This window comes from Streptomyces sp. NPDC016677 (assembly GCF_055562815.1).
In genome coordinates, this window is the sequence record NZ_JBVHEO010000014.1 from 1 (window position 1) to 54,703 (window position 54,703).

Annotated in this window: 57 protein-coding genes and 1 riboswitch (1 of these 58 cut by a window edge); of the genes, 27 read left to right on the plus strand and 30 right to left on the minus strand. The window is 72.3% G+C overall.

The annotated features are described in order from the left end of the window. Window positions 1-367: 367 nt before the first annotated feature. A complete protein-coding gene (locus ACZ3IG_RS28250) occupies window positions 368-1,009 on the minus strand; it encodes a DNA-3-methyladenine glycosylase (protein ID WP_467435556.1) in 642 nt (213 codons plus the stop codon). A gap of 150 nt (window positions 1,010-1,159) precedes the next feature. Between ACZ3IG_RS28250 and ACZ3IG_RS28255 the strand changes: the two genes are divergently transcribed. The 3 genes from ACZ3IG_RS28255 (at window position 1,160) to ACZ3IG_RS28265 (ending at window position 3,185) form a co-directional block, all read left to right on the plus strand. Continuing rightward, the gene (locus tag ACZ3IG_RS28255; RefSeq protein WP_467435558.1) at window positions 1,160-1,942 is read left to right on the plus strand and encodes a sporulation protein; all 783 of its coding nucleotides are present in this window, start codon (window positions 1,160-1,162) and stop codon (window positions 1,940-1,942) included. A 41-nt stretch (window positions 1,943-1,983) separates the two neighbouring features. Further along, window positions 1,984-2,523, plus strand: coding sequence for a YbhB/YbcL family Raf kinase inhibitor-like protein (locus tag ACZ3IG_RS28260; protein WP_467435559.1), 540 nt, complete (start codon window positions 1,984-1,986; stop codon window positions 2,521-2,523). 155 nt (window positions 2,524-2,678) lie between these two features. After that, complete coding sequence (locus ACZ3IG_RS28265; protein ID WP_467435560.1) at window positions 2,679-3,185, plus strand: HNH endonuclease; 507 nt, start codon at window positions 2,679-2,681, stop codon at window positions 3,183-3,185. A gap of 110 nt (window positions 3,186-3,295) precedes the next feature. On the opposite strand, the gene ACZ3IG_RS28270 is transcribed toward ACZ3IG_RS28265, so the two are convergent. The 3 genes from ACZ3IG_RS28270 to ACZ3IG_RS28280 all read right to left on the minus strand — a co-directional run bounded on the left by ACZ3IG_RS28270 (window position 3,296) and on the right by ACZ3IG_RS28280 (window position 5,696). After that, window positions 3,296-4,237: an SPFH domain-containing protein gene (locus tag ACZ3IG_RS28270; RefSeq protein ID WP_467435562.1), complete on the minus strand. Its 942-nt coding sequence runs from the start codon at window positions 4,235-4,237 to the stop codon at window positions 3,296-3,298. A 160-nt stretch (window positions 4,238-4,397) separates the two neighbouring features. Continuing rightward, the gene (locus ACZ3IG_RS28275; RefSeq protein ID WP_467435563.1) at window positions 4,398-4,829 is read right to left on the minus strand and encodes an NfeD family protein; all 432 of its coding nucleotides are present in this window, start codon (window positions 4,827-4,829) and stop codon (window positions 4,398-4,400) included. Window positions 4,830-4,898: 69 nt separating this feature from the next. Then, window positions 4,899-5,696: an ABC transporter ATP-binding protein gene (locus ACZ3IG_RS28280; RefSeq protein WP_467435564.1), complete on the minus strand. Its 798-nt coding sequence runs from the start codon at window positions 5,694-5,696 to the stop codon at window positions 4,899-4,901. Between the two features lie 261 nt (window positions 5,697-5,957). On the opposite strand from ACZ3IG_RS28280, the gene ACZ3IG_RS28285 reads away from it, so the two are divergent. Next, window positions 5,958-6,740, plus strand: coding sequence for a hypothetical protein (locus ACZ3IG_RS28285; protein ID WP_467435566.1), 783 nt, complete (start codon window positions 5,958-5,960; stop codon window positions 6,738-6,740). Window positions 6,741-6,914: 174 nt separating this feature from the next. Here the strand turns inward: ACZ3IG_RS28285 and chpE are convergent, their stop codons facing one another. From chpE to ACZ3IG_RS28300, 3 genes are all read right to left on the minus strand, one after another. Beyond that, window positions 6,915-7,163 (minus strand): chaplin ChpE, encoded by a 249-nt coding sequence (gene chpE, locus ACZ3IG_RS28290; RefSeq protein ID WP_467435567.1) that lies wholly within the window; start codon window positions 7,161-7,163, stop codon window positions 6,915-6,917. Between the two features lie 112 nt (window positions 7,164-7,275). Beyond that, window positions 7,276-7,932: a response regulator gene (locus tag ACZ3IG_RS28295; RefSeq protein WP_467435568.1), complete on the minus strand. Its 657-nt coding sequence runs from the start codon at window positions 7,930-7,932 to the stop codon at window positions 7,276-7,278. Continuing rightward, window positions 7,925-9,070 carry a GAF domain-containing sensor histidine kinase gene (locus tag ACZ3IG_RS28300; protein WP_467435569.1) on the minus strand — a complete coding sequence of 382 codons (1,146 nt, stop codon included), beginning with the start codon at window positions 9,068-9,070 and terminating at the stop codon, window positions 7,925-7,927. The genes ACZ3IG_RS28295 and ACZ3IG_RS28300 overlap by 8 nt, the downstream gene beginning before the upstream one ends. An 861-nt stretch (window positions 9,071-9,931) precedes the next feature. On the opposite strand from ACZ3IG_RS28300, the gene ACZ3IG_RS28305 reads away from it, so the two are divergent. Continuing rightward, a complete protein-coding gene (locus ACZ3IG_RS28305; RefSeq protein ID WP_467435571.1) occupies window positions 9,932-10,639 on the plus strand; it encodes a transglycosylase SLT domain-containing protein in 708 nt (235 codons plus the stop codon). Between the two features lie 100 nt (window positions 10,640-10,739). Here ACZ3IG_RS28305 and ACZ3IG_RS28310 read toward each other — a convergent pair whose 3' ends face one another. Next, window positions 10,740-13,334, minus strand: coding sequence for an ABC transporter ATP-binding protein/permease (locus ACZ3IG_RS28310; protein WP_467435572.1), 2,595 nt, complete (start codon window positions 13,332-13,334; stop codon window positions 10,740-10,742). A gap of 241 nt (window positions 13,335-13,575) precedes the next feature. Between ACZ3IG_RS28310 and ACZ3IG_RS28315 the strand changes: the two genes are divergently transcribed. Next, window positions 13,576-15,501: a streptophobe family protein gene (locus ACZ3IG_RS28315; RefSeq protein WP_467435574.1), complete on the plus strand. Its 1,926-nt coding sequence runs from the start codon at window positions 13,576-13,578 to the stop codon at window positions 15,499-15,501. Window positions 15,502-15,620: 119 nt separating this feature from the next. Then, a complete protein-coding gene (gene serB / locus ACZ3IG_RS28320) occupies window positions 15,621-16,901 on the plus strand; it encodes a phosphoserine phosphatase SerB (RefSeq protein WP_467435575.1) in 1,281 nt (426 codons plus the stop codon). A 72-nt stretch (window positions 16,902-16,973) separates the two neighbouring features. Here serB and ACZ3IG_RS28325 read toward each other — a convergent pair whose 3' ends face one another. The 4 genes from ACZ3IG_RS28325 to ACZ3IG_RS28340 all read right to left on the minus strand — a co-directional run bounded on the left by ACZ3IG_RS28325 (window position 16,974) and on the right by ACZ3IG_RS28340 (window position 19,479). Beyond that, window positions 16,974-17,492 (minus strand): SixA phosphatase family protein, encoded by a 519-nt coding sequence (locus ACZ3IG_RS28325; RefSeq protein WP_467435576.1) that lies wholly within the window; start codon window positions 17,490-17,492, stop codon window positions 16,974-16,976. Window positions 17,493-17,605: 113 nt separating this feature from the next. Beyond that, a complete protein-coding gene (locus ACZ3IG_RS28330; protein ID WP_467435577.1) occupies window positions 17,606-17,818 on the minus strand; it encodes a hypothetical protein in 213 nt (70 codons plus the stop codon). Between the two features lie 202 nt (window positions 17,819-18,020). Continuing rightward, window positions 18,021-18,137 carry an SGM_5486 family transporter-associated protein gene (locus tag ACZ3IG_RS28335; protein ID WP_467435578.1) on the minus strand — a complete coding sequence of 39 codons (117 nt, stop codon included), beginning with the start codon at window positions 18,135-18,137 and terminating at the stop codon, window positions 18,021-18,023. 34 nt (window positions 18,138-18,171) lie between these two features. Beyond that, the gene (locus tag ACZ3IG_RS28340; protein ID WP_467435580.1) at window positions 18,172-19,479 is read right to left on the minus strand and encodes a CynX/NimT family MFS transporter; all 1,308 of its coding nucleotides are present in this window, start codon (window positions 19,477-19,479) and stop codon (window positions 18,172-18,174) included. Between the two features lie 84 nt (window positions 19,480-19,563). Between ACZ3IG_RS28340 and ACZ3IG_RS28345 the strand changes: the two genes are divergently transcribed. Continuing rightward, complete coding sequence (locus ACZ3IG_RS28345) at window positions 19,564-20,256, plus strand: FadR/GntR family transcriptional regulator (RefSeq protein WP_467435581.1); 693 nt, start codon at window positions 19,564-19,566, stop codon at window positions 20,254-20,256. Here the strand turns inward: ACZ3IG_RS28345 and ACZ3IG_RS28350 are convergent. From ACZ3IG_RS28350 to fabG, 3 genes are all read right to left on the minus strand, one after another. After that, window positions 20,234-20,590 (minus strand): hypothetical protein, encoded by a 357-nt coding sequence (locus ACZ3IG_RS28350; protein ID WP_467435582.1) that lies wholly within the window; start codon window positions 20,588-20,590, stop codon window positions 20,234-20,236. The genes ACZ3IG_RS28345 and ACZ3IG_RS28350 overlap by 23 nt on opposite strands. Window positions 20,591-20,762: 172 nt before the next feature. After that, a complete protein-coding gene (gene fabI, locus ACZ3IG_RS28355) occupies window positions 20,763-21,530 on the minus strand; it encodes an enoyl-ACP reductase FabI (RefSeq protein ID WP_467435583.1) in 768 nt (255 codons plus the stop codon). Window positions 21,531-21,535: 5 nt separating this feature from the next. After that, window positions 21,536-22,240, minus strand: a complete 705-nt coding sequence (gene fabG, locus ACZ3IG_RS28360; protein ID WP_467435584.1) for a 3-oxoacyl-[acyl-carrier-protein] reductase — start codon at window positions 22,238-22,240, stop codon at window positions 21,536-21,538. Between the two features lie 326 nt (window positions 22,241-22,566). Between fabG and ACZ3IG_RS28365 the strand changes: the two genes are divergently transcribed. The 3 genes from ACZ3IG_RS28365 (at window position 22,567) to tyrS (ending at window position 26,845) form a co-directional block, all read left to right on the plus strand. Then, window positions 22,567-24,090: a TldD/PmbA family protein gene (locus ACZ3IG_RS28365; RefSeq protein ID WP_467435585.1), complete on the plus strand. Its 1,524-nt coding sequence runs from the start codon at window positions 22,567-22,569 to the stop codon at window positions 24,088-24,090. Then, window positions 24,087-25,493 carry a metallopeptidase TldD-related protein gene (locus ACZ3IG_RS28370; protein ID WP_467435586.1) on the plus strand — a complete coding sequence of 469 codons (1,407 nt, stop codon included), beginning with the start codon at window positions 24,087-24,089 and terminating at the stop codon, window positions 25,491-25,493. Before ACZ3IG_RS28365 ends, ACZ3IG_RS28370 begins: the two co-directional genes overlap by 4 nt. An 83-nt stretch (window positions 25,494-25,576) precedes the next feature. Continuing rightward, window positions 25,577-26,845, plus strand: coding sequence for a tyrosine--tRNA ligase (tyrS, locus tag ACZ3IG_RS28375; protein ID WP_467435588.1), 1,269 nt, complete (start codon window positions 25,577-25,579; stop codon window positions 26,843-26,845). Between the two features lie 75 nt (window positions 26,846-26,920). On the opposite strand, the gene ACZ3IG_RS28380 is transcribed toward tyrS, so the two are convergent. Continuing rightward, the gene (locus ACZ3IG_RS28380) at window positions 26,921-27,205 is read right to left on the minus strand and encodes a GlsB/YeaQ/YmgE family stress response membrane protein (protein ID WP_467435589.1); all 285 of its coding nucleotides are present in this window, start codon (window positions 27,203-27,205) and stop codon (window positions 26,921-26,923) included. A 269-nt stretch (window positions 27,206-27,474) separates the two neighbouring features. On the opposite strand from ACZ3IG_RS28380, the gene ACZ3IG_RS28385 reads away from it, so the two are divergent. The 3 genes from ACZ3IG_RS28385 to ACZ3IG_RS28395 all read left to right on the plus strand — a co-directional run bounded on the left by ACZ3IG_RS28385 (window position 27,475) and on the right by ACZ3IG_RS28395 (window position 28,644). After that, entirely contained in the window at window positions 27,475-27,873 is a 399-nt protein-coding gene (locus ACZ3IG_RS28385; protein WP_467435590.1) for a DUF3099 domain-containing protein, read from the plus strand. 244 nt (window positions 27,874-28,117) lie between these two features. Continuing rightward, window positions 28,118-28,339: a hypothetical protein gene (locus tag ACZ3IG_RS28390; protein ID WP_467435592.1), complete on the plus strand. Its 222-nt coding sequence runs from the start codon at window positions 28,118-28,120 to the stop codon at window positions 28,337-28,339. 176 nt (window positions 28,340-28,515) lie between these two features. Beyond that, window positions 28,516-28,644: a hypothetical protein gene (locus ACZ3IG_RS28395; RefSeq protein WP_467435593.1), complete on the plus strand. Its 129-nt coding sequence runs from the start codon at window positions 28,516-28,518 to the stop codon at window positions 28,642-28,644. A 186-nt stretch (window positions 28,645-28,830) separates the two neighbouring features. On the opposite strand, the gene moaA is transcribed toward ACZ3IG_RS28395, so the two are convergent. From moaA to ACZ3IG_RS28410, 3 genes are all read right to left on the minus strand, one after another. Next, the gene (gene moaA / locus ACZ3IG_RS28400) at window positions 28,831-29,820 is read right to left on the minus strand and encodes a GTP 3',8-cyclase MoaA (RefSeq protein WP_467435594.1); all 990 of its coding nucleotides are present in this window, start codon (window positions 29,818-29,820) and stop codon (window positions 28,831-28,833) included. A gap of 156 nt (window positions 29,821-29,976) precedes the next feature. After that, window positions 29,977-31,602 carry a solute symporter family protein gene (locus ACZ3IG_RS28405; protein ID WP_467435596.1) on the minus strand — a complete coding sequence of 542 codons (1,626 nt, stop codon included), beginning with the start codon at window positions 31,600-31,602 and terminating at the stop codon, window positions 29,977-29,979. After that, window positions 31,599-31,955 carry a DUF485 domain-containing protein gene (locus tag ACZ3IG_RS28410; protein ID WP_467435597.1) on the minus strand — a complete coding sequence of 119 codons (357 nt, stop codon included), beginning with the start codon at window positions 31,953-31,955 and terminating at the stop codon, window positions 31,599-31,601. The genes ACZ3IG_RS28405 and ACZ3IG_RS28410 overlap by 4 nt, the downstream gene beginning before the upstream one ends. 294 nt (window positions 31,956-32,249) lie before the next feature. Between ACZ3IG_RS28410 and ACZ3IG_RS28415 the strand changes: the two genes are divergently transcribed. From ACZ3IG_RS28415 to ACZ3IG_RS28445, 7 genes are all read left to right on the plus strand, one after another. Beyond that, window positions 32,250-33,764, plus strand: a complete 1,515-nt coding sequence (locus ACZ3IG_RS28415; RefSeq protein WP_467435598.1) for a S8 family serine peptidase — start codon at window positions 32,250-32,252, stop codon at window positions 33,762-33,764. 85 nt (window positions 33,765-33,849) lie between these two features. Further along, window positions 33,850-34,860: a CopD family protein gene (locus tag ACZ3IG_RS28420; protein WP_467435600.1), complete on the plus strand. Its 1,011-nt coding sequence runs from the start codon at window positions 33,850-33,852 to the stop codon at window positions 34,858-34,860. A gap of 106 nt (window positions 34,861-34,966) precedes the next feature. Next, complete coding sequence (locus tag ACZ3IG_RS28425; protein ID WP_467435601.1) at window positions 34,967-35,953, plus strand: DEDDh family exonuclease; 987 nt, start codon at window positions 34,967-34,969, stop codon at window positions 35,951-35,953. A gap of 152 nt (window positions 35,954-36,105) precedes the next feature. Beyond that, entirely contained in the window at window positions 36,106-36,339 is a 234-nt protein-coding gene (locus ACZ3IG_RS28430; protein WP_215167052.1) for a hypothetical protein, read from the plus strand. Window positions 36,340-36,544: 205 nt separating this feature from the next. Continuing rightward, window positions 36,545-37,360 carry an SURF1 family cytochrome oxidase biogenesis protein gene (locus ACZ3IG_RS28435; protein ID WP_467435602.1) on the plus strand — a complete coding sequence of 272 codons (816 nt, stop codon included), beginning with the start codon at window positions 36,545-36,547 and terminating at the stop codon, window positions 37,358-37,360. A gap of 76 nt (window positions 37,361-37,436) precedes the next feature. Further along, window positions 37,437-39,221, plus strand: a complete 1,785-nt coding sequence (locus ACZ3IG_RS28440; RefSeq protein ID WP_467435604.1) for a glycoside hydrolase family 15 protein — start codon at window positions 37,437-37,439, stop codon at window positions 39,219-39,221. A gap of 5 nt (window positions 39,222-39,226) precedes the next feature. Next, a complete protein-coding gene (locus ACZ3IG_RS28445; protein ID WP_467435605.1) occupies window positions 39,227-39,982 on the plus strand; it encodes an SDR family oxidoreductase in 756 nt (251 codons plus the stop codon). A 112-nt stretch (window positions 39,983-40,094) separates the two neighbouring features. On the opposite strand, the gene amaP is transcribed toward ACZ3IG_RS28445, so the two are convergent. Genes amaP through ACZ3IG_RS28470 form a run of 5 tightly spaced genes read right to left on the minus strand, consistent with a single transcriptional unit; the run spans window position 40,095 to window position 42,405 of the window. Continuing rightward, on the minus strand, window positions 40,095-40,682 hold the full coding sequence (gene amaP / locus ACZ3IG_RS28450; RefSeq protein ID WP_467435607.1) for an alkaline shock response membrane anchor protein AmaP: 588 nt from the start codon (window positions 40,680-40,682) through the stop codon (window positions 40,095-40,097). Then, complete coding sequence (locus ACZ3IG_RS28455; protein ID WP_467435608.1) at window positions 40,679-41,320, minus strand: DUF6286 domain-containing protein; 642 nt, start codon at window positions 41,318-41,320, stop codon at window positions 40,679-40,681. The genes amaP and ACZ3IG_RS28455 overlap by 4 nt, the downstream gene beginning before the upstream one ends. Next, window positions 41,317-41,700 carry an Asp23/Gls24 family envelope stress response protein gene (locus tag ACZ3IG_RS28460; RefSeq protein ID WP_467435610.1) on the minus strand — a complete coding sequence of 128 codons (384 nt, stop codon included), beginning with the start codon at window positions 41,698-41,700 and terminating at the stop codon, window positions 41,317-41,319. The genes ACZ3IG_RS28455 and ACZ3IG_RS28460 overlap by 4 nt, the downstream gene beginning before the upstream one ends. Further along, window positions 41,697-41,882, minus strand: a complete 186-nt coding sequence (locus ACZ3IG_RS28465; protein ID WP_467435611.1) for a hypothetical protein — start codon at window positions 41,880-41,882, stop codon at window positions 41,697-41,699. The genes ACZ3IG_RS28460 and ACZ3IG_RS28465 overlap by 4 nt, the downstream gene beginning before the upstream one ends. A 37-nt stretch (window positions 41,883-41,919) precedes the next feature. Next, entirely contained in the window at window positions 41,920-42,405 is a 486-nt protein-coding gene (locus tag ACZ3IG_RS28470) for an Asp23/Gls24 family envelope stress response protein (RefSeq protein WP_467435612.1), read from the minus strand. Window positions 42,406-42,493: 88 nt separating this feature from the next. Here ACZ3IG_RS28470 and ACZ3IG_RS28475 point away from each other — a divergent pair, with 88 nt between their 5' ends. Further along, window positions 42,494-43,219: a nucleopolyhedrovirus P10 family protein gene (locus tag ACZ3IG_RS28475; RefSeq protein ID WP_467435614.1), complete on the plus strand. Its 726-nt coding sequence runs from the start codon at window positions 42,494-42,496 to the stop codon at window positions 43,217-43,219. 98 nt (window positions 43,220-43,317) lie between these two features. Here the strand turns inward: ACZ3IG_RS28475 and ACZ3IG_RS28480 are convergent, their stop codons facing one another. The 3 genes from ACZ3IG_RS28480 to abc-f form a co-directional block, all read right to left on the minus strand. Further along, window positions 43,318-44,109, minus strand: a complete 792-nt coding sequence (locus ACZ3IG_RS28480; RefSeq protein WP_467435615.1) for an enoyl-CoA hydratase/isomerase family protein — start codon at window positions 44,107-44,109, stop codon at window positions 43,318-43,320. 147 nt (window positions 44,110-44,256) lie between these two features. Then, entirely contained in the window at window positions 44,257-44,478 is a 222-nt protein-coding gene (locus ACZ3IG_RS28485) for a helix-turn-helix domain-containing protein (RefSeq protein ID WP_003976983.1), read from the minus strand. Window positions 44,479-44,849: 371 nt separating this feature from the next. Further along, window positions 44,850-46,448: a ribosomal protection-like ABC-F family protein gene (gene abc-f, locus ACZ3IG_RS28490; protein WP_467435617.1), complete on the minus strand. Its 1,599-nt coding sequence runs from the start codon at window positions 46,446-46,448 to the stop codon at window positions 44,850-44,852. Between the two features lie 177 nt (window positions 46,449-46,625). Here abc-f and ACZ3IG_RS28495 point away from each other — a divergent pair, with 177 nt between their 5' ends. Beyond that, on the plus strand, window positions 46,626-47,021 hold the full coding sequence (locus tag ACZ3IG_RS28495) for a VOC family protein (protein ID WP_467435618.1): 396 nt from the start codon (window positions 46,626-46,628) through the stop codon (window positions 47,019-47,021). Between the two features lie 16 nt (window positions 47,022-47,037). On the opposite strand, the gene ACZ3IG_RS28500 is transcribed toward ACZ3IG_RS28495, so the two are convergent. From ACZ3IG_RS28500 to ACZ3IG_RS28510, 3 genes are all read right to left on the minus strand, one after another. Further along, a complete protein-coding gene (locus ACZ3IG_RS28500) occupies window positions 47,038-48,459 on the minus strand; it encodes a hypothetical protein (protein WP_467435619.1) in 1,422 nt (473 codons plus the stop codon). Between the two features lie 207 nt (window positions 48,460-48,666). Beyond that, the gene (locus tag ACZ3IG_RS28505) at window positions 48,667-49,785 is read right to left on the minus strand and encodes an alpha/beta hydrolase (protein WP_467435620.1); all 1,119 of its coding nucleotides are present in this window, start codon (window positions 49,783-49,785) and stop codon (window positions 48,667-48,669) included. 261 nt (window positions 49,786-50,046) lie between these two features. Then, window positions 50,047-50,721, minus strand: coding sequence for a class II aldolase/adducin family protein (locus ACZ3IG_RS28510; protein ID WP_467435746.1), 675 nt, complete (start codon window positions 50,719-50,721; stop codon window positions 50,047-50,049). Window positions 50,722-50,974: 253 nt separating this feature from the next. Between ACZ3IG_RS28510 and ACZ3IG_RS28515 the strand changes: the two genes are divergently transcribed. From ACZ3IG_RS28515 to ACZ3IG_RS28530, 4 genes are all read left to right on the plus strand, one after another. Then, complete coding sequence (locus ACZ3IG_RS28515) at window positions 50,975-51,733, plus strand: lysozyme (RefSeq protein ID WP_467435621.1); 759 nt, start codon at window positions 50,975-50,977, stop codon at window positions 51,731-51,733. 132 nt (window positions 51,734-51,865) lie between these two features. Next, window positions 51,866-53,179 carry an inorganic phosphate transporter gene (locus ACZ3IG_RS28520; RefSeq protein WP_467435622.1) on the plus strand — a complete coding sequence of 438 codons (1,314 nt, stop codon included), beginning with the start codon at window positions 51,866-51,868 and terminating at the stop codon, window positions 53,177-53,179. Window positions 53,180-53,216: 37 nt separating this feature from the next. Further along, complete coding sequence (locus ACZ3IG_RS28525; RefSeq protein WP_462707172.1) at window positions 53,217-53,438, plus strand: hypothetical protein; 222 nt, start codon at window positions 53,217-53,219, stop codon at window positions 53,436-53,438. Between the two features lie 220 nt (window positions 53,439-53,658). Then, window positions 53,659-53,798, plus strand: a riboswitch (cobalamin riboswitch). Window positions 53,799-53,903: 105 nt separating this feature from the next. Further along, window positions 53,904-54,703, plus strand: partial view of a cobalamin biosynthesis protein gene (locus ACZ3IG_RS28530; protein WP_467435623.1) — the 5' portion only. 154 nt of this gene lie beyond the right edge of the window; only the first 800 of its 954 coding nucleotides appear in the window; its start codon is at window positions 53,904-53,906; its stop codon lies off the right edge, out of view.

Consider the following 54,703-nt stretch of genomic DNA (forward strand, 5'->3'; position numbering starts at 1 on the left):
TGCGTTTCCGACTCTATCAGATCCTTTTCCGATCCGATTTCCTCGGTGCTTTCCAGGTTCCCGCTTCCGCGTTTCCCTTTCCGGCGGTTCCGACTCTATCAGATCCTTTCGGGCCTGATTCCCGGTCGGCGGGATTGTCGTCAGCTTCGGGCTTTCGCCTGTCTGCCTTTCGACATTCACTACGTTAGCGGTTCTCCCTGCCGATTCATAATCGGCTTTCGCGGGCTCGAATTCGGGCATGCAGGCACGCCGAAAAGGACCCCGCCGAGGGGTTGTGCTAGGTAGTGGGTTGGCCGCTTCCAGGTCTCGGCGATCGCCGTACCCGCTTCAGCGGCTCGGACTACATTACGGGGCTCGCAAGGGGGCGTCAACTTCGACGTCGCCTCGGTACATGTGCCCGGTATGGGCTCACCGTCGGGTCGTCGGCGATCCAGTAGCGCCAGGGGTGGACGCCGCCGTCTCCGGCCACGCCGGTGCGGGGGCCGTTGCGTACCTGGTCACGGGGTACGGCCGTGCCGGTCAGGATGCGCAACGGGGTGTCGGCGGCGGTGCAGGCGTCCGTGCCGTTCAAGGCCCGGTCGACACCGAGGGCGGTGGCCAGGCGGGCGGGTCCTTTGGCCAGTTCCTTGTCGTTGCGGGCCGAGAGGCGACGGGTCCGGGCCAGTTCGGCGCCCTCGACGATCTCGCCGGCCCGGAGCAGGACCGCACTGGATCTGCCCTCGGGTCCGCACACCAGGTTCATGCAGAACCACATGCCGTAGGTGAAGTAGACGTAGACGTGTCCGGGAGGACCGAACATCACGTCGTTGCGGGCGGTGCGGCCACGGTAGGCGTGGGAGCCGGGGTCGTTCTGACCGTCGTAGGCCTCGACCTCTGTCAGGCGGAGGGCGATCGGGCCGTCCGGGGTGGTGCGGACGAGGATGCGGCCCAGTAGATCGGGGGCCACCTCGAGGACGGGGCGGTCGAAGAACTCCCGCGGCAGGGGCGTACGGTCGGGGGTCGCGATCATGCCGTCCGAGCGTAACGCAGACGGTACGGGCGGCGGGGTGGTCAGGGCGCGGGCTGCTTGTCAGGGTGGGGTGCGGAACCGGCCACGGCCGGATCGCGTATGTAGGGATCAAGGGTTCGGTTCACGCGTAAGCGCTGGAGAGGGAGAGACATGGCGTTCAAGAAGCTGCTCGCGAGTCTGGGAGCCGGCGGGGCCTCGGTCGAGACGGTGCTGAACGAGGTGAACGTCGTGCCGGGCGGCGTCGTCCAGGGTGAGGTGCGGATCCAGGGCGGGTCCGTCAACCAGCAGATCGAGGGACTGTCGGTCGGGCTGCAGGCCAAGGTCGAGGTGGAAAGCGGCGACCAGGAGTACAAGCAGGACATCGAGTTCGCGAAGGCGAGCCTGGGGGGTGCCTTCGAGTTGCAGGCCGGGGCGGTGCACGCGGTGCCGTTCGGTCTGGAGATCCCGTGGGAGACGCCGGTCACCATGATCGACGGGCAGGCGCTGCGCGGGATGAACATCGGGGTGACGACCGAGCTGGCGATCGCGCGGGCCGTCGACTCCAGTGACCTGGACCCGGTCAACGTGCATCCGCTGCCGGCGCAGAAGGCGATTCTGGACGCGTTCATCCAGCTCGGCTTCCGCTTCAAGAACGCGGACATGGAGCGCGGGCACATCCGGGGGACGCGGCAGCAGCTGCCGTTCTACCAGGAGCTGGAGTTCCAGCCGCCGCAGCAGTACCGGGGACTGAACCAGGTCGAGCTGAGCTTCGTCGCCGACGACCAGGCGATGGACGTCATCCTGGAGATGGACAAGAAGCCGGGGCTGTTCAGCGAGGGCAGCGACACCTTCCGGTCGTTCCAGGTCGGGCTCCACGACTACCAGGGGACCGACTGGGCGGCGTACCTCAACCAGTGGCTGTCCGAGGTCGGCAGCAAGCGGAACTGGTTCTAGGCTCGGGACCGACGAGACGAACCCGATCAGGAGGTACCGAGGTGACCGAGCTCAAGCGGCGGCCGCTCCCCCATGACTTCCACCCGCCCGTGCCGGCGTTCACGGTGACGAGTGAGGACGTGCAGGAAGGGGCGACGCTCAAGGAGGCTCAGGTCTACGCGGCCGGCAACACCTCGCCGCATCTGCGGTGGGAGGGCTTCCCGCCCGAGACCAAGAGCTTCGCCGTGACCTGCTACGACCCGGACGCGCCCACGGGGAGCGGGTTCTGGCACTGGGTGGTGTTCGACATCCCGGCCTCGGTGACGGAGCTGCCGGCGGGTGCGGGCAGCGGGAAGTTCGAAGGGCTGCCGGAGGGTGCCGTTCAGGTGCGCAACGACTACGGCAGCAAGGACTTCGGCGGTGCCGCTCCGCCGGCCGGGGACGGGCCGCACCGGTACGTGTTCACGGTGTACGCCGTGGACCAGGAGAAGCTGGGGCCGGACGCCGAGGCGACTCCGGCGTTCGTCGGCTTCAACCTGCGGTTCCACGCCATCGCGCGGGCGCAGTTGATCGGTGAGTACGAGGTGCCCGCCGAAGGCTGATCCGCATGTGAGCGTTCATGGAACGTTTGCCCGTCCCTGGTCTTGGAAGTGATCAGGGACGGGCATTTTTATTGCGTTGTCCATCCCGGCGTGCCCGGCCAGAGTTGATCCAGCCCGCCAGGGGGTGGGCCGGTGCGCACGGGAGGTGGGCTGGTATGCGGGACACGCTGGTGCTGAACGCGAGCTTCGAGCCGCTGTCTACGGTGACGTTGAACCGAGCCGTCGTTCTGGTGCTGCAGGACAAGGCCGTCGTCGAGCAGGCCCACCCCGAACTGCGGATGCGGGGAGCCGCGCTGGACATACCGGCGCCCCGGGTGATCAGGCTGTGCCAATACGTACGGGTGCCCTTCCGAAGACGTGCTCCGTGGTCGCGGCGGGGGGTGCTGGTCCGGGACCGGCACCGGTGCGCGTACTGCGGGCGGAGGGCGACGACCGTGGACCATGTGGTGCCGCGGTCGCACGGCGGGCAGGACACCTGGCTGAACACGGTGGCCTCCTGCGCGGAGGACAATCACCGGAAGGCGAACCGGACGCCCGAGCAGGCGGGGATGCCGTTGCTGCGTCAGCCCTTCGAGCCGACGCCCGCCAATGCGATGTTGCTGGCGCTGGGGCGGGAGGACTTCGCCGCGCTGCCGGAGTGGCTTGTGCTGGACGCGGCGTAGCGCTTCCGCCGTAGGGGGTGCGGTTGTTCCCCCGGGTGCGGGTGCGTGGAGGCTGGTGGCGCGGTTCCCCGCGCCCCCTTACGGCGTTGCTGTTCCGTCAGTCGGCAGTATCAGTCGATGGACGGCTTCTCGCGGCGTTCCTGGGGCGGGACGGTGCCGGTGCTCGGGCTGCCGCCCAGGCCGCCGAAGTTGCCCATCGCGCCGGAGAGGCCCTTGAGGGCGTCGCCGATCTCGCTGGGGACGATCCAGAGCTTGTTGGCGTCGCCCTCGGCGATCTTCGGCAGCATCTGGAGGTACTGGTACGAGAGCAGCTTCTGGTCCGGGTCGCCGGCGTGGATGGCCTCGAAGACCGTACGGACGGCCTGGGCCTCGCCCTCGGCGCGCAGGGCGGCGGCCTTGGCCTCACCTTCGGCGCGCAGGATCTGGGACTGCTTCTCGCCCTCGGCGCGCAGGATCTCGGACTGCCGGACACCTTCGGCCTGGAGGATCGCGGCGCGCTTGTCGCGGTCGGCGCGCATCTGCTTCTCCATCGAGTCCTGGATGGAGGTGGGCGGCTCGATCGCCTTCAGCTCGACGCGGTTGACGCGGATGCCCCACTTGCCGGTGGCCTCGTCCAGGACGCCGCGCAGGGCCGCGTTGATCTCCTCGCGGGAGGTCAGGGTGCGCTCCAGGTCCATGCCGCCGATGATGTTGCGCAGGGTGGTGACGGTGAGCTGCTCGATCGCCTGGATGTAGCTGGCGACCTCGTAGGTCGCGGCGCGGGCGTCGGTGACCTGGTAGTAGATGACCGTGTCGATGTTGACGACCAGGTTGTCCTGGGTGATCACCGGCTGCGGCGGGAAGGGGACGACCTGTTCGCGCAGGTCGATGCGGTTGCGGATGGTGTCGATGAACGGGACGACGATGTTGAGGCCCGCGTTGAGCGTGCGTGTGTAGCGGCCGAAGCGCTCGACGATGGCGGCGCTGGCCTGTGGGATGACCTGGATCGTCTTGATCAGGGCGATGAAGACCAACACCACCAGGATGATCAAGACGATGATGACCGGTTGCATGGTCGTTCCCGTACCCTTCTCCGCCTCGGCGCTCTTGGCAGATCCTGACTGCTGCTGATCTTACGGCTGTTGATCTTACGGCTGTTGAGGATCTTGCTGGTCGAGTCTGACAGACCGTCGTCCGCCTCGTGGGCTGTTCGCCCAGTTGGGTGGTGCGTGGTCACATGATGATCGCGGTCGCGCCCTCGATGTCCACGACGTCCACCTCCTGTCCCACTTCGTAGGCGCGTGCGGTGTCGAGGGAGCGGGCCGACCAGATTTCGCCGGCCAGCTTGACCCGGCCGCCGGAGCCGTCGACGCGTTCGAGGACGACGGCTTGTCTGCCCTTCAACGCCTCGACGCCCGAGAGGAGTTGGGGGCGGTCCTTGCGGTGCCGGGCCGCGATCGGGCGCACCACCGCTATGAGGGCGACCGAGACGATGACGAAGACGAGGACCTGTACGACGACGCCGGCCCCGATCCCGGAGGCGATCGCCGCGGCGACGGCGCCCACGGCGAACATGCCGAACTCCGGCATCGCGGTCACGACGAGGGGAATTCCGAGTGCTGCCGCGGCGACGAGCCACCACACCCATGCGTCGATGTCGTTCACGTGGTCATGGTAGGTCCGGGGGTCGCTGCGGGGACAGGGCGCAAAGGGGACGGAGCGGGTGAGGGCGGGTCAGGAGAGCGGGAGGCCCTGTGCGGTCCAGCGGTCGCCGACCTGTTCCACGACGAGCGGGAGGCCGAAGCAGAGGGAGAGGTTGCGGGAGGTCAGCTCCAACTCCAGCGGGCCGGCGGCCAGTACCTTGCCCTGACGGATCATCAGGACGTGGGTGAAGCCGGGGGCGATCTCCTCGACGTGGTGGGTGACCATGATCATCGAGGGGGCGATCGGGTCGCGGGCGAGGCGGCCCAGGCGGCGTACGAGGTCCTCGCGGCCGCCGAGGTCGAGACCGGCGGCGGGCTCGTCGAGGAGGAGCAGTTCGGGGTCGGTCATCAGGGCGCGGGCGATGAGGGTGCGCTTGCGCTCGCCCTCGGAGAGGGTGCCGAACTTCCGGTCGAGGAACCCGGTCATGCCGAGGCGGTCGAGGAAGGCGCGGGCGCGCTGCTCGTCGATCTCCTCGTAGTCCTCCTGCCAGGTGGCCGTCATGCCGTACGCGGCGGTCAGCACGGTCTCCAGGACGGTCTGGCGCTTGGGCAGCTTCTCGGTCATGGCGATGCCGGCCATGCCGATGCGGGGGCGCAGTTCGAAGACGTCGGTGCCCGGCTTGCCGAGGGTCTCGCCGAGGATGGTGGCGGTGCCCTGGCTGGGGAAGAGGTAGCTGGAGGCGAGGTTGAGGAGGGTGGTCTTGCCGGCGCCGTTGGGGCCGAGGATCACCCAGCGCTCGCCCTCCTTGACCGACCAGGAGACCTGGTCCACCAGAGCCCGGCCCTCACGGACCACGGATACGTCCTGAAGCTCCAGAACATCGCTCATGAGCGCGTTGTCTCCCCTTACAGTGTGGCCGGTCTCGGCTGTCGCGTACGCCTGTGGCTCGGTCGGCCGCGCCGGTGGGCGCCGCCCGCTACGAAATCTACGCCACCGGTCACCTCCGCAGTTCCATCGGGCCGGTCTCCAGGGTGCCTCTGACGGGTCGGCGTGGGGTCGTGCGGGGTCACCGTCGGTCGTCTCGGAAGAGGGGGCGCCGGGCGCCGGGACGCCTCGGTGGTCCGTCCGGGGCGTTCTAGGGTGGTGGGCATGCTCACGGAACCACGTGCAGGACGGCTCGCCGCCTGGGGAAACGCACTACTTGTCGGGGTTGTCTCGCCGGACGACGCCGTGCTCGCGATCGTCGGGGAGGACGCGGTGCACCGCGTGGCGGGGCTGCCGGGTGAGTCGGCGCCGGTCGGGCTGACGCTGGCGCTGGGCCGGCTGCGGGCGCTCGGGGTGACCGGGCTGCGGGTCGCGCTGCCGGCGCCGGGGCATCCGCTGGGGCTGAGCGGGCCGCCGGAGTTCAACGCGCGGGCGCTGGAGGCCGAGGAGGCGGTGGTCTGCCACGGGGCGGCGCTGGGGCTGGTGCCCGAGGTGTCCGAGGCGGGGCCCGAGGGCGATGTCCATGTGGAGGTCGTCTGGCACTGTCTGCCGGTGCGCCAGGCGCCGCCCGCGGATGTGCCGTCGTTGTCGGAGGCCGAGCGGGAGTTGGCGGAGGCGCTCCGGGAGGCGACCGAGGCGCTGACGCGGCTCGACGTGGCCGGGTCGGGGCCGGTGGCGGAGGCGGCGGTCGCCGCGTACCGGGCGCGGGCGGAGGCGGGGCGCGAGGCGCTGGCGCCGGGGTATCCGCCGCGGGCGGTGCGGGTGCTGGAGCTGGCGCAGCGGGTGGGGGCACTGGTCTCACTGGCGTACGAGAACGGGCACGGGGGCGCGGTGAGCGCGTCCGAGATGGCGGCGCGGCAGCATGCGCTGCGGCCGGTGGAGCGGACGGCTCGGCGGGCGCTGGTGGCGGCGTACAACTCCGTCGTGGAGGAACGCGAGCGGGGGTGACGTCGCCGGGCTGGTGGCCGGCGTCGGTGCGAGCCGGCCGGGTCACCCCGGCCCGGCGTCGACGGGGTGCCGTCCGCGCGCGGCCCGTGCCGTCCGCGGCACGGTCGGTCCGCGGGTCGGCGGGGCGGCTGCCCGCGGGCCTGCGAGGCGTACGGCACCCCCGTGGCGGCGACGTCAGTGGTTGACGCCCTCGTTGCCGAAGGCCGGGTTCAGGACGCCGATCACGTTCACGCTGTTGCCCACGGCGTTGACCGGGATGTGGATCGGCGCCTGGACGACGTTGCCCGAGGCGACGCCCGGGGAGCCGACGGCCTCGCCGTGGGCACCGGCACCACCGGGGGTGGCGGAGGCCAGGCCGGCGCCGGCGGCGACCAGCCCGCCGGCCACCATCGTCACGGCCGCTGCCTTCTTCAGGTTCTTCACGTACAACCCCTCCTTGCGATCACCGCGGCAGGCGCCGCGGCACGCACTGGAGAACGGCGGCGTCCGCCGGAGGTTGCGCCATTCGGGGGCCATTCCCACGACGGTATGAATCTCACTCCGGAACGGAACCCTCCGCACTGCCGTGGCGTACGGCCCACAGGGCGGCCTGGGTGCGGTCCGCGAGGTCGAGTTTCATGAGGATGTTGGAGACGTGGGTCTTCACCGTCTTCTCGGACAGGACCAGGGCGCGGGCGATCTCCCGGTTGGAGCGGCCGTCCGCTATCAGTCCCAGCACCTCGCGCTCGCGGTCCGTGAGGGAGCCGGCCCTGCCGTGGCCGGGCCCGGCGCCCTCGGCCGAGAGCAGGGTGCCCGCGACCTCGGGCTGGAGCAGGATGTGCCCGGCGTGCACCGAGCGGATGGCGCCGGCGAGCGCGTCGGGGTCGATGTCCTTGTAGACGTACCCGGCGGCGCCCGCGCGCAGGGCCGGGACGACCGTGCGCTGCTCGGTGAAGCTGGTGACGATCAGTACGCGCGCGGGGTGGCCGAGTGCGCGCAGCCGGCGCAGGGCTTCCACGCCGTCCATGCCCGGCATCTTGACGTCCATGAGGATGACGTCGGGGTTCAGCTCCGTGGCGCGGGCGACTCCTTCCGCGCCGTCCGCGGCCTCTCCGACCACCTCGATGTCGTCCTGGACCTCCAGGAAGGTGCGCAGACCGCGGCGGACCACCTGGTGGTCGTCGACGAGCAGCACCCTGATTGCGTCAGCCACCGGGGACCTCCATCGTGATCGTGGTGCCCTTGCCGGGCGCCGATTCAATGGTCAGGCTGCCGCCGGCCCCGCTCGCCCGGTCCCGCATGGAGACCAGGCCCAGATGGCGCCCCGCGCGGTGCACGTCCTGCGGGTCGAAGCCGCTGCCGTCGTCCGTGACGCGCAGCACGGCGCCCGCCCCGGCCCGGTGCAGCGTCACGTCGACGTGCTCCGCGCCGGAGTGCCGCAGGGCGTTGTGCAGCGCCTCCTGGGCGACGCGCAGCGCGGCCTCCTCCTGGGCGGCGGGCAGGGCCCGGACGCCGTGGCCGGTGAAGGTCACGCGCGCGGTGTGGGCGCGGTCGAGGACCTGGACGTGGGTGCGCAGGGTGGCGACGAGGCCGTCCTCGTCCAGGGCGGCGGGGCGCAGTTCCACCACGGCGGCGCGCAGCTCGTCCGTGGCCTCGGCGGCCAGGGCGGCCACCTGCTGGAGCTCGTCCTTGGCGCGGGCGGGGTCGCGGTCCACCAGGCGGGCGGCGGCCTGGGCGGTGAGGCGGAGGGAGAACAGTTTCTGGCTGACCGCGTCGTGCAGCTCGTGGGCGAGGCGGGTGCGTTCCTCGGCGATGGTCAGTTCGCGGCTGCGCTCGTAGAGGCGGGCGTTGGTGAGGGCGATGGCGGCGTGCTGGGCGAGGATGCCGAGGAGTTCCTCGTCGTCCTGGGTGAAGCCGCAGCCGGTCCGCGGTGTGTCGCAGTTCTTGTTGGCCAGGAAGAGCGCGCCGATGACCTCGTCGCCGTCGCGGATCGGCAGGCCGAGGAAGTCGGCGAGGTCGGGGTGGGCGGACGGCCAGCCGCCGAAGCGGGGGTCCTCGCGGACGTCGGCCAGGCGCTGGGGGCGGCTGTCGTGCAGCATCGCGGCGAGGATGCCGTGCTGGCGGGGCAGGGGGCCGATGGCCTTCCACTGCTCGTCGCTGACGCCGTCCACCACGAACTGGGCGAAGCCGCCGTGGTCGTCGGGGACGCCGAGGGCCGCGTACCGCGCGTCGAGCAGTTCGCGGGCCGAGGCGACGATCGTCTTGAGGACGTCGCGCACCTCCAGGTGCCTGCTCATGGCCAGCAGCGCGGAGCTGACCGCGGCGAGGCCGGACCGGGGGCCGTGACTCATGACCTCACGGTACCGGCGGGGTGTGACAGCGCGGATCGGACCTGTGGCGGGCGGTGAGGCGGTTCGGTGGTCCTAGGGCGGAGGTCCCGGGCGACGTGGCCGGACCCGGCGGAGGATCGGCCCGGTGGCCACATGTTGCGCGCGCGTGCGGTGGAGCCGGTCACCGGCGGTGTGCGTCGCGGCCTCCCACGCGCGCGTGCGGGACGTCGGCAGGCCGGGGCGCCGAGGCCACCGCGTCTGTCTCCCACGCGCGCGTGGAGACGATGACCGGCCCTGACGGTACGCGCGCGTGCGGGAGGTCGGCCAGACCGTGCCGGTGGCCCGCCGGTGCCGGCCCTCCACGCGCGCGTGCGCGACGCGCGGGGACAGAGGCAGCGGCTTCGCGTGGGCGCCAGGCGCTGTGCGCGCCGCCGTCCGGCGCCCCGGGCAGCGGGGAGGTGCCGGGTGCGAACGCGCCGCGGCCCCGGAAGGCGGGGGCGTCCGTGTCCTCCTGCCGGGGACGGGGTCCGGCAGTCACTCACAGATCGCATTGCTTCAGCAACTCGCGGTGAGGTGACAGGGGGGCGGATGTGAGGCCGCGCATAGGGCGCAGATCACCTACGAAGAGGAGTAGGAGGCCGACTCGTCCGATTTGACCGGCACATTGGCCCATTCCGCCCGGTTTCTCCTGCCTCTGATCCACTACCCGTCTTCGTACGTCACACCTTTGCCAGCCGATTTTGCGACCGCTAAGAATTGCTCACGTCGCTCGGTGCCGTGGGCTGTGAACCACGGTGTTCGTGCCGGAAGCACGGAAAACCACCCCTGTACTGACGCAGGACGAGAGCGACCTCCGCGCAACTCGAAGAGGTCTATCCCGCCATGCCCAAGAACATCCTCACCCGTGGTCATAGTCGTTCCCTGACCCGCAACCACAAGATCGCCATAGCCGGTGTCGGCACGCTCGGTGCCGCCGCCCTCGCGTTCTCCGCGGTGCCCGCCAGCGGCCACACGACCGCCACGAGCGAGGCCGCCCCGGCGGCCAAGGTGGCGTACAGCTCCGAGCCGATCAAGGGCGTCAAGGCGTCCGTCACCGACCAGCTCGCCGGCGCCAGCGAGAAGGTCGCGGCCATCGACGCGAAGAAGCAGGCCGCCGCCGACGCCAAGAAGAAGGCCGAGGCGAGCGCCGCCAAGGAGCGCGCCGCCAAGGAGTCCGCCAGCCGGTCCGCCGAGCGCGCCGAGGTGAAGCAGGTCAGCACCAAGAGCTACGCGAACAACCTGAACGGCTGGATCAGCGAGGCCCTGGACATCATGAAGGAGAAGGGCATCCCCGGCTCCTACAACGGCCTGCACAAGAACATCATGCGTGAGTCCTCGGGCAACCCGAAGGCCATCAACGACTGGGACATCAACGCCATCAACGGCGTCCCCTCCAAGGGCCTGCTCCAGGTGATCCCGCCGACCTTCAAGGCGTACCACGTGGCCGGTACCTCCTGGGACATCTACGACCCGGTGGCCAACATCACCGCCGCGGCCAACTACGCGGCCGACAAGTACGGCACCATCGACAACGTCAACAGCGCGTACTGAGGTCAGCGCGGACCTCTTCCCGTATGCCTGTGTGACACCGTCGCGTCGAAGGGCGGCACCCCTGCCGGGGTGCCGCCCTTCGGGCTGTGCGAGGGGCGGTCTACTTGCGCATGACCTCGGGTTCGTGGCGGCGCAGGAAGCGGGCCACGAAGAGGCCGCAGATCACACCGAGGGCCAGTACGGCGGCCATGTCCATGCCCCAGGCGGCGGCGGTGTGCTCCCACAGCGGGTCGGCGCCGGTGCCTGCCTCCGGCGGGCTGATCCGGTTGAAGTCCAGCGTGGCGCCGGCCGCGGCGACCGCCCAGCGCGACGGCATCAGGTACGAGAGCTGGTTGACGCCGACCGCGCCGTTCAGGGCGAACAGGCAGCCCGTGAAGACGACCTGGACGATGGCGAACATGACCAGCAGCGGCATGGTCTTCTCGGCGGTCCTCACCAGCGCGGAGATGATCAGGCCGAACATCATCGAGGTGAAGCCGAGCGCCATGATCGGCAGGGAGAGTTCGAGGAGCGTGAGGCCGCCGAGGACCACGCCCTCCTCGGGGATCTCGCGGGTGGAGAAGCCGATGACGCCGACCAGCAGGCCCTGGAACACGGTGATCACACCCAGGACGAAGACCTTGGACATCAGGTACGCGGAGCGTGACAGGCCGGTCGCGCGTTCCCGCTCGTAGATGACCCGTTCCTTGATCAGCTCGCGGACGGAGTTGGCCGCGCCGGCGAAGCAGGCGCCGACCGCGAGGATCAGCAGGACCGTGGTGGCGGTGCTGTTCGGGGTGGTCTGCCCGGTCCGCTCGTCCACCGGGTTGGGCAGCAGGCCGGTACCCCAGTCGATGGGCAGGCTGACCGCGCCGAGGACGGCCGGCAGGATCACCATCAGGGCGAGGAAGCCCTTGTCGGACGCGATCACCGAGAGGTAGCGCCGCACCAGGGTGGCGAACTGTGCCGTCCAGCCCTGCGGCTTCGGCGGGCGCATAGCCTGCATCGGCGGCATCGCCACGGACTGTGCCGCCACCGCGTCCAGGTCGGCGGCGTACATCTGGTAGTGCTGCGAGCCCTTCCAGCGGCCCGCCCAGTCGTAGTCGCGGTAGTTCTCGAAGGCGGAGAAGACGTCGGCCCAGGTGTCGTAGCCGAAGAAGTTCAGTGCCTCCTCGGGCGGGCCGAAGTAGGCGACGGAGCCGCCCGGCGCGAGCACCAGCAGCTTGTCGCAGAGGGCCAGCTCGGCCACCGAGTGGGTGACGACGAGGACGGTACGGCCGTCGTCGGCCAGGCCGCGCAGCAGTTGCATCACGTCGCGGTCCATGCCCGGGTCGAGGCCGCTGGTCGGCTCGTCCAGGAAGATCAGTGACGGCTTGGTCAGCAGTTCCAGGGCGACGGAGACGCGCTTGCGCTGGCCGCCGGAGAGGGACGTGACCTTCTTGTCCTTGTGGACGTCGAGCTTCAGCTCGCGCAGCACCTCGGCTATGCGGGCAGCGCGCTCCTCTCCCGTGGTGTCGGCCGGGAAACGGAGCTTGGCGGCGTAGCTGAGGGCCTTCTGGACGGTCAGTTCCTTGTGCAGGATGTCGTCCTGCGGGACCAGACCGATGCGCTGGCGCAGTTCGGCGAACTGCTTGTACAGGTTCCGGCCGTCGTAGAGGACCTCGCCCTCGTTCGCCGGGCGGTAGCCGGTGACCGCCTTGAGCAGGGTCGACTTGCCGGAACCCGACGGTCCGATGACCGCGATCAGTGACTTCTCCGGTACGCCGAAGGAGACGTCCTTGAGGATCTGCTTGCCGCCCTCGACGGTGACGGTCAGCCGGCGGGCGGAGAAGGTGACCTCACCGGTGTCGACGAACTCCTCCAGGCGGTCGCCGACGATCCGGAACGTGGAGTGGCCGACGCCCACGATGTCGGCGGGGCCGAGGTGCAGGGAGCCGCCCTTGTCGATCGGCTGGCCGTTGACGTACGTGCCGTTGTGCGATCCGAGGTCGCGGATCTCCATGCGGCCGTCGGGCGTCGAGCGGAACTCGGCGTGACTGCGGGAGACCTGGAGGTCGGAGACGACCAGGTCGTTCTCCAGGGCGCGGCCGATGCGCATCACCCGGCCGAGGGAGATGTGGTGGAACGTGGTGGGGCTGCGGTCGCCGTAGGGCGGCGGCATGGCCGCCGGGCCGTCGGCGTCCGCGGTGCCTGGGCCGCCTGCGCCGCCTGCGCCGTGTTGCTGCGGGATGTGAGGGGCGGGGTGTTCGTGGAGTTGCGGCTGTTGGTAGGGCGCCGGTTGCCGGTAGGGCTCGGGGTCCGGGTAAGGGCCAGGGCCCGGGTGGGGGTCAGGGGCAGGGTAGGGGGCCGGAGCGTCGTGTTCCGCCCCTTGGTCCGCGTACGGCTGCCGGCCGGGCTGTGCTTGCGGGGCGGCCACGGGGGTGGCCGTGCCGGACAGGTTCAGGAGCGGGCCGTCGGTGGCGTTGCCCAGGTGTACGGCCGTACCGGGGACCAGGTCCGACCGGTGGACCCGACGGCCCTGCACGAACGTGCCGTTGGTGCTGCCGTGGTCCTCGATCACCCAACTGCGGCCGTCGAAGCGGACGGTGGCGTGACGCCAGGAGACCCTGGCGTCGTCGAACACTATGTCCCCCTGGGGATCACGCCCGAGGTTGTACGACCTGGACGGATCGAGTGTCCAGGTCTGCCCGTTTGATTCCAGTACGAGTTCCGGCACTCCAAGCCCCACTGAGTTGTCCCCCGATGTACCCCCGTCACGGGGAGTCTAGGGATGTCGAACATCGGGAGGAACTATTTCAGGCACAGCCCCTGACCGAAAGCCGGGCCTTGCGCGAACCGGGCGAGAACGCGTCATCCGGCTCCGTTGACGGGGTTGAAACCTGCCCGGAGAGTGGTAATCCACGCGAGGGGGACATGCGCGGCGACCCGGCCGCGCCGCGCGGATCGGGGGGTCTGCCATGAGCGCGTCCAGGAGTGCGGCGGTCGCGGAACACGGCGCGAAAGTGCCGTGGGGCGATGCACTGCTGTCCGCGATCGCCGCTGTGAGCTGGGCGTTGGTCGGGATGGCGGGGACGGCGGCGCTGGGTCTGCACCTCCTCGGGGCGGACGAGGCGGCCTCGTTGGGGCCGATGACCGCGGCGGCTGTGGCGCTCGGGGCGGGTGGTGCGGTCTCGCCGTCCGGGGATGTGTCCGTCTTCGGGCTGGAGGGCGCGCAGGCGCGTTCCGCCATCGAGATCACGCCACTGGGCGTGAGCCTGGTGGGCGCGCTCCTGCTGTCCTTCTTCTTCCTGCGGTCGTTGCGGGCGGCGGGAGTTGTCGTGGCGCCCGCCGAACTCCTCACCCGCGCGGGGGCGGTGGTCGCCCTCTTCACGGCGATGATGGGCGGGCTGGCCTGGGCGGGCCACGACGTCATCACGATCGACGGGGGCTCGCTGGGGCTGGACGACCTGCCCGGCGGGGACGGGGGCGGGGGCCTGGAGTTTCCCGGGCCGGGGGACATCGGCGGGCTGCTGCCCGACCGGCTGGGGGAACTCGTCGACGCCCAGGCGGCGGTCGGGTTCACCGTGGACACCGCGCCGACGCTGCTGGGCGGGCTGGGCTGGTCCGCGGGGGTGCTGCTCATCGCGCTGCTGGCGTCGCGCCGTACGCCCCTGCCGCGTGGCTGGGACGCCGCGCACCGGGTGGTGCGGCCGGCCGCGTCCGCGCTGGTCGCGGTGGCGGTACTGGCGGTGGTGGCGGGGCTCGCGGCGGCGGCGTACGCGGCGATCGGCGACGACCACCCGCGGCGGATCGCCGGCGCGGCGCTGCTGGGGGCACCGAACGGGGTGTGGCTCGGCATCCCGGTCGGCCTGTTCGTGCCGTGGGACGGGCGGGCGACGGGCGTACTGGCCGGCCTGCTGCCCGATCCGCTGAACGACCTTCTACGCGACGACGCCGGTGAGCCGGTCACCCTCGGGCGGCTCGCGGAACTGGACGGGCGGGTGTGGCTGCTGGCGGTGGCGGCGGGGCTGGTGATGCTGCTGGCAGGGGTGCTCACGGCGGTGCGGACGCCGGTGGGGGCACCGGGGCGTGGGGTGCAGGGGGTGCAGGAGGCACAGGGGGTGCTGGGTTTTGCGGGGCGCTGTGCGCTGCGGCTGGGGGTCGCGACCGCGTCGGCACTGCCGCTGATGGCCTGGCTGGCGGAGGTGTCGGTCGACGCCTCGCTCTCCGTCCTCGGCTTGGACGCGTTCGGCGCCGGGATCGAGCTGCGCGGCAGCCTCGGTGCGGCGCTGCTTCTGGGTGCCGTGTGGGGCGCGGGGGCGGGGGCGGCCGGGGCGTTGCTCGCGTGGGTCACCGGGGCGGCGGGGCGACGGGCGGCACCGCTGGCACGGGGTGAGGCGGGGGTGGTGGGGGCGGCCGGGATGGCAGGAGTGGCAGGGACGGCAGGGGTGGCTCACGAGGGTGGCCAGGGCGGACCTCGATACGCGCGGGGTACGGGGTACGCCGGAGCACCGCCGTATCCGAGCGGTGCGTCGCACGTGGAGCAGCCTCCGTACGGGGAGCAGCCTCCGTACGGGGAGCAGCCTCCGTACGGGGAGCCGGCCGGGCCGCCCGGCCCGTACCGTCCCGGTTCCGGCTACCCTCCGCCGAATCCGGACACCAACCCCTACCTCCGGCCACCAGCCCCCGGCCGGGAGGCCGGGCGTGAGCGGGCGGACGGGAGCGATGTGTACGGTGCGCCCACCGTCGCCGGGCCTGTGCTGCCGCCGAGGCCCGCTCCGCGGCGCCCCCGGCCTCCGTCGGGACGGGGTGAGGGGCCGCCGCCCCCGCCCCCGCCCCCGCCGCCTCCTCCCCCGCCGCCACGGCGACCGCGTCGGCCGGGGCGGCCCGAAGGCGGGGAGTGACCACGCCTGTGTCGCCGCAGCGACAGGTTCGCGCCACCGGACCGACACCGAGAGTTCCGTGTCCGCCAGGCGGACCTCGGGGGCGTCCAGTACGGGACGCCGGATACCGTATGAACACCATGAGCGCTACGCAGACCTCTGACGTCCCCACGCTTCTCGTCAAGATCTTCGGCAAGGACCAGCCGGGTATCACGGCGGGTCTCTTCGACACCCTCGCCGCCTTCTCCCTCGACGTCGTCGACATCGAGCAGGTCGTGACCCGTGGCCGGATGGTGCTGTGCGCGCTCGTGACGCAGCCGCCGCGGGAGCTGGAGGGCAAGCTGCGGGCCACCGTCCACAGCTGGGCGGAGTCGGTGAAGATGCAGGCCGAGATCATCTCCGGCACGGGCGACAACCGGCCGCGCGGCCTCGGCCGCTCCCTGGTCACGGTGCTCGGTCACCCGCTCACCGCTGAGGCGACAGCCCAGGTCACCGCCCGGATCACCAAGGCCGGCGGCAACATCGACCGGATCTTCCGGCTGGCGAAGTATCCGGTGACGGCGGTCGAGTTCGCCGTGTCCGGTGTGGAGACCGAGCCGTTGCGGACCGCGCTGGTGACGCACGCGGCGGCGCTGGGTGTCGACATAGCGGTGGTCGCCGCCGGACTGCACCGGCGGGCGCAGCGGCTGGTCGTCATGGACGTGGACTCGACGGTCATCCAGGACGAGGTGATCGAGCTTTTCGCCGCGCACGCCGGCTCTGAGGCCGAGGTCGCCGAGGTGACGGCGGCCGCCATGCGCGGGGAGCTGGACTTCGAGCAGTCGCTGCACGCGCGCGTGGCGCTGCTGGAGGGGCTGGACGCCTCGGTCGTGGACAAGGTGCGCAGCGAGGTGCGGCTGACGCCGGGGGCGCGCACCCTGATCCGTACGCTGAAGCGGCTCGGCTACCAGGTGGGTGTCGTCTCGGGCGGGTTCACCCAGGTCACGGATGATCTGAAGGAGCGGCTGGGGCTGGACTTCGCCCAGGCCAACACCCTGGAGATAGTCGACGGCAAGCTGACCGGGCGGGTCACCGGAGAGATCGTGGACCGGGCGGGCAAGGCGCGGCTGCTGCGCCGGTTCGCCGCGGAGGCGGGCGTACCGCTGTCGCAGACCGTGGCGATCGGGGACGGCGCCAACGACCTCGACATGCTGAACGCGGCCGGGCTCGGGGTGGCCTTCAACGCCAAGCCGGTGGTGCGGCAGGCCGCGCACACCGCGGTGAACGTGCCCTTCCTGGACACCGTCCTGTATCTGCTGGGCATCACCCGCGAGGAGGTCGAGGCGGCGGACACCCTCGACCAGCAGCTTCTCGACCGGGCCGGGGACGAGGACCGGGCCACGGAGGAGAGCGAGGACCGGGGCACCGGCGAGGACCGCTGAGCAGGCCGGGAGTGAGGGCCCGGTACCGGTCAGGGATCGGCAGCGGGCCCGTCGGAGTCGGACGAGGCGGGGTCAGTCGGCGGGAGCCCAGTAGTCCCGCAGGGTGGCGACGCCGGGCTCCAGGGACTTCCAGGGGCCCGTGAAGGACAGCACCGCGAAGGCGGCGGCGGGGAAGCCTCGGCCCGCCATCCGCTCCCGGACGTCACCCTCGGCCGAGCCGGCCAGGATCTCGGTGAGCCCCTGCACGCCCGGGTTGTGGCCGATCAGCAGGACGTTGCCCAGGTCGTCGGGGGTCTCGTTGAGTACGGCGATCAGCTCGCCCGGCGAGGCGTCGTAGATCCGCTCCTCGTAGACCGTCTTCGGGCGCTGCGGGAACTCGTGGACGGCGAGCTTCCAGGTCTCGCGGGTCCTGACGGCGGTGGAGCACAGGGCCAGGTCGAAGGAGAGGCCGCTGTCGGTGAGGCGGCGTCCGGCCTCCGCGGCGTCCTTGCGTCCTCGCTCGGCGAGCGGTCGCTCATGGTCGGACACCGGCGGCCAGTCGGCTTTCGCATGCCGGAAAAGGACAATACTGCGGGGTTCTGCGACGCTCATGCCCCCCAGCTTCGCATGAAACAGGCCACGGGGCGCAGGGAGTTGGCTCGCGGATTCCGGGTCGCGGCGCATGTCGGGACGTCCGGCTCGGTTCACCTGGCCGGAGCGGTGCGTCAGCGCCCCATCAGGTGCCGGGCCTGCTCCAGGAGGTGGGCGAGGGCGGGCTGGCCGGCGGCCGCGTGGGCCTCCGACGGGTCGAGTATCAGCCCGAGCAGCAGGACGAAGGCGAGGATCGGCAGGGCCAGCGCCCACCAGGGCAGCCGGATGTCGGCGTCACCGCCGGAGACCGGGCTGGGGCGGGGATGGGTGTGCGTGGGGGTCGACATGCGTGCCTCCGCGGGTCTTCGGCGTCCCCTGGTCCGTGGTCCGTGCTGCGCCGCACCCCCCGTCACCAGGGAATTCGCGGTCACACCACGAAGGTACGGAATCCCGGGGCGCCGTCCCATCCGGTGACCCACCCACTCGACCCTGAGTCTCACCCCCTAGGGGACCGGGGCCAGCCCCACCCCACCGGAGCCGCGGCCGGTGTCACGGGGAGGCGATCGTCGCCACGATGCCGATGATCACGAAGATCGCGAGGAACGAGCCGAAGACGATCAGCATCTTCTTCTGGCCGTTCTTGGGGTGCGGGTCGAGGACTGGCATGCGACCAGTTTCGCACCCGGGGCCGACGGCCCGGTCAGCGGGCCGCCTCCTCCTCGACCGTACGGTTGCGGCCCGCCAGGACGCCGGCCACCATCTGCGGCACCATCAGGGCGCTCATCAGCGCGATCGGCACCCCCCAGCCACCGGTGTGCTGGTAGAGCACGCCCACCAGGAGCGGGCCGGGGATCGAGATCAGGTAGCCGGTGCTCTGCGCGAAGGCGGAGAGCTGGGCGACACCCGGTCCCGTCCTGGCCCGCATCCCGACCATGGTCAGGGCGAGCGGGAAGGCGCAGTTGGAGACGCCGAGCAGCAGGGCCCAGGCCCAGGCGCCGCCGACCGGCGCGAGGTACAGGCCGGCGTATCCGGCGAGGCCGCAGACGCCGAGGGCGACCACCATCGGCCCCTGGCGGGGCAGCCGGGCCGCCACGCGCGGGATGACGAAGGCCAGGGGTATGCCCACCGCCATGGTGACGGCCAGAAGCAGTCCGGCGGTGCCGGCGGAGACTCCCGCGTCCCGGAAGATCTGCGCCATCCAGCCCATGGTGACGTAGGCGCCGGTCGCCTGGAGGCCGAAGAACGCGGCGAGCGCCCACGCGGTGCGGCTGCGGGTGATCCGCAGGGCGGGCGCCCCGGCGGAGGCCGCGCGTGCCGCGGCCCCGGGAGCCTCGGAGGGGGCGCCGCGCCCCCGGACGAACGGCAGCCAGGGCAGCACGGCCACCGCGGCCAGCGCGGCCCACACCGCGAGGCCGGGCTGCCAGTCGCCGCCCAGCGCGTCGGTCACCGGCACGGTCGCCGCGGCGGCGATCGAGGTGCCGCAGGCCAGGGCCATCGAGTACAGGCCGGTCATCGAGCCGACCCGGTCGGGAAAGAAGCGCTTGACGATGACCGGCATCAGGACGTTGCTGACCGCGATGCCCATGAGGGCGAGGGCACTGGCGGCCAGGAACCCGGCCGTGCCGCCCGCGTACGGGCGGATCAGCAGCCCGGCCGTGATGGCGGCCATGCCGGCGCAGACCACCGCCCCGGGCCCGAACCGGCGGGCGAGCCGGGGGGCGGTGACGCCGAAGACGGCGAAGCAGAGCGGGGGCACGGAGGTGAGCAGCCCGGCCACGCTGCCGCTCATGCCGAGGCCGTCGCGGACCTCCTCGAGGAGTGCGCCGAGGCTGGTGATCGCGGGACGCAGATTGAGCGCCGCCAGCACGATGCCGAGGACGAGCAGGCGGGTCGTCCACGGCGTCCACGCGCGCGTACCGGTACCGGTCCGGGCGGGGTCCGGGGCCCCTTCGGTCCCTTCGTCCCTGTCCCGGGCGGGCTTCAGCATCCGTATGTCCTCACTAGCCATGCGACCATCATAGAATCATAGGATGATTGCCTGTCCACTCCCCAGCCGCCCACTCCCCAGCCGCCCACTCCGCGAAGGTGCGCCATGCCTCTGAGCCATCCCCAGCGCTCGGCCCTGTCCGAGCAGGTCATCGCCACGCTCCGGCAGCAGATCACCTCGGGCGAGTGGCCGGTCGGCTCCCGTATCCCGACCGAGCCGGAGCTGGTCGAACAGCTGGGGGTGGCCCGGAACACCGTCCGGGAGGCGGTCCGCGCGCTGGCGCACAACGGGCTCCTCGACATCCGTCAGGGTTCGGGCACGTACGTCGTCGCGACCAGTGAGCTGGCCGGCGTGATGCAGCGCCGCTTCGCCGGCGCCGATCCCCGGCACATCGCCGAGCTGCGCTCCACCCTGGAGTCGGCGGCCGCCCGGCTGGCCGCCGAACGGCGCACCGAGAAGGACCTCAAGCAGTTGGACGCGCTGCTGGTGCGCCGCGCGGAGGCGTGGGAGTCGGGCGACGCGGAGGCGTTCGTGACGGCGGACGCCACCTTCCACCTGGCCGTGGTGGCCGCCTCCCACAACGAGGTGATGACCGCGATGTACGCGGACCTGGGCGAGGTGATGCGGGACTGGCTGCGCGAGGACATCGGCGCGGAGCTGACCCCGGAGACGCACATGGACCACACCGGCCTGGTGGACGCGATCCGCGCGGGCGACGCCGGGACGGCCGAGCGGGAGGCGGCGGGCTACCCGTTGGTGTGCCGCCCGGGGCGGTTCAGTCCGGACGCCGGTGGCTGACCCAGGCCGCGCCGGTCTCCTTCCAGCAGCGCCCGGTCAGCCGTACGGTCTGCGCGGGACCCGCCGCCACCGGGGCGCTGTCGCTGTCCAGGTCCCACCAGCGGACGCACTCGACGTGCAGGCTGACGCGGTCGGGGTCCGGATAGGGGTTGTGGCAGTACGCGGTCACCCTTGAGCCGGTGTGCCGGATGCGGCACTCGGCGCCGAAGGGCCGCGCGGGCGTCGCTTCCTCGCCGCGGCTCTGTACGCGCGCGTGCGACACCGTCTCGTGCGGCAGGGCGAGCCCGAAGGCGGCGACGACGGCTGCGGCGGCCAGGCGGCGGGCGAAACGCACAGGCGGACCCCCTCGGCCGGGACGGGTCGGAAAGCGCGGGGTGGAGTCGTCTCCCAGCCTGCGCCGTCGGCCCTTCGGCCGCCCGGTCGGCTGGGCCGGACGGGTGAGTCTGCCGGGTGACGCGCGAAGGGCCCGCGCCCTCGCGGACGCGGGCCCTTCGGCAAGCGGGGTGTCAGGCGCCGATGGCGTGCAGACCGCCGTCGACGTGGATGATCTCGCCGGTGGTCTTCGGGAACCAGTCGCTGAGCAGCGCGACGACGCCGCGGCCGGCCGGCTCCGGGTCGGTCAGGTTCCACTCCAGCGGGGAGCGGTGGTCCCACACGGAGGCCAGGTCGCTGAAGCCCGGGATGGACTTGGCGGCCATCGAGCCGAGCGGGCCGGCCGAGATGAGGTTGGACCGCACGTTCTGCTTGCCCAGGTCGCGCGCGAGGTAGCGGCTGGTGGCCTCCAGGGCGGCCTTGGCCGGGCCCATCCAGTCGTACTGCGGCCAGGCGTACTGGGCGTCGAAGGTGAGGCCGACGACGGAGCCGCCGTTCTGCATCAGCGGCAGGCAGGCCATGGTGAGCGACTTCAGGGAGAACGCCGAGACGTGCATGGCCGTGGCGACCGACTCGAAGGGCGTGTTGAGGAAGTTGCCGCCGAGCGCGTCCTGCGGCGCGAAGCCGATGGAGTGCACGACGCCGTCCAGGCCGCCCAGTTCCTCGCCGACGACGTCGGCCAGGCGCCCGAGGTGCTCGCCGTTGGTGACGTCCAGCTCGATGACCTTGGTGGGCTTGGGCAGCTTCTTGGCGATGCGCTCGGTCAGCGTGGGCCGCGGGAACGCGGTCAGGATGACCTCGGCGCCCTGCTCCTGGGCCAGCTTGGCGGTGTGGAAGGCGATGGACGCCTCCGTCAGCACGCCGGTGATCAGGACGCGCTTGCCCTCGAGAATTCCGCTCATGGTGATCAGTGACCCATTCCCAGTCCGCCGTCAACGGGAATGACGGCTCCAGTGATGTACGAGGCGTCGTCCGACGCGAGGAACCGCACCGTCGCGGCGATCTCCTCCGGCTGCGCGTACCGGCCCAGCGGCACCTGCGAGACGATGCCCGCGCGCTGCTCGTCGGTGAGCACCTTGGTCATGTCGGTGTCGACGAAGCCGGGTGCGACGACGTTGAAGGTGATGTTGCGCGACCCCAGCTCACGGGCGAGGGAGCGCGCGAAGCCGACCAGGCCGGCCTTGGAGGCGGCGTAGTTGGCCTGTCCCGCCTGGCCGAGCAGTCCGACGACGGACGAGATGAGCACCACGCGGCCCTTCCTGGCGCGCAGCATGCCGCGGTTGGCCCGCTTGACGACGCGGAAGGTGCCGGTCAGGTTCGTGTCGAGGACGGAGGTGAAGTCCTCCTCGGACATGCGCATCAGGAGCTGGTCCTTGGTCACGCCGGCGTTGGCGACGAGGACCTCGACGTTGCCGTGCGTCTCCTCGATCTCCTTGTAGGCCTGCTCCACCTGCTCGGCGTCGGTGATGTCGCACTTGACGGCGAGGAAGCCCTCCGGCGGCTCACCCGAGCGGTAGGTGATGGCGACCTTGTCGCCGGCGTCGGCGAACGCGCGGGCGATGGCGAGGCCGATGCCCCGGTTACCTCCGGTGACGAGAACCGAGCGGCTCAACGGATCACCCTTTCGTCAGTGGTCTGAACACGTCCGCCCGAACACCTCGATGGCAGGCGGCTTCCTCGAAAACCTATCGGTCCCGACCTCCGCCCGAGGAATCGGGCACCCACAGTGGCTTACGGGCCGGACTGTCGGGTCCCTACAGATGCACGCCGGGCTTCACCTCTCCGCGACTCCGAGGACACCGGCCTGCGCCCCCTCGTCGGCACCCCGGCCGCCCGGGCGGCGTTCACCGCGGCAGCTCAGGGCGCGGCGCTCGGGCGCGCCGTGGTTCACTGCCTCCCACGGTCACCACCGGCAAGCGCTCGAAGGGATCCTCTCCCGTGCCCCATGACATAGACGCCACCTTCACCGCCCTCCCCCTACGCCCCCTCGCCGACGCCGCCCTCGCCCGTGCCCGGTCCCTCGGGGCCGAGCACGCGGACTTCCGGCTGGAACGCGTGCGCAGCGCCTCGCTGCGGTTGCGGGACGCCAAGCCCTCCGGTTCCTCGGACACCACCGACCTCGGGTACGCCGTACGCGTCGTGCACGGCGGGACCTGGGGTTTCGCGTCCGGCGTGGACCTGACGCCGGACGCCGCCGCCAAGGTCGCCTCGCAGGCGGTGGCGATGGCGAAGCTGTCGGCCCAGGTGATCAAGGCGGCCGGGTCTCAGGAGAGGGTCGAGCTGGCGGACGAGCCCGTGCACGCGGACCGTACGTGGGTGTCCTCGTACGAGACCGACCCGTTCACCGTGGACGACGCCGAGAAGTCGGCGCTGCTCGCCGACTGGAGCGCGCGGCTGCTGGCGGCGGGCGGGGTCGATCATGTGGACGCCTCGCTGCTCACCGTCCATGAGAACAAGTTCTACGCGGACACCGCCGGGACCTCGACCACCCAGCAGCGGGTGCGGCTGCACCCCGTACTGACCGCCGTGTCGGTCGACGGCTCCAGCGGCGAGTTCGACTCCATGCGCACGCTCGCGCCGCCCGCCGGGCGCGGCTGGGAGTACCTGACCGGCACCGGCTGGGACTGGGACGCCGAGCTGGCCGGGATACCGGAGCTGCTGGCCGAGAAGATGCGGGCGCCGAGCGTGGAGGCGGGACTGTACGACCTGGTGGTCGATCCGTCGAACCTGTGGCTGACCATCCACGAGTCCATCGGGCACGCCACCGAACTGGACCGGGCGCTCGGCTACGAGGCCGCCTACGCCGGCACCTCCTTCGCCACCTTCGACCAGCTCGGCACGTTGCGCTACGGGTCCGAGCTGATGAACGTCACCGGGGACCGTACGGCCGAGCACGGGCTCGCGACGATCGGGTACGACGACGAGGGTGTCGAGGGCCAGTCCTGGGACCTGGTGAAGGACGGCACGCTGGTGGGCTACCAGCTGGACCGGCGGATCGCCCGGCTGACCGGGTTCGAGCGGTCCAACGGGTGCGCGTACGCCGACTCCCCCGGGCATGTGCCGGTGCAGCGGATGGCGAACGTGTCGCTGCGGCCCGATCCCGGCGGGCTGTCCACGGAGGATCTGATCGGCGGGGTGGAACGCGGCATTTACGTCGTCGGTGACCGTTCATGGTCAATAGATATGCAAAGATATAATTTTCAGTTCACCGGTCAACGGTTCTTCCGGATCGAGAACGGGCGGCTCGCCGGACAGCTGCGGGACGTGGCCTACCAGGCGACCACGACCGACTTCTGGGGGTCCATGGCGGCCGTCGGCGGGCCCCAGACGTACGTCCTGGGGGGCGCCTTCAACTGCGGCAAGGCGCAGCCGGGACAGGTCGCCGCCGTGTCGCACGGCTGCCCCTCCGCCCTCTTCAGGGGCGTCACCATACTGAACACGACGCAGGAGGCCGGTCGATGAGCGCCCGCACGCCCCGGACGGGCAGCAAGCCGCACGAGATCGTCGAGCGGGCGCTGGAGCTGTCCCGCGCGGACGGGTGCGTCGTCATCGCCGACGAGCACTCCACCTCCAACCTGCGCTGGGCGGGCAACGCGCTCACCACCAACGGCGTCACGCGCGGGCGCACGCTCACGGTCGTCGCCACCGTGGACGGGCAGGAGGGCACCGCGTCGGGAGTCGTGTCGCGGTCGGCCGTCACACGGGACGACCTGGAGCCGCTGGTGCGGGCCGCCGAGGAGGCCGCCCGGAGCGCCGGGCCCGCCGAGGACGCGCAGCCGCTGGTCAGCGGGGTGCCGGAGTCGCCGGACTTCACGGACGCGCCGGCCGAGACGTCGTCGGCCGTGTTCGCCGACTTCGCGCCGGCGCTCGGGGAGGCGTTCGCACGCGCGCGTGGCGGCGGGCGGGAGCTGTACGGGTTCGCCAACCACGAGATGACCACCACCTACCTGGGCACATCCACCGGGCTGCGGCTGCGCTGCGATCTGCCCACCGGGACGCTGGAGCTGAACGCCAAGTCGCCGGACCGGTCCCGCTCGGCGTGGGCGGGGCGGGCCACCCGGGACTTCAAGGACGTCGACCCGGCGGCGCTCGACGCGGAGCTGGCCGTACGCCTGGGGTGGGCCGAGCGGCGGGTGGAGCTGCCCGCGGGACGGTACGAGACGCTGCTGCCGCCGACCGCGGTCGCGGACCTGCTGATCTACCAGCTGTGGTCGGCGTCGGGCCGGGACGCGGCCGAGGGGCGGACGGTGTTCTCCAAGCCGGGCGGCGGCACGCGGCTGGGCGAGCGGATCAGCGAGCTGCCGCTGACCCTGCGCAGCGACCCGGCGGAACCGGGCCTGGAGACGGCGCCGTTCGTGGTGGCGCACTCCTCCGGGGGCGATCAGTCGGTGTTCGACAACGGGCTGCCGGTGTCGGCGACGGAGTGGGTCAGGGAAGGTGAGCTGTCCCGGCTGACGACGACCCGGCACAGTGCCGCGCTGACCGGGCTGCCGCTCGCGCCGGCCCTCGGCAACCTGGTGCTGGACGGCGGTAACGGCCGCTCGCTGGAGGAGATGGTCGCCGGTACCGGGCGGGGGCTGCTGCTGACCTGCCTGTGGTACATCCGCGAGGTCGACCCGGCGACGCTGCTGCTGACCGGGCTGACCCGGGACGGGGTCTACCTCGTGGAGGACGGCGAGGTCGTCGGCGAGGTGAACAACTTCCGGTTCAACGAGTCGCCGGTGGACCTGCTGGGACGGGCCACGGAGGCGGGGCGTACGGAGCGGACGCTGCCCCGGGAGTGGGGCGACTGGTTCACGCGGGCGGCGATGCCCGCGCTGCGGGTCCCCGATTTCAATATGAGCTCCGTCAGCCAGGGCGTATAACCTCGTACCCGCACACGAGTACCTGCGTACGGGAACCCGGGCACGGGACCCGCGTACGCGATCTTCGAGGAGACACGAGAACCGTGACGGACATCGTCGACGAGCTGAAGTGGCGTGGGCTGTTCGCCCAGTCCACCGACGAGGACGCTTTGCGCAAGGCGCTCGCGGACGGTCCCGTCACGTTCTATTGCGGTTTCGACCCGACCGCGGCCTCCCTGCACGTCGGGCACCTGGTGCAGGTGCTCACGCTGCGCCGGCTCCAGCGGGCCGGGCACCGGCCGCTGGCGCTGGTCGGCGGGGCCACCGGTCAGATCGGTGACCCGCGCCCGACCGCCGAGCGCACGCTGAACTCGCCGGAGACGGTGGCCGGCTGGGTCGAGCGGCTGCGGGCCCAGATCGAGCCGTTCCTGACCTTCGAGGGCGAGAACGCGGCCACGATGGTCAACAACCTGGACTGGACCTCGGGGCTCTCCGCGATCGAGTTCCTGCGGGACGTCGGCAAGCACTTCCGGGTCAACAAGATGCTGACCAAGGAGTCGGTGTCGCGGCGGCTGGAGTCGGCCGAGGGCATCAGCTACACGGAGTTCAGCTACCAGCTCCTCCAGGCCATGGACTTCCTCCAGCTCTACCGGCGCTACGGCTGCGTGCTCCAGCAGGGCGGCAGTGACCAGTGGGGCAACCTGACGGCGGGGCTCGACCTGATCCACCGGCTGGAGCCGGACGCCGTGGTGCACGCGTACGCGACGCCGCTGATGACCAAGGCGGACGGCACCAAGTTCGGCAAGACCGAGGGCGGGGCGGTCTGGCTGGACCCGGAGATGACGACGCCGTACGCGTTCTACCAGTTCTGGCTGAATGTGGACGACCGGGACATCTCCCGTTACCTGCGCATCCTGTCCTTCAAGTCCCGTGAGGAGCTGGAGGAGCTGGAGAGGCAGACCGAGGAGCGTCCGCAGGCGCGGGCGGCGCAGCGGGCGCTGGCCGAGGAGCTGACGACGCTGGTGCACGGCGCGGACCAGACGGCGGCCGTGATCGCCGCGTCCAAGGCGCTGTTCGGCCAGGGCGACCTGGCGGAGCTGGACGAGCGGACGCTGACCGCGGCCCTGTCGGAGGTGCCGCACGTGCGGGTCGCCGAGCTGGGTCCGGTGGTCGATCTGTTCGCCGAGGTCGGCCTGGTCGCCAGCAAGTCGGCGGCCCGGCGCACGGTCAAGGAGGGCGGCGCCTACGTGAACAACGTGAAGGTCGCGGCCGAGGACGCGGTCCCGGCCGCCGACGAGCTGCTGCACGGGCGCTGGCTGGTGCTGCGGCGCGGCAAGAAGAACCTGGCCGCGGTGGAGGTCACCGGCGCCTGAGCGCACGGCGAGGGGCGGCTCCCGTGTCCGGCGGGGGCCGCCCCTTCGCCGTACGCGCGTGGCGCCCGGCCGGGCTCAGGCGGTGTGGCGTCGCTTCTTGTTGCCGCGCACCGCCATGTACACCATGTCGCCGATGCCGACGATGATGATCGCGGCGACGAGCTGGAAGACGTGCCGCCACCAGTCGATGCCGGAGGTGGCGTCGACGCCGGCCGCCCGGGCGACGGCGTTGCCGACGATGGCTCCGAGAATGCCGAAGATCGTGGTCAGCCACAGGGGGCTGTGCTGCTTGCCCGGAATGATCGCCTTGGCTATCAGACCGAGCACGAATCCGACGATGATCGCCCACAACCAGCCCATGGCTGCCTCCTCGTACGGCTCTACGTGAGCATTACGGCCACTCTCGGCCCCTGCCGCGCGGTGCGCACGGCGGGTACGTCCGAATGGGGGACACCTCTGGGCGCCGGGGGCGCACTCCGGTCGCCCGGGGACGGGGTCCCCCGGTCTCGTGGGCGGCGCAGTCGCGGCGTAACGTAAGAGCTGTCCGGACCCGCGACCTCGATCGAGCGGTGCGGACGGGTACGGGTACGGGCGGGGGTGGCTCCGATGCGAGCGGGCGGTGGAATGTGATGCGGAAGCGGAGCGCGGACGGCAACGCCCAGGTGTTCCGGATCACCGGAGCCCGGACGGGCCTGGAGGAAGACGTACGCGGACGGCAGCGCCGGTACATCATCTCGATGTCGGTCCGTACGGTGTCGGTGATCCTCGCGGCCACGCTGTGGAACGTGGAACGGCACGTCGCGATCGTGGCGCTGGTCCTCGGCGTGCTGCTGCCGTACATCGCGGTGGTGATCGCCAACGCCGGGCGGGAGAACGCGCCGGGACTGCCGACGACCTTCGTGACGGCGCCGACGCCGCCGATGATCGAGCCGCCGGCCGCGTCGCGCGGCTTCGCGGAACCCGGGCCGGAAGATGTCGTGACCGATCGGACGGCGGGTGTACCCGACCCATCCGGTGACCGTTCTTGATCGGAACTGGACGTTACCGAAAGGAAACGAGCGGAATCGAGGGGCCTGAAGGATGGTCAAGTCCTCGCCAAGCCGTCGAGAAGCTCGTTCCAATCCCGTTGTTCCGGTCCCGAACGGCGGACCTCCCGTGACATACTCGGTAAGCGCTCCGCATCCCCCGTCGGAGCGATGGACCGACGCCGGGCAGCTCCCCCCGTGGCTGCTCGGCGTCGCCTTTTTTGCATGACTTGTGAGATGTGAACCTGTGAGTGACGAGACGACCCCGGTCTGCTCCGCCAAGGGCTGCCGGAACGCCGCCGTGTGGATGCTGTCGTGGAACAACCCGAAGCTCCACACACCGGAGCGCCGCAAGACGTGGCTCGCGTGCGACGAACACCGGGAGCACCTGTCGCAGTTCCTCGGGGTCCGGGGATTCCTGAAGGACGTCGCGCGCTTCGACGAAGGACAACCCCTCGGCGAGGCTTGAGGACGGCCGCACACCGCGCCCGACCGCCAAGCTCAGGGAAAGCTCAGATCAGTCATGCTGTTCCGGTGCAGGTCGGCCGGTGGCCCGTGTCATACTCCGTAGCGCTTCGCCGCACTCCCCGCGGCAGGTCCGCTGACAGCCGATCAGTGGGACTGCTGGAGGAGCGAGGAGGAGCAGTGAGTGATCAGAGTGAGGTCCGGTCCCGGAAGCAGAGGTGGAGCGATGCGGAACGCTGGCAGATCCGTCTCGCCGCTATGGGGCTGATCGTGGCGGTCATCGCCACCGTGGGGCAGTTCGTGCGGTAGCGCCCCGCACACGAGACGGTCGCGACCCGGCGCGCGGAGACGCGCAAGCCCGGTCGAGTGTTGGGCGACCGGGCTTGTGTACCGCGTCGAAGGGTCTGGTCCGGGTTGCCTCCCGGGCCGGGCCCTTCTCGCGTCGTAGGGTACCCCGCCCCCGGTCTTCCCGGAGCCGTTCAGCAGGACAGGGTTTCAGCCCCCTATCGCCGACATCGGCCGGTCCGGCTGGACGAAGGACGGGTCGTCGAGGCCGGCGCCCGCCTTCTTGCCCCACATGGCGAGCTTCCAGACGCGGGCGATCTCCTCGTCCGGTGCGCCCGAGCGCAGGGCTGCGCGCAGGTCGGTCTCCTCGCGGGCGAAGAGGCAGGTGCGGACCTGGCCGTCGGCGGTCAGCCGGGTGCGGTCGCAGGCGGCGCAGAACGGGCGGGTGACGGAGGCGATGACGCCGACGCGGTGCGGGCCGCCGTCCACGAGCCAGCGCTCGGCCGGGGCCGAGCCGCGCTCCTCGGAGCCCTCCTCGGTCAGCTCGAACCGGGTGCGCAGCGAGGCCAGGATGTCACCGGCGGTGACCATGCCCTCGCGCTTCCAGCCGTGCTGGGCGTCCAGCGGCATCTGCTCGATGAACCGCAGCTCGTAGTCGTGCTCCACGGCCCAGGCGAGGAGGTCGGGGGCCTCGTCGTCGTTGACGCCCGGCATCAGGACGGTGTTGACCTTCACGGGCGTCAGGCCGGCCTCGCGGGCGGCGTGCAGGCCCTCCAGGACGTCCTTGTGCCGGTCGCGGCGGGTGAGGGTCTTGAAGACGTCCGGGCGCAGGGTGTCCAGGGAGACGTTGACCCGGTCCAGGCCCGCCGCCTTCAGGGCCGCCGCCGTGCGCTTGAGGCCGATGCCGTTGGTGGTCAGGGACGTCTGGGGGCGCGGGTCGAGGGCTGCGACGCGCTCCACGATGCCGGCCAGGCCGGGGCGGAGCAGGGGCTCGCCGCCGGTGAAGCGGACCTCCGTGACACCCAGCGAGGTGACGGCGATGCCGACGAGACGGACGATCTCGTCGTCCGTGAGCAGGTCGGGTTTGGCCAGCCACTGCAGTCCCTCCTCGGGCATGCAGTACGTACACCGCAGGTTGCAGCGGTCGGTCAGCGAGACCCTCAGGTCAGTGGCCACTCGGCCGTAGGTGTCGATGAGCACGTGGGCCCCTCCCTCGACGCGGATCGGCGGGACACTCCCGTACCCCGACACCTGCGAGCCTACGTGACCCCGGTGACAACGACAGCGACCGGAAGCCATGAGGTGCGCGCGGGCCCCGTCGCCGAGAACTGCGACGGGGCCCGCGCGGAGCGTCGGTCAGTGGGCGCCGGTGCCGGTCAGGGACCGGACCTCCAGCTCCGCGTACTTGCCGGTGTCCGGCCCCTCCTTGGACAGGACGGTGCCGAGCCAGCCCATCAGGAAACCGAACGGGATCGAGATGATGCCCGGGTTCTTCAGCGGGAACCAGGCGAAGTCGACGTCCGGGAACATCGAGGTGGCGTCGCCCGAGACGACCGGCGAGAACAGCACCAGGCCGACGGCGACGGCCAGGCCGCCGTAGATGGACCACAGCGCGCCCTGGGTGGTGAACCGCTTCCAGAAGAGGCTGTAGAGGATGGTCGGCAGGTTGGCGGAGGCGGCGACCGCGAAGGCCAGGGCGACCAGGCCGGCCACGTTCAGGTCGCGGGCGAGGGCGCCGAGCGCGATGGAGACGATGCCGATGAAGACGGTCGCCCAGCGGGCCGCCCGCATCTCCTCCTTCTCGGTGGCCTGGCCCCGGCGGATCACGTTGGCGTAGATGTCGTGCGCGAAGGACGACGACGAGGCGAGGGTGAGGCCGGCGACCACGGCGAGGATGGTCGCGAAGGCCACCGCCGAGATGGTGGCCAGCAGGATCGCGCCCCAGGCCGAATCGACACCGCCGACGTGCAGGGCGAGCAGCGGGGCCGCCGTGTTGCCGGACGGGTTGGAGTCGGTGATCTCCTTCTGCGAGATGAGGGCCGCCGCGCCGAAGCCGAGCGCGATGGTCATCAGGTAGAAGGCGCCGATGATGCCGATCGCCCAGTTCACGGACTTACGGGCGGCCTTGGCGTTGGGCACCGTGTAGAAGCGGATCAGGATGTGCGGCAGGCCCGCGGTGCCGAGCACCAGGGCGATGCCCAGGGAGATGAAGTCCAGCTTGGTGGTGCCGGTCGCGCCGTACTGGAGGCCGGGCTCCAGGAAGGCGGCGCCCTTGCCGCTGTTCTCTGCGGCCTTGCCGAGCAGGTCGGAGATGTTGAAGTCGAACTTCAGCAGCACCAGGAAGGTGATCAGGATGGTGCCGCCGATCAGCAGCACGGCCTTGACCATCTGCACCCAGGTGGTGCCCTTCATGCCGCCGATGGTGACGTAGACGATCATCAGGACGCCGACCAGGGCGACGATGAGCACCTTGCCGGCGTCGGAGGTGATGCCGAGGAGCAGCGAGACCAGGACGCCCGCGCCCGCCATCTGGGCCAGCAGGTAGAAGATCGACACGACGATCGTGGAGGTGCCGGCGGCGGTGCGCACGGGGCGCTGGCGCATGCGGTACGCGAGGACGTCGCCCATGGTGTAGCGGCCGGAGTTGCGGAGCGGCTCGGCGACCAGCAGCAGGGCCACCAGCCAGGCGACCAGGAAGCCGATGGAGTACAGGAAGCCGTCGTAGCCGAAGATGGCGATGGCGCCGGCGATGCCGAGGAAGGACGCGGCGGACATGTAGTCGCCGGAGACGGCGAGGCCGTTCTGGAAGGCGCTGAACTGACGGCCGCCCGCGTAGAAGTCGGCGGCGTCCTTGGTCTGCCGCCCGGCCCAGACGGTGATGAACAGCGTCGCGACCACGAAGACCGCGAACAGCGTGATGATCAGCGGCCGGTGCTCACTGGCCTCGTTGGCCGCCAGGAAGAACTGCCCAGTGGTGCTCATGCGCCGCCCTCCATCCGGGACTTGATGGCCTCGGCCTTGGGGTCGAGCTTCGCGGCGGCGTGGCGCGAGTACCACCAGGCGATGAGGAACGTGGTGAGGAACTGGGCGATGCCGAAGACGAACGCGACGTTGATGTTGCCGAACAGCTTGCTGCCCATGAAGCCGCCCGCGTAGTTGGAGAGCAGCACGTAGAGCAGGTACCAGGCGACGAAGGCGATCGTCAGCGGGAAGGCGAAGGAACGGAAGGAGCGGCGCAGTTCACCGAACTCAGCGCTCTGCTGCACCTCGGCGAACTCCTCGGTGGAAGGGAGTCGGTGGTGCTCTTGCGAGGGGGGCGGTGCGTCGGTGGCCACGGAGTCTCCTCGTAGGACGGACATGACTGCTGTACCTATCGGTGTGGGAGCGCTGGTCGTGCTCGTGCTCCCTGCCCAACGACACGGCGCCGCCCTGGGCCCGGTTCATCGCCCGGACCACTTTCCGAAGTAACCCCCGGCCGGTCATTGCTGGCCAGCGGCTCCGGGGGATAACTTCGCTCTGCACCACCCGACATGTACCTGCCCGGACGCCCTCGGCCGGGACGGCTTTCTTCAGGGCACCCGCACCACGTGCACCGTCCGCACCACGGAAGAGACTGGAGAGTTCCGTACATGACCGCGTCTCACTCGCGTCACCGCCGCGCGCTGGCGATCCCGGCCGGACTGGCCGTGGCGACGGCCCTCGCGTTCCTGCCCAACGTCCAGGCCACCGCCGCCGAGTCCGGGCCGGCCGCCGCCGACGCCACCTCGCTCAGCTATGTCGTCAACGTCAAGCCGGGCAAGGCACCTTCGGCCACCGTCAAGCGCGCGATATCCGAGGCCGGCGGCACCATCGTCACGTCGTACGACCGGATAGGCGTCATCGTCGTCCACTCGTCGAACCCGGACTTCGCCAAGAGCGTCCGCACGGCGCGCGGCGTGCAGTCGGCCGGTGCCACCCGCACCGCGCCGCTGCCCTCGGCCGCCACCACCGACGTGGGTACGCCGAAGGTGCTCAGCGCCACGGAGGCCGCCGCGGCCGAGGCCGTCGAGGGCCAGGACCCGCTGGAGCCCCTGCAGTGGGACCTGCCCGCCATCAAGGCCGACAAGGCGCACGAGAAGTCGCTGGGCAGCAGCGAGGTGACCGTCGCCGTCATCGACACCGGCGTGGACGACACCCACCCGGACATCGCCCCGAACTTCGACCGCGCCGCCTCCGTCAACTGCGTGTCGGGCAAGCCGGACACCACCGACGGAGCCTGGCGGCCCTCCGCGGAGGAGTCCCCGCACGGCACGCACGTCGCCGGTGAGATAGCCGCCGCGAAGAACGGCGTCGGCATGACGGGCGTCGCGCCCGGCGTGAAGGTCTCCGGCATCAAGGTCTCCACGACCGCCGGCTTCTTCTACACCGAGGCCGTGGTCTGCGGGTTCATGTGGGCGGCCGAGCACGGCGTCGACGTGACCAACAACAGCTACTACACCGACCCGTGGTACTTCAACTGCAAGGACGACCCGGACCAGAAGGCGCTGGTCGAGGCCGTCAAGCGGGCCTCGTCGTACGCGGAGAAGAAGGGCGCGGTCAACGTCGCCGCGGCCGGCAACGAGGAGTACGACCTCGCCGCCGACGAGATCACCGACCCGTCCTCCCCCAACGACACCACGCCCTCCGAGCGGGTGGTCGACCCGTCCGAGTGCTACGACATCCCGACCCAGCTGCCCGGCGTCGTCACCACCGCCGCGACCGGCGCCAAGGGCATCAAGTCGTCCTTCTCCAACTACGGTCTCGGTGTCATCGACATCGCCGCGCCCGGCGGTGACTCGACCGCGTACCAGACGCCGGAGGCGCCCGCCACCAGCGGTCTGATCCTGGGCACGCTGCCCGGCGGCAGGTGGGGCTACATGGCCGGTACGTCGATGGCGTCGCCGCACGTCGCGGGCGTCGCCGCGCTGATCAAGTCGACGCACCCGCGGGCCACGCCCGCCCAGGTGAAGGCCCTGCTGTACGCGGAGGCCGACGCGACGCCCTGCACCAAGCCGTACGACATCGACGGCGACGGCAAGGTGGACGCGGTGTGCGAGGGCCCGAAGAACCGCAACGGCTTCTACGGCTGGGGCACGGCGGACGCGCTGGACGCGGTGACCAGGTAGACACCCGGGGGCGAGGGCTTCGGGGCGTACCCCCGGTCGTCCTCTGGACTTGCCCGGTTGTGGGATGACTGGTGAAGATCCTGAGGTGACCCTGATACGCCCCACGTCCCCGTCGGCCGAGGCCGGGGGGCGCCCGCGCCCGGGCCCCGGCACCGGCCGGGCCGTGGCCGTGCTCGCCCTCGTGGCGCTGGCCGCGCTCATACCCCTGCTCGGCCCCTCCCCGGCGCTGCACGGCACCGGGGAGGCCGAGGCGCCCGGCACCGGCGGCATCGCCCTGCTGCGCGCGGTGCTGTTCGCGGCGCTCGCCGTCCCCCTGGGTGAACTGTTCGCCGGCCGGCTGGCCCGCTCCCTGGACGGCGCTCCCCCGCCCGTGCCCCGCAGCTGGTCGGTGCCCGCGGCCGTGGCCGGCTTCGTGGCCGCGCTGGGGCTCGCCTCGTTGGTGGCCACCGGCAACATGGTGCCGGACGGCCTGGCCGGGATCGACGTGGGCGGGCTCTACTCCTCGCGCGACGGCAAGCTCGCGCTGCTGGAGGTCAACGCGTTCCTCGTGGCGGGCCTGTGCGCCGCCTCCGGCCGGCCGGGCACCCAGGTGTGGCCGCTGGCCGCGGTGGTGGTGGCGGAGGCCCTGCGCGCCCATCCGCCGACCGAGCCGAGTCCGCTGCTGGGCTCCGGTCTGACCCTGCTCCACCTCACGTGCGCCTCCCTGTGGGTGGGCGGTCTGCTGCACGTACTGCGGGTGCTCGGCCGGTGGCGGGGCGCGGAGGCGGGCCCGGCGCTGCTGGGGCTGTACGCGCGCGTGGCGGCCGTGCTGCTGGCCGTCATCACGGCGACGGGGGTGTGCAGTTCGCTGCGCCGGATGCCGGCGGGCACGGTCCTGGACCAGGTGACGGACACGGCCTACGGGCGGGTGCTGGTCGCCAAGGTGCTTCTGGTGGCGGCCGTCGCCGCGCTGGCCCTGTGGGCGCGGATCCGGCTGGGCCGGGCGGCGGACCCGCTGGCGGCCTGCTCCCCCGCGCGCGCGGAGGTCGCCGTCCTGGGCGTGGTGGTCGCGGTCTCCGGGCTGCTGACGGCGCTTCCGGTGCCGATCCGCTGGTGACGGACCCGGCGGGCGCGCGGAGTTGACGGGGTGCCCGGTCACCCCGTCGGGTGACGGGACCCCTGCGGGACGGCACTGTCAGTCGTGGCCCGTATCCTCTGGGACCATGCTCGAAGACCAGACGACGGCGGTGTCCTCCCCCACGGCGTGGCCGGCCGCGTACCCGCGGGGGTACGCGGTCGTCGACGTGGAGACCACCGGCCTGGCCCGCGACGACCGCATCATCTCGGCGGCCGTCTACCGGCTCGACGCCCGCGGTGAGGTCGAGGACCACTGGTACACGCTGGTCAACCCGGAGCGGGACCCGGGGCCGGTGTGGATACACGGGCTGACGAGCGAGGTGCTCGAAGGGGCGCCGCTCTTCCGGGACGTGGCCGAGGAGTTCGCGGCCCGGCTGGACGGGCGGGTGCTGGTCGCGCACAACGCGGTCTTCGACTGGCAGATGATCGCCCGCGAGTACGCGCGCGCACAGCGCGAGGCGCCGGTGCGCCAGCGGCTGTGCACCATCGCGCTCTCCAAGGAGCTGGCGCTGCCGCTGCCCAACCACAAGCTGGAGTCGCTCGCCGCGCACTTCGGCGTGGTGCAGCAGCGGGCGCACCACGCGCTGGACGACGCGCGGGTGCTGGCGGAGGCGTTCCGGCCGAGTCTGCGCGCCGCGGCGGCCGGCCGCGTCAGGCTGCCGCTCCAGGAGTGCCGGCCGCTGACCGAGTGGGCGGACCGTCCGGCGCCCCGCATCGGCGCCCAGGCGGGCTCCGGCGGCTACCGGCCGACCAGTTGGCGCCCCGCCCGCAAGAGGCCCGCGTGCCCCTATCCCAACCCGGGGCGGTACGAGGACGGCAAACCGCTCAAGCAGGGCATGCGGGTCGCCTTCTCGGGTGACACGTCCGTCGAGCGGGACCTGCTGGAGGACCGCGCGACCGAGGCCGGTCTGCATGTCGCGACCAGCCTGTCCCGGCTGACCAGCCTGCTGGTCACCAACGACCCCGACTCGGGCACGTCCAAGGTGGTCAAGGCCCGGCAGTTCGGGACGCCGGTGGTGGACGAGGCGGCGTTCGGCCAGTTGCTGCGGGACGTCGCGCCGGCCGACGAGTGACTCGTACAGGCGTGTGACGTCGCTCGGGTGAAGCCGAACGAGAAGCTGAAAGCCGGGCGGGACGGGTGAAAGCCGGGTGAGACGGGTGAAAGCCGGGCGACTCGCCCGGCGTCCGCTCGCCCGCGCCACCGCGACGGCTCACCCTGTGGCGCATGGCGACATGTGAAGTCTGCGGCAACAACTACGGCATGAGCTTCGAGGTCCACGCGCAGGGAGCGGTGCACGTCTTCGACTGCTTCGCCTGCGCGATCCACCGCATGGCCCCCATCTGCGAACACTGCCGGGTGCAGATCATCGGGCAGGGCGTGGAGGTCGAGGGCCACTGGTTCTGCGGCGCGCACTGCGCCCGCTCGGAGGGAAGGACGGGGGTCATCGACAAGGTGTGAGCACTCACGTGACCGCCGGCCCGAAGGTGGCGTCGCCACCCACGCCGCGGCACGGACACCGAACACGCTCCCTGCTGCGCGGGGGTGGCCCGCGGCAGACCCCACGACCCCGCGCGTCGGTCGTGCGCTCTCCGCCGACGCGGGGTTGCGGCCCTTGCGGGGACCTCCTCGCAAGGGCCGCCCCCGGCCGAGGTACCGTCGATGCGTGTACCGCTTCCTGTTGTCCCGGCAGTGGGTGATCCTCACGCTGATCGCCCTGCTCCTCATCCCCACGATGATCGAGCTGGGCTTCTGGCAGCTGCACCGCTACGAGGAGCGCACCGCCCGCAACGACCTGGTCGCCGAGGCGCTCCACGCCGACCCGGTACCGGTGGAGCGGCTGACCGCCCCCGGCAAGAAGATCACCACGGCCGAGCGGTACCGCTCCGTGACCGCGACCGGCCGCTTCGACACCGACGACGAGGTCGTCGTCCGCCGCCGCACCAACGCCGACGACGAGGTCGGCTACCACGTGCTCACCCCGTTCGTCCTGGCCGACGGCAAGGTGCTGCTGGTCAACCGGGGCTGGATCGCCGCGGACGGCCCCAGCCAGACCGAGTTCCCCAAGATCCCCGCGCCGCCCTCCGGCGAGGTCACCGTCACCGGCCGGATGATGCCGGACGAGACGACCGAGGCCAGCGGCATCAAGGACCTCGAAGGGCTGCCGGACCGGCAGATCATGCTCATCAACAGCGAGCAGCAGGCCGAGCGCCTCGACGCCCAGGTCCTCGGCGGATACGCCGTCCTGACCGCGCCGAAGCCCGCGGACGGCACCCCGGAGCTGATCGGCGAGCCCGGCGACGAGGACGCCGCGCTGAACTTCGCGTACGCCGTCCAGTGGTGGCTGTTCTCCGCGGCCGTCCCGGTCGGCTGGTGGTTCCTGGTCCGCCGCGAGGCCCGCGACCGGGCGACGGACACCGGGGACGCGGAGGACGCCGAGGACACCGACGACACCTCGGAGGCGGAACCGGCGGCGGTGTAGCGCGCCGGGGTCCCTCGGCCGCGCGGCGGGGCGCGGCGCCTTGATTGCCGTTCACCCTCCTGGGAAGACGGATCCCGTGCACTCCCGTATCGAGGACTACGCGATCATCGGCGACGAGCAGACCGCGGCACTGGTCTCCACCGACGGCTCCGTGGACTGGCTGTGCCTGCCCCGCTTCGACTCCGCCGCCTGCTTCGCCCGGCTGCTCGGCGACGAGGACAACGGGCACTGGCGCATCGCCCCGAAGGGCGCCGGGCGCTGCACCCGGCGCGCCTACCGCAGCGACACCCTGGTCCTGGACACCGAGTGGGAGACCGCGGACGGCGCGGTCCGGGTGACCGACCTGATGCCGCAGCGCGACCGCGCCCCCGACCTCGTCCGCGTCGTCGAGGGGCTCTGCGGCGAGGTGACCGTGCACAGCGCGCTGCGGCTGCGCTTCGACTACGGCTCCGTCGTCCCGTGGGTGCGCCGGGCCGACGGGCACCGGGTGGCGGTCGCCGGTCCGGACTCGGCGTGGCTGCGCAGCGAGCCCGAGGTGCGCACCTGGGGCGAGGACTACGGGACGCACTCCGAGTTCACCGTCGCGGCCGGCGAGAAGGTCGCCTTCGTCCTCACCTGGCATCCCTCGCACGAGCCCCGGCCGCCGCTGATCGACCCGTTCCAGGCGCTGGAGCACAGCGTCGCGGACTGGCGGGCCTGGGCCGCGCGCTGCCGCTACGACGGTCCCTACCGGGACGCGGTCGTCCGCTCGCTCATCACCCTCAAGGCGCTCACGTACAAGCCGACCGGCGGCATCGTGGCCGCGGCCACCACCTCGCTGCCGGAGGAGCTGGGCGGCGTACGCAACTGGGACTACCGGCACTGCTGGCTGCGCGACTCCACCCTCACCCTGGGCGCTCTGCTGACCGCCGGTTACACCGACGAGGCGGAGGCGTGGCGGGACTGGCTGCTGCGCGCGGTGGCCGGCTCCCCGGCTGACCTCCAGATCATGTACGGCCTGGCCGGTGAGCGCCGGCTGCCCGAGGCGGAGCTGCCGTGGCTGTCCGGCTTCGAGGGGTCGCGGCCGGTGCGGATCGGCAACGACGCGGTCAACCAGCTCCAGCTGGACGTGTACGGCGAGGTCATGGACACCCTGGCGCTGGCCCGGGCGGCGGGGATGCCGTCCGTGCCGCAGATGTGGGAGCTGCAGCGGGCCCTGCTGGAGTTCCTGCGCACCGCGTGGCGCCAGCCGGACGAGGGGCTGTGGGAGGTGCGCGGCGGGCGCCGTCAGTTCGTGCACTCCAAGGTGATGGCGTGGGTCGCGGTGGACCGCGCGGTGCGCACCCTGGAGGAGGAGCCCGCGCTGGGCGGCGACCTGGAGGGCTGGCGCGCGCTGCGCGAGGAGATCCACCGCGAGGTCTGCGAGAAGGGCTACGACCCCGACCGCAACACGTTCACCCAGTACTACGGCTCCCGCGAGCTGGACGCCGCGCTGCTGTTCATCCCCCGCGTCGGGTTCCTGCCGCCGGACGACCCCCGGGTGACCGGCACCATCGACGCCGTCTCGCGGGAGCTGTCCCGCGACGGTCTGGTGCAGCGGTACAGCACCTCGGGCAGCACGGTGGACGGGCTGCCGGGCGACGAGGGGACCTTCCTGGTGTGCTCCTTCTGGCTCGCGGACGCGCTGCTCATGGCGGGCCGGACCAAGGAGGCCCGGGAGCTGTTCGAGCGGCTGGCGGGGCTCGCCAACGACGTGGGACTGCTGGCCGAGGAGTACGACCCGGTGGCCGGCCGGCAGCTCGGCAACTTCCCGCAGGCGTTCAGCCACATCGGTCTCGTGCACACCGCCCTCGCCCTGGCCGGTGCCCAGGAGGCAGGATAGGCGGCATGGATCTTGGACTGAAGGACCGGGTGTACGTCGTCACGGGAGCCACCCGGGGCCTGGGCAACGCCACCGCGCGCGCCCTGGTCGCCGACGGGGCGAAGGTGGTCGTCAGCGGCCGGGACGAGAAGGGCGTCGCCGACGCGGCGGCGGCCCTCGGGCCGGGTGCGGCCGGAGTGGCCGCCGACAACGCCGATCCGCAGGCCGCGGAACGGCTGATCGCCACCGCCCGGGAGCGCTTCGGGCGGTTCGACGGCGTGCTGATCAGCGTGGGCGGGCCGCCCGCCGGGTTCGCCGCCGACATCACCGACGAGCAGTGGCAGGCGGCGTTCGAGTCGGTCTTCCTCGGCGCGGTGCGGCTGGCCCGGGCGGCGGCGTCCGAGCTGGGCGAGGGCGGGGTCATCGGCTTCGTGCTGTCCGGCTCGGTGCACGAGCCGATCCCGGGGCTGACCGTCTCCAACGGGCTGCGGCCGGGGCTGGCCGGGTTCGCCAAGTCCCTCGCCGACGAACTGGGCCCGCACGGCATCCGCGTCGTGGGCGTGCTGCCGGGGCGCATCGACACCGACCGGGTGCGTGAGCTGGACGGCCTCTCCGCCGACCCGGTGGCGACCCGCACCGCGGCCGAGTCCCGCATCCCGCTGCGCCGGTACGGCACGCCCGAGGAGTTCGGCCGCGCGGCGGCCTTCCTGCTGTCGCCGGCCGCGTCGTACGTCACGGGCGTCATGCTGCCGGTGGACGGCGGGGTACGGCACGGATTCTGAGTGTCTGAGCGGCCGTGTACGGCGACCGGCCGGGGGCGGCTGGGCCGAGGGGCCGGCTGCGCCGAGCCGTTCGCGCCGGCCGATCCGGCTGGGCCGGCGCGGCCGGTCCGGCTCAGCTGACCCGTTCCGCCCGGTGGCCGGCGCCCTTGAGGCGGACCTCCGTCGGGAGGGTGCCGAGGCCGGCCGAGGCGCGGGCGCGGGCGAGCGCGCCGGTGGTGAGGGCGTCGAGGGCGGTGCCGGGGTCGACGTGCGGTGCGAGGCGGAGCCGTACCCGGGCGCGCGGTGCGCCGCGGCGCCCGGTGAGCCGTACGTCGGCCCGGTCGACGCCGTCCACCCGGCCGGCCTCCGCGGCGAACGCGTCCTCCAGCGCCCGGCCGCGCAGCACGGCGCCCTCGCCGTCGCCGGTGTCGACGAAGACCTCGGCGAGCCGGCGCCGGCGCACCACCGCGACCAGCCACCACAGGGCGAGCAGCAGCAGGACCGCGAGCGCGGCGATGACCACCGGCCACCACCAGCCGGCCTCCCGCCACCTGGTCCGCTCGGCGTCGCTGAGCAGCACGTCGTGACGTCCGTCGTGGATCCACCAGGAGGGCGCCGGTGCCCCGAGTCCGACGGCGAGCACCGAGCCGCCGAGGGCCAGCAGGACGAGGGCGGCGAGCGCGAGCAGCACCCGGTTCACGGTTCTGAGCACGGTGGTCACCCCTTCCGTCCGGGCCGCCGCACCTTCACCGACAGGCGGGGCTGCCGGGCCAGGCCCAGCCCCCGCACCGTGTCGCCGAGCGCGGTGTCCAGATCGGCGCGTACGTCGTCCAGTTCACGGAAGTGCGACATCGCGCGCACCTTGACCTTGGACCGGCGGGTGCGGACCTTCGCCGACTGCACTCCGGCGACCTCCACGGCCCGGTCGCGCAGCACCGTCGCGGCGGCGTCCCGGTGCAGTCCGGCGCGGACGTCGGGGTGGGTGCGGCGCATCGGCAGGACGGACCGCAGGCCGGGGGTGAGGGCCAGCAGGAGCAGCCAGAGGCCGAGGGCGGCGGCGATCCCCGCGCCGACCAGGACCCAGGTGTCGTCCAGGGGCCGCTTCGCGAGCTGCCGGGCCAGTTCGCGGCGCCAGCTCATGCCGGGCCGGCCGGCGCGCACGGCGACGACGTCGTACAGGAAGAGACCGGCGAGGGCGAGGAGCAGCAGGGCGACGAGGCCGGCGGGCAGGCGCCGCGCGGACCAGAACCGGTGGGCCCGGCCGGTGCCGCCCGGCGGCGGTTGCGGCCGCGGGCCGGGCTCCTTCTCCAGGACCGGCGGCCGGGCGGTGCTGCCCTGGGGCTCAGCGGATTCGCTCATCGCGTCCTTCCCTCGGCCGCGCCGTACTCCGCCGCCGGGTGCAGCCGTTCCACCCGCACGGTGACCTCCGGCACCCTCATGCCCGTCAGCGTGCTCACCCGCTCGGCGACCCGGTGCCGTACCCGGCCGCAGCGGGCTCCGACGTCACAGGGGTAGTCGAGTTCGAGGTGGACGCGGACCCGGGCGGCACCGTGGCGCACCACGACGCTCGCGTGCGGGCGCGCGGCGTCCGGCGGCAGCTCGCCCACCGCTTCGCGCGCCGCCTGGGCGGCCACCTTGGCGACGACCCGGTCGGTGATCCGCGTGGCGCCGCGCTCGCCGGGCGGTACGGCGCCCCGTGCCGCGCGCGGTTCAGCGGCGGCGCCGCTCACGCCGGTCACCGCCGGCGGTCGTCACGGCCGCGGAAGAAGTCGCCCAGTTCCAGATCGCCCTCCAGGAACCGGCCGACGACGAAGCCGACGGCGCCCAGGGCCGCCACCAGCAGGAAGGCGCCGAACCCGCCGAAGTATCCGGCGAAACCCAGCGCCATGCCGGCGATCATTCCGACCACGGCCATGCTCATGGTGCGCTCTCCTCAGTCCGGGACGGTGCGGGCCGGGTCACTGGATCCGCGGCTCCGGCTGCTCCTCGTCCGCTTCGTCCGGCAGTTTCACGTCGCTGACCGCGATGTTGACCTCGACGACCTCCAGGCCGGTCATCCGCTCCACCGCCGCGACGACGTTCTCCCGCACGTCGCGGGCGACGTCGGCGATCGACACGCCGTACTCGACGACGATCTCCAGATCGAGCGCGGTCTGCTTCTCGCCGACCTCGGCCTTCACGCCGCGCGTCACGCCCGACTTGGAGCCGCCGGGCACCCGGTCCCGTACGGCGCCGAAGGTGCGTGACATGCCGCTGCCCATGGCGTGCACACCCGCCACGTCGCGGGCCGCCATGCCGGTGATCTTCTCCACCACGCCGTCGGCGATGATGGTCCGGCCGCGGCTGCCGGGGTCCCCGCCGCCGCGCCTGACCGACTGTCCCTTGCCCAGTGACTCGGCCCCGATGTCCTGTCCGGGCCGGTTGCGCTCCGTGGTCTCACTCATCGCCGTACGTCCCTTCCGGTCGTCGTCCTGTGACCCACGTTAAGCGTGGTTGCGCGCTCGCGCGCCAGGGATGCGGCAGGCTGGAGGAATGACGACGGCCGACCGGTGGGCACGGACAGTTCGGGAGCAGTTGGGGCTGGGCAGGTTCCTGCCCCTGGGCACCGCGGCGGACGGGTCCTGGATCGCCGAACGGGCGGCGCGCGAGGTGCTGCTGACCGCGGTGGCCGGCCTGCCGGGCGTGCGCCTGGACCGGCTGCGCCTCGCGCTCGCCGACCCCGACGCCGCGCCCGGGCCCGCCGTACCGGCGCCGCCGAGCGCCCTGCCGCCGGGGCCGCTGCGGATGACGGCCGACCTGGCGGCGACCGCGGCCGATCCCCTGCCGGTCACGGCCGACCGGGTCCGCGCCACCCTGGCCCAGGCGGCGTCGCTCCGGCTCGGCCTGACGGTCGGCGAGGTGGACCTGCGGGTGACCGCGCTGCTCGACACGGACCCGGGACCGGAACCGGAGCGGCCGGCGGCTCCGCCGGAACGGCAGCCGGAGGCGGGGGCCGGACCGGACGGCGACGAGGACCGGGCGGGCCGGGCCGCGCTGGCGGTGGCGGGCGTGACCCGGCTGACCGGCGTGCTCGGCCGTCCCGTCCACTTCTCCGCGCCGGAACAGGACGCGGTGCTGCCGCGGCGGCACGTGCGGGTGGAGTGCGCGGTGGGTGCGGAGCACCGCGCGGTGGAGGTGGCCCGGCGCGTCCGCGCCGCGGTGGCGGACGCGTTGGCCGACCGGCCGTCCGTGGCGGTGCTGGTGACCGCCGTCGACTGACGCGGGGCCCGGTTGTCGGGTGCGGGTGCGTCGTGGCCGGCCGCGCGGTTCCTTGCGCCCCTGAGGGACGTCCGCCGCACGCGCCCTGCGAAGACCCCTTACTCGCCGAGGCCGGCCAGGTCCCGTAGGCGGCGGGACTGGGCGGCGCGTTCGGCGGCGCGCTGGGTTTTCAGGTCCCGGGACAGGGCGCCCTGGAGCAGGGCCTTGGTCTCGATCACCGCGTCGCGCGGCGCGGCCAGGACGGCCGACGTCAGGTCGCTCACGGCGTCCGCCAGCTGGTCCGCGGGCACGGCGAGGCTGGCCAGCCCGCTGCGCACGGCCTCCTCGGCCAGGACGAACCGTCCGGTCACGCAGATCTCCAGGGCGCGCGCGTACCCGACCAGGCCGACGAGCGGATGGGTGCCCGTCAGGTCGGGGACGAGACCGAGCGAGGTCTCGCGCATGGCGAACTGCACGTCGTCCGCGACCACTCGCAGGTCACAGGCGAGGGCGAGCTGGAAACCCGCCCCGATGGCATGCCCCTGCACGGCGGCGACGGACAGGATGTCGCTGCGCCGCCACCAGGTGAACGCCTCCTGGTACTCGGCGATGGCCGCGTCCAGCTCGGCGTCGCTGCCGCGCGCGAGGTCCAGGAACGACGGTTCGCCGTCGAAGCCCTCGGGCGTGAACGCCTGCCGGTCGAGCCCCGCCGAGAACGACTTGCCCTCGGCCCGCAGGACGACGACCCGCACGGAGCCCGGCAGCCGCCGCCCGGCCTCGGTGAGCGCCCGCCACAGAGCGGGGCTCTGCACGTTGCGCTTGGCCGGGTTGGTCAGCGTCACCGTGGCGATCGCGTCGTCGACGGTGAGCCGTACGCCGTCCTGGTCGAGTACGGGGTCCTGTGCAGCCATGAGGCGCCTCCGATGGGTGCGGTCGGCCTGTGTGCCGTACGGACACCCGTACAGCGCACTTAAGTGACTGCACAGTAACCACCCGGTCGGTCATATCTCCGACCGGGTGGCCACCATCGAAGAGCCGAGGGGCCGCCCGGGGGTGAATCAGGCCGACGTGGCCTTCTTGCCCCGGGTCGCCCCGCCACGCCCTCGCAGCGTGACGCCCGACTCACTGAGCATGCGGTGCACAAAGCCATACGAGCGGCCGGTCTCCTCGGCCAACGCCCGGATGCTCGCACCGGCGTCGTACTTCTTCTTCAGGTCTGCCGCGAGCTTGTCGCGCGCGGCGCCGGTCACCCGGCTGCCCTTCTTCAGAGTCTCGGCCACCCGTGCCTCCTCATGGGAAGTGCGCTCTGGTTCTCCTCATGATCACCCCTCCGGGCCCTGATGGCCACCCATTCGGCAAGGTCGATGAGACAAGGTTGTGACGACAGGAGCGCGTCCCCACAAGCGGAATCACGAATTCCAAGATCTCGCGTCCGTACACCCGAACGGGTTCCCTGGCGAAGTTGCTGGTCAGAAAGGTGAAACGGCCGAGCCCCCGGGGACGGGTGACTCGGCCGTGAAATCGATGTATGACACACCTCGGTACGAGGAGATCTCACACAGATGGTGGATCACGGATCGGCCGAATGATCCATACGTCGTGGATCATCCCTTCGATCACGCGAGGAAGACGGTCGGAGACAAGACGACGATCAGGCCAGGGCGACGAGATCCGCGTAGTCGGCGCCCCAGAGGTCCTCGACGCCGTCCGGCAGCAGGATGATCCGCTCCGGCTGGAGCGCCTCGACGGCGCCCTCGTCGTGGGTGACGAGGACGACGGCACCCTTGTAGGTGCGCAGCGCGCCGAGGATCTCCTCGCGGCTGGCCGGGTCGAGGTTGTTGGTGGGCTCGTCGAGCAGCAGCACGTTGGCCGAGGAGACCACCAGGGTGGCCAGGGCCAGACGGGTCTTCTCACCTCCGGAGAGGACTCCGGCCGGCTTGTCGACGTCGTCGCCGGAGAACAGGAACGAGCCGAGCACCTTGCGGACCTCGACCAGGTCCATGTCGGGCGCGGCGGAGCGCATGTTCTCCAGGACCGTGCGCTCGGGGTCGAGAGTCTCGTGCTCCTGCGCGTAGTAGCCGAGCTTGAGGCCGTGGCCCTCGATCACCTTGCCGGTGTCGGGCTTCTCGACCCCGCCCAGCAGGCGCAGCAGGGTCGTCTTGCCGGCGCCGTTGAGGCCGAGGATGACGACCCTGGAGCCCTTGTCGATGGCCAGGTCGACGTCGGTGAAGATCTCCAGGGAGCCGTACGACTTCGACAGGCCCTCGGCGGTCAGCGGGGTCTTGCCGCAGGGCGCGGGCTCGGGGAAGCGCAGCTTGGCGACCTTGTCGGACTGCCGGACCGCCTCCAGGCCGCTGAGCAGCTTGTCCGCGCGGCGGGCCATGTTCTGCGCGGCGACCGTCTTGGTGGCCTTGGCGCGCATCTTGTCGGCCTGGGAGTGCAGGGCGGCGGCCTTCTTCTCGGCGTTGGCGCGCTCGCGCTTGCGGCGCTTCTCGTCGGCCTCGCGCTGCTGCTGGTAGAGCTTCCAGCCCATGTTGTAGACGTCGATCTGGGAGCGGTTGGCGTCCAGGTAGAACACCTTGTTCACGACCGTCTCGACCAGGTCGACGTCGTGGGAGATCACGATGAAGCCGCCGCGGTAGGTCTTGAGGTAGTCGCGCAGCCAGACGATCGAGTCGGCGTCGAGGTGGTTGGTCGGCTCGTCGAGCAGGAGCGTGTCGGCGTCCGAGAAGAGGATGCGGGCCAGCTCGATACGGCGGCGCTGACCGCCGGAGAGGGTGTGCAGGGGCTGGCCGAGCACCCGGTCGGGCAGGTTGAGCGCGGCGGCGATGGTGGCGGCCTCGGCCTCGGCGGCGTACCCGCCCTTGGTGAGGAACTCCGTCTCCTGGCGCTCGTACTGCCGCAGGGCCTTCTCGCGGGTGGCGCCCTGGCCGTTGGCGATGCGCTGCTCGTTCTCCCGCATCTTGCGGATCAGGACGTCCAGGCCGCGGGCGGAGAGGATGCGGTCGCGGGCGAGCACGTCGAGGTCGCCGGTGCGCGGGTCCTGCGGGAGGTAGCCGACCTCGCCGGAGCGGGTGATGGTGCCGGCGGCGGGGATGCCCTCACCGGCCAGGCACTTGGTGAGGGTGGTCTTGCCGGCGCCGTTGCGGCCGACCAGGCCGATGCGGTCGCCCTTGGCGACGCGGAAGGTGGCGCTCTCGATGAGGACACGGGCACCGGCGCGCAGCTCGATACCTGAGGCGGAGATCACGGACAGACTCCAGGGCGGTGGGGAGGGTGGCGGGAGGGGCGGCTGAGGACGTGCCCGCCGTCTAATGCGCGAGGAGAATGGCCATGAGGCCAGTCTAACGGTGCCGTGCAACCACTTTTTCCTGCGTCTTCCCGCGTCGCGCACGGACCGGAGCGGCCCCGTGAGGGAGTGATCGGCATGGCGGGCGGAATCTTCCCGGCGCTGCTCTACGCGGACGCGAAGGCGGCGATCCGGCAGCTGAAGGAGGCGTTCGGCTTCACGGAGCTGGCGGTGTACGAGGGCGAGGACGGCAAGGTGGTCCACGCCGAGCTGGCGCTGGGCGGCGCGGCGCTGATGCTCGGCTCGAAGGGCACCGGCAGCCGGTTCGACAAGCTGATGGAGGGCTCCGGCCACACCGGGGTGTACGTGGTGGTGGACGACATCGACGCCCACCACCGGCGGGCCGTGGCGCACGGCGTGGAGATCCTGATGGAGCCGGCCGACCAGGACTACGGCTCGCGCGACTACATGGCCCGCGATCTGGAGGGCAACATCTGGAGCTTCGGCACGTACGCCCCGCGGATACCCGCCTGAGCGGCGGGGGCGCCGGTCAGCTTCCTCCCGTGTGGACCTGGAAGGCGGCCCGGCGCACGGCCTTGGCCAGCGCCGGGTCGGGGTGCGCGGCGGCCAGCGCCACCAGGACCTGCACGGTCCGGGGGTGTCCGACGGCCCGTACCTCGTCCAGCAGCATCGGGACGGTGGGCTGGATCGCGGACTCCAGGTGGCGTACGAGCATCGGGGCCTCGCCGTGGTCGGCGACGGCGGCGGCGGTGTCGACCCACAGCCAGGTGGCCTCCTGGCGGGTGAGCACCTCGTGCGCGTCCTCCGGGTCGGCGCCGTCGTGCTCGGCCAGCCACAGCAGGGCGTACGGCCGCAGGGTCGGCTCGTCGGCCACGGCCCGTACGTCGGGTTCGGCGGGGGCGCCGACCACGCGCAGCGCCTCGAAGGCCAGGCCGCGCAGCAGGGCGTCCTCGCCGCGGGCGGCCTTGAGGAGTTCGGTGACGGCGCTGCCGACGGGGCGGGCGGCGAGCCAGGCGCGGTACTCGGCGCGGGCCGCGTTGGGGCGGAGCTGGGCACAGCCGCGGAGCATGTCCTCGGCCGCCTGCTCGATGTTGCCGGCGGGGCTCTGCGCGGCGACGCAGATCTGCTCCAGCTTGACCCAGACCGCCCAGTTGCCGAGCGGGGTGAGGGTGGCCTGTCCGTCGCCGTAGGTGAGGGCGCCGACGGAGGCGAGGGCGCCGAGGGCCCAGTCCAGGAGCGGGTCGAGCGGGGTGTCGTCGTCCTCCGGCCGCTCCGGCTGCTCGGGCTGCTCGGGCAGGTCCGGCCGGGGGCCGTCGTAGGGGACCTCGCAGCGCTCGGTGCGCAGTTCGGTGACGCGCTGCTGGAGGAGGTCGAGGAGCTGGGCGACGGGTACCGGTCCGGCGGACAGCTGGAGGAAGGAGAGCACCTGGGGCATGGCCGAGACGACCTCGGCGACCGCGGCGGGCTCCTGGCCGGCGGGCTCGGGGTGGGCGAGCGACCAGGCGTCGAAGAGGGCGACCCAGCCGCGCAGTACGGCGCTGTCGTCGCGGTCCCAGGCGCGCAGCCGCCAGCCGGGGCGGGCGCTGCCGCCGTGCACCTCGACCAGTCCGGCGAGCCGGGCGATGTCCCAGTCGGCCTGCACCTGAGCTGAGGTCAGGCCCAGTTCCCGGCCGGCGAGTTCGGCGGAGGCGACGGAGAGGGTGGCCTTGCCGTCGGTGGTCCCGCACGCGCGGCCGGGACCGAGTGCGGTGTCGGCCCAGCGGGCGACGCGGGCCGCGTCGGCCAGGACGGAGCGGGCCATGCGGGCCAGCTCCGACCGTGCGGGGGTGCCCTCCGGAGGGCGCGGCGCGGTGCGGCGCGGTGGCCGCTGGTTCATCGCTCTGGGGGCGGCGGCCAGGGGTCGCGGGCGGACGAGTCGGAGCCTGGAGTCGCGCGGGATACGGGACGTCACGGGTGCAGTCTTCCGGTTGACGGTCCGAAAACCCAAACGGAACGGTTCGACGGGGCACGGACAAGTCCGGTGCGGGGGCCCGCGGCCCTGGAGACAGGAGGGGCCGCAGAGGCCGGTGGTCCCGTGACGGAAGAGGTCGGGAGGGGGCGGAAGGGAACGGAAAAGGCCGGAACAGGGCGCCGAACGAGCGAGAGAGCCGGGCGAGGGCTACATCAGTGGGGTCAGGAAGCGGCGCAGGGCCTCTTCGTACCGGTCGGGAGCGGCGTTCCACATCGCGCCGTGCGAGGCGTGCGGGATGGTGTGGAGGGCGACCAGGCGGGGATGGGCGTCGGCGAAGCGGCGGGAGAGCTGCCAGGGGGCGACGCTGTCGGCCGGGCCGTGGAAGACGAGGGCCGGGACGTCGAGGCGGTCGTGGCCGGCGGACCGCGCGGAGTCGAGTCCGGTGCGGCCCTGGGCGGCGCGGACGGCGAGCGGCAGCAGCGCGCCCGGGGTGCGTCCGGCCGCGGCGAGGGCGCGCAGGGTCGTCTGCCAGTCGAGGACCGGGGAGTCGAGGACCAGTCCGGAGATCCGGTCGCGGTGCGTGGAGCGCGCGGCGGTGTGCAGGGCCATGGTGGCGCCGGTGGACCAGCCGAGCAGGACGACCTCGCGGGCGCCGTGGCCGACGGCGTACCGGACGGCGGCGTCCAGGTCGTGCCACTCGGTCTCGCCGAAGTGGCGCAGGCCGCCCGGCGGGCGGGGAGCGCCGGCGTCGCCCCGGTAGGCGAGGGCCAGGAGCGGGAACTCCAGGCGGTTGAGGAGGCCCATGAGGTTCAGGGCGTGCTCCCGGGTGGTGCCCAGGCCGTGCACCGCGATGATCCAGGTGCCGCGGGCGCCCGGCAGGAACCAGGCGGGCAGCGCGCCGAGGTCGCCGGGGACCTCGACGTCGGTGTGGGCGAGGCCCAGGGCGGTGCCCGGGTCGCCGACGTACAGGTTGGGGGTGAGCCAGGCCTTGTCGCCGGGTTCCAGGGTGCCGTGCGTGACGCCTTCGAGGCGGCGGACGACGGTGTCGGCCGGGTGCTGGGCACCGGGCAGGACAGGGCCCACGACGGCGTGCGAGCCGTCGCCGGCCAGGCCGTACCGGCCGGGCCGCAGCGTGGCCAGGTGCCGGGTGAGGGTGATCTGTCCGGCGGCGGTGCCGTGCACCGTGAGCCGGGGCTCGGTGGGCAGGGGCCGGCCGGGCGTCGCCTTGAGGGCGGCGTCGCTGGCGAGGCGGCCGGCCGCGACGCTCGCGGCGCCGGCTGCCAGGGCCGCGGTGACGGCGGCGGTCGTTGCGGTGACGGTGCGCACAGCTCCCAGTTTCCCGGCGTGCTCCGCCGTAAGCCACCGGAAGGACGGCTGGGGGTGACGGACGGGTCACCCCTCGCCCCTCACCCGGCACCCCTCACCCGGCACCCGGCACCCGGCACCCGGCCGCACCGTCCCGGCCGTCACCCCGTCCCGCCACCCCGGCCGTCACCGCGGCCGTTACCGCGCCCCGTCGCCCCCCGGCCCGCCTCCCGGCCCACCGCTCCTCCCGGCCTACCGCTCCTCCCGGCCTCCCGGCTCGCCTCAGCTTCGCTGCCCGTAGCCGCGCAGCCGCTCCGCCACCTCCGCGACCTGCCCCTCCGTCAGCAGGGACGGGGTCAGACCGGGGACCGAGGCGGCGGTCAGCCACAGGCGGCACATCCAGTCGAGCTGGGCGGTGCGGTCGTAGGCCTGGTCGAGGGAGGAGCCGTACGTGATCGTCCCGTGGTTGCGGAGGAGGCAGCCGGTCCGGCCGTCGAGGGCGCGGAGCATGTTCTCGGCCAACTCGTCGGTGCCGTACGTCGCGTACGGGGCGACCCGGACGGGTCCGCCGAGGGCCGCGGCCATGTAGTGCACCAGCGGCAGCTCCGGTACGAGGGTGGAGACGGCCGTCGCGTGCACGGCGTGGGTGTGGACGACCGCGCGGGCGTCGGTGTGCCGGTAGACCGCGAGGTGCATGGGCAGTTCGCTGGTCGGGACGAGCGCGCCGAGCACCTGCCGCCCGTCCGGGTCCACGCCGGTGACGTCGTCCGGGGTGAGCCGGTCGTACGGCACGCCCGAGGGCGTGACCAGCACGGTGTCGCCGACCCGGACCGAGACGTTGCCGGAGGTGCCGACCACCAGTCCGTCGGCGACCGTGCGCCGGGCGGCGGCCACCAGCGCCTCCCAGGCGCGGGCCTCCTCCGGTCGTACACATCTCCCCCGCGGCTCCCGCACGATCCCGCCTCCTCCCGGGCGTCCCGTACGCCCCAGTGGTCCCGCCGCCGACCGGCGCTGCGGCGATCCTGCCAGGCGGGCCGGGAGGCCGGGGCACTGTAGGGCGGAAGCCGAGCCTCCGGGAGGGTGCATATCACGACAAACAGCCCCTGGCTTCCTCTTGGCCGGGGATCGGTGAGCGTTCGATGATCTTCGAGTACGCTCGGGCTGGTTTGTCATGCACGTTGCCATTTTCGGGGGATTTCCGGGGGGAATCATGGCCCGTGACCGCACCCGCCTCATACCGTCCCGCCGGGGCCGGCTGCTCGCGGCCTGCGCCGCCGCGCTCGCCCTCGGCGGGACCGCGCTCACCGATGCGTCCGCCTCGGCCGCGGCCGGCCGGCCGAAGGGGCACGACGTCTCGTCCCACCAGAAGACCGTCGACTTCGGCCGGGCCAGGGCGAAGGGCGCGACGTTCGCCTACGTCAAGGCCACCGAGTCGCACACCTACCGCAACCCCTACTTCGAGGAGCAGTACGACGGCGCGCGCCGGGCGGGCCTGATCCGCGGCGCCTACCACTTCGCGCTGCCGCACAGGTCCTCGGGCCGCACCCAGGCGGCGTACTTCGTGCGCCACGGCGGCGGCTGGCGCGCCGACGGCCGCACCCTGCCGCCCGCGCTGGACATCGAGTACAACCCGTACGACAAGACGAAGAAGTGCTACGGGCTGAGCAAGGCGCGGATGACGGCCTGGATCGACTCGTTCAGCGACGAGGTGAGGCGGCTCACGGGCCGCCGGCCGGTGATCTACACCACCACGCACTGGTGGAAGACGTGCACCGGGAACAGCCGCGCCTTCGCCGCGGACCACCCCCTGTGGATCGCCCGCTACGACGCCCCGAGCGCGGGTGAACTGCCGGCCGGCTGGGCGTCGTACACGTTCTGGCAGTACGACAACGCCGGTCCGCTCCCGGGCGACCAGAACGTGTTCAACGGGTCCCTCGCCCGGCTGAAGACGTTCGCCCAGGGGGGCTGAGGCCGGAGGGGGCAGGGGCAGGGGGCGGTGGCTCCGATTCCGGACACCACCACGCCCCTCCCAGTTCATCTTCCGTTCACCCTGGTTACCTACGTTCGTCCAGCCAATGACCTCGAACGATTGCCTGGGTAAATGGAAAGCTTCTCGCTGATCCTCGCGATTGTGGTGGTGACCGCACTCGCGTTTGATTTCACGAACGGTTTCCACGACACCGCGAACGCGATGGCGACGACCATTTCGACCGGTGCGCTCAAGCCCAAGATCGCGGTGGCCATGTCCGCCGTCCTGAATCTGGTGGGCGCCTTCCTCTCCGTGGAGGTCGCCAACACGATCTCCAAGGGTCTCGTCGACGAGACCGGCATCCGTCCCGAGGTCATCTTCGCCGCCCTGGTCGGCGCGATCCTCTGGAATCTGCTGACCTGGCTGGTCGGCCTGCCGTCCAGCTCCTCGCACGCCCTCATGGGCGGTCTGATCGGCGCCGCGATCGCCTCGGCGGGGGTCGGCGCGGTGCACGGCGACGTCCTCGTCACCAAGGTGCTGCTCCCGGCGATCGCCGCCCCCGTGGTGGCGGGCATCGCGGCACTGGTCGCCACCCGGCTGATGTACCGGCTGGGCCGCAAGGCCGACGGCAAGGCCGCCGACAAGGGGTACCGCGTCGGCCAGATCGCCTCGGCCGGGCTGGTCTCGCTGGCGCACGGCACCAACGACGCGCAGAAGACGATGGGCATCATCACCCTCGCCCTGGTGGCGGGCGGCGCCCTCACCCCGGACTCCGACCCGCCCCTGTGGGTCATCCTCTCCGCGGGCCTCGCCATCGCGCTCGGCACCTACCTCGGCGGCTGGCGGATCATCCGCACCATGGGCAAGGGCCTGACCGACCTCCAGCCGCAGCAGGGCTTCGCCGCCCAGACCAGCGCGGCGACGGTCATCCTGGCCTCCTCCCACCTGGGCTTCTCGCTCTCCACCACGCACTCCGTCTCCGGTTCGGTGATGGGCGCCGGCCTCGGCCGCAAGGGCGGTGTGGTGCGCTGGTCGACGGCGACGCGGATGTTCGTCGCCTGGGGGCTGACGCTGCCGGCCGCGGCCCTGGTCGCCGCGCTCGCCGAGTGGGTCTGCGGACTGGGCGACTGGGGCACGGCGCTCGTCGCGGTGCTGCTGGTCGCGGCCAGCTTCGCGATCTGGCGGATCTCGCGGCGCGAGGTCGTCGACCACACCAACGTCACCGGCGGGGACGACGCCCAGGAGCCGGCCGGTGTGGTGACCGCCGCGGTGGCCGCCGTGGCGCCGCCTCCGGTGGGCACCCCGGCCGACGGACCTCCGGCGACGGACGGGCTCCCGGTGGACGACGGACTTCCGGTGACCGGCGGGCTCTCGGCCACCATCCCGGCCCAGTCGTCCGAGGCCCCCGACGCCCCGGCCGCCCGTTCGGCCGCCACCCCCGTCTGAGCCGGTCCCGTCCGGACATCAGGAGAAGAGAAGCACGATGAAGATCGACTGGGCAGCCCTCGGCTCCGTCTTCGGGGTCGGCCTCGTGGCCACCGTCGCCCTGGTGACCCTGTTCACCCTCGGCATCGCCGGCCTGTCCCGCCAGGAGCGGGCCGCCGAGCGGGGCGGCTCCGCGGGCCTCGCGGTCACCGGCGCGTACGTGTGCTTCGCCGCGTGCGCGGCGGCGGTGGCGTACGGCATCTATCTGATCGTGGCCTGACGCCCCCCCTCCCAGCCTCCCCCCTTCCCCCTCGCCTCCCTTGTCGCCGCCCTGCCGGGTGCCCTACGGGTGCCTACGGCAGGGCGGCTTCGTGTCCGCACCCCGTCTCCGGGCGTCGGGGACATCGGGGACGGGCGGATCGAGGGCATCTCCAGCCCGAACGGTCCACGGTGTGGGCCTCAGCACACTCCCCCCGCGCAGGTCAACGGCAAGTTGACGGGCGTTCTCGGCCCGTGGTGGACTTCCGGGGCCATGTACGGCGGCAGGAGAGGAAGCCCGGTGCGAATCCGGCGCGGTCCCGCCACTGTGACCGGGGAGCACTCCCCGGGAGCCAGGAACTCTCACCGCCGGTCTCGTCGAACCAGGGCGTGGACACCCTGAGTGAGGACATAACGCGATGCTCGGCTGCCGTCCGGAACGCAGGCCCGGTACCTCTCCCGCCTCCCGTGTGACCGGCTGATCCCCGTGCGTGCCGGACGCGTCTTCGCGTACGGCGCCGCCGCCGGCCTCCTCGGTGACCTGCTCCTCGGCGACCCCCGCCGCGGGCATCCGGTCGCCGTCTTCGGCCGTGCCGCCGGTGCCGTGGAACAACTGCTGTGGCGTGACCACCGGGGCCGGGGCGCCCTGCACACCGCCGTGTGCGCCGGTGGCGCCGTCGCCCTCGGTGCCGTGGCCGCCCGTGCCGTACGCCCCTGCCCCGCCGCCTCCGTCGCGCTGACCGGCGCCGCCACCTGGGCCGTGGTCGGCGGGACCTCGCTGGCCCGGGAGGCGTCCGCGATCGGGCGGGCACTGGAGGCCGGGGACGTGGCGGGGGCCCGGGCCCGGCTGCCGCACCTGTGCGGACGGGACCCGCAGGCCCTGGACGCCGACGGGATCGCCCGGGCGGTGGTGGAGTCCGTCGCCGAGAACACCTCCGACGCGGTGGTGGGCGCCCTGGTGTGGGGCGCCGTGGCCGGGGTCCCCGGGCTGCTCGGCTTCCGTGCCGTCAACACCCTCGACGCGATGGTCGGGCACAAGTCGCCCCGCTACCGGCGCTACGGCTGGGCCTCCGCCCGGCTCGACGACCTCGCCGGCTGGCCGGGCGCCCGGCTGACCGCCGTACTGGCCACGGCGGCCGGGGGCGACCCGAGGGGTGCCGTACGGGCCTGGCGGGCCGACGCCGGCCGGCACCCGAGCCCCAACGCCGGCCCGGTCGAGGCATCCTTCGCGGGCGCCCTCGGCGTGCGGCTGGGCGGGACGCTGTCCTACGGCGGCCGGGTGGAGCA

Bases quoted from the DNA above. Each gene is read 5' to 3' on its own strand.
- ACZ3IG_RS28250 (WP_467435556.1), bottom strand. From the start codon at position 1,009: ATGATCGCGACCCCCGACCGTACGCCCCTGCCGCGGGAGTTCTTCGAC.
- ACZ3IG_RS28255 (WP_467435558.1), top strand. From the start codon at position 1,160: ATGGCGTTCAAGAAGCTGCTCGCGAGTCTGGGAGCCGGCGGGGCCTCG.
- ACZ3IG_RS28265 (WP_467435560.1), top strand. From the start codon at position 2,679: ATGCGGGACACGCTGGTGCTGAACGCGAGCTTCGAGCCGCTGTCTACG.
- ACZ3IG_RS28270 (WP_467435562.1), bottom strand. From the start codon at position 4,237: ATGCAACCGGTCATCATCGTCTTGATCATCCTGGTGGTGTTGGTCTTC.
- ACZ3IG_RS28280 (WP_467435564.1), bottom strand. From the start codon at position 5,696: ATGAGCGATGTTCTGGAGCTTCAGGACGTATCCGTGGTCCGTGAGGGC.
- ACZ3IG_RS28285 (WP_467435566.1), top strand. From the start codon at position 5,958: ATGCTCACGGAACCACGTGCAGGACGGCTCGCCGCCTGGGGAAACGCA.
- ACZ3IG_RS28300 (WP_467435569.1), bottom strand. From the start codon at position 9,070: ATGAGTCACGGCCCCCGGTCCGGCCTCGCCGCGGTCAGCTCCGCGCTG.
- ACZ3IG_RS28305 (WP_467435571.1), top strand. From the start codon at position 9,932: ATGCCCAAGAACATCCTCACCCGTGGTCATAGTCGTTCCCTGACCCGC.
- ACZ3IG_RS28315 (WP_467435574.1), top strand. From the start codon at position 13,576: ATGAGCGCGTCCAGGAGTGCGGCGGTCGCGGAACACGGCGCGAAAGTG.
- serB (WP_467435575.1), top strand. From the start codon at position 15,621: ATGAGCGCTACGCAGACCTCTGACGTCCCCACGCTTCTCGTCAAGATC.
- ACZ3IG_RS28325 (WP_467435576.1), bottom strand. From the start codon at position 17,492: ATGAGCGTCGCAGAACCCCGCAGTATTGTCCTTTTCCGGCATGCGAAA.
- ACZ3IG_RS28330 (WP_467435577.1), bottom strand. From the start codon at position 17,818: ATGTCGACCCCCACGCACACCCATCCCCGCCCCAGCCCGGTCTCCGGC.
- ACZ3IG_RS28335 (WP_467435578.1), bottom strand. From the start codon at position 18,137: ATGCCAGTCCTCGACCCGCACCCCAAGAACGGCCAGAAGAAGATGCTG.
- ACZ3IG_RS28340 (WP_467435580.1), bottom strand. From the start codon at position 19,479: ATGGCTAGTGAGGACATACGGATGCTGAAGCCCGCCCGGGACAGGGAC.
- ACZ3IG_RS28345 (WP_467435581.1), top strand. From the start codon at position 19,564: ATGCCTCTGAGCCATCCCCAGCGCTCGGCCCTGTCCGAGCAGGTCATC.
- fabI (WP_467435583.1), bottom strand. From the start codon at position 21,530: ATGAGCGGAATTCTCGAGGGCAAGCGCGTCCTGATCACCGGCGTGCTG.
- ACZ3IG_RS28370 (WP_467435586.1), top strand. From the start codon at position 24,087: ATGAGCGCCCGCACGCCCCGGACGGGCAGCAAGCCGCACGAGATCGTC.
- ACZ3IG_RS28380 (WP_467435589.1), bottom strand. From the start codon at position 27,205: ATGGGCTGGTTGTGGGCGATCATCGTCGGATTCGTGCTCGGTCTGATA.
- ACZ3IG_RS28385 (WP_467435590.1), top strand. From the start codon at position 27,475: ATGCGGAAGCGGAGCGCGGACGGCAACGCCCAGGTGTTCCGGATCACC.
- ACZ3IG_RS28405 (WP_467435596.1), bottom strand. From the start codon at position 31,602: ATGAGCACCACTGGGCAGTTCTTCCTGGCGGCCAACGAGGCCAGTGAG.
- ACZ3IG_RS28415 (WP_467435598.1), top strand. From the start codon at position 32,250: ATGACCGCGTCTCACTCGCGTCACCGCCGCGCGCTGGCGATCCCGGCC.
- ACZ3IG_RS28425 (WP_467435601.1), top strand. From the start codon at position 34,967: ATGCTCGAAGACCAGACGACGGCGGTGTCCTCCCCCACGGCGTGGCCG.
- ACZ3IG_RS28430 (WP_215167052.1), top strand. From the start codon at position 36,106: ATGGCGACATGTGAAGTCTGCGGCAACAACTACGGCATGAGCTTCGAG.
- ACZ3IG_RS28445 (WP_467435605.1), top strand. From the start codon at position 39,227: ATGGATCTTGGACTGAAGGACCGGGTGTACGTCGTCACGGGAGCCACC.
- ACZ3IG_RS28455 (WP_467435608.1), bottom strand. From the start codon at position 41,320: ATGAGCGAATCCGCTGAGCCCCAGGGCAGCACCGCCCGGCCGCCGGTC.
- ACZ3IG_RS28465 (WP_467435611.1), bottom strand. From the start codon at position 41,882: ATGAGCATGGCCGTGGTCGGAATGATCGCCGGCATGGCGCTGGGTTTC.
- ACZ3IG_RS28470 (WP_467435612.1), bottom strand. From the start codon at position 42,405: ATGAGTGAGACCACGGAGCGCAACCGGCCCGGACAGGACATCGGGGCC.
- ACZ3IG_RS28475 (WP_467435614.1), top strand. From the start codon at position 42,494: ATGACGACGGCCGACCGGTGGGCACGGACAGTTCGGGAGCAGTTGGGG.
- ACZ3IG_RS28480 (WP_467435615.1), bottom strand. From the start codon at position 44,109: ATGGCTGCACAGGACCCCGTACTCGACCAGGACGGCGTACGGCTCACC.
- ACZ3IG_RS28495 (WP_467435618.1), top strand. From the start codon at position 46,626: ATGGCGGGCGGAATCTTCCCGGCGCTGCTCTACGCGGACGCGAAGGCG.
- ACZ3IG_RS28515 (WP_467435621.1), top strand. From the start codon at position 50,975: ATGGCCCGTGACCGCACCCGCCTCATACCGTCCCGCCGGGGCCGGCTG.
- ACZ3IG_RS28520 (WP_467435622.1), top strand. From the start codon at position 51,866: ATGGAAAGCTTCTCGCTGATCCTCGCGATTGTGGTGGTGACCGCACTC.
- ACZ3IG_RS28525 (WP_462707172.1), top strand. From the start codon at position 53,217: ATGAAGATCGACTGGGCAGCCCTCGGCTCCGTCTTCGGGGTCGGCCTC.